Raw genomic sequence first — 56,523 nt, 5'->3', positions numbered from 1 at the left:
AGATAGGCTGTGGCAGTCGATATGTTCTGGAAATCGCGACGGTGAATCATCCAGCCCCATCCCATCCACTTCACACCCCTGACGGGCGATACATCATCATTGGCCAGCGACTCTGGCGCGCAACGAAACCGGTGCTGGCAATGCCAGTGCGACAGCGACTGACCGATGCATTGATGCAGGCGCGCCGCGCTGTCAAGGCCGCTCAGCGCAGCGGTGATTCCTCCGCATTGGCGAGCGCTCGGGCCGGCGTGCAAGCGGCCAAGGTGGCGCTGGGGGAGCGGGGGCCCGTCTGGTGGACCGACGTGGCCAAGGACTACAACCGCTATCTCGTCAAGAATACGCCTTACGCTTTTTGGTTTGAGCAGTTGCCTTGATGCAGCAGCTGTGACGGACTCACCTGGGGGTGCTACGCGGCGCCCATACAACGCATTCACGTCTGCGGGCATAGCGTGCGCAGCCATGATGAGTGCCCAGCAAATCGAAGACCGCTTGGCAGATGCGGAAAATCTGGTTCGCGGAGGCGCCGATATCGGCGATCCGACTGCGTTCGTTTCCGCGTTATGGCAATCGGTCTATGCCAAGGCGCCCATGGGAGCACGATCGGGCATCGTCAGGCGGTTAGCCGCACTGGCGCGAAGATTGGATGTGGACTTCACTTACGGTGCGTCCACGCGCCCTGCTGCGGTGGGGGCAAAAACGGCCTACCTGAGTACGGCGGGCACTGCTGGCCGTTCAGGTCTGTCGCACACGTCAGTGAAGAAATAGGTGACCTTTCCTGAGGGCGCTATGGCGGGGATCCCTGCTTCTACGTGCTACTGCGTTGCCGGCTCACTGCGATCGGAACGATACGCATGATCTTGGATGCCCGGACGGGGACGGTGCCCACGAACATCGAGGCCGACGTGTGCATCGTAGGGGCCGGACCTGCTGGGATCAGCATGGCGCGTCGATGGCTCGGTACTCATGTTCGTGTATGCCTGGTCGAAGCCGGTGGGTCTCGTCCTGAGTTCACCGGCCAGGCCGAGCGCGAGGACATATCGATAGGCCAAGCCGGTGTGGACCTGCTGCGAAGCCGCGTGAGCGCCTTGGGGGGCACCAGCCATGTGTGGGGCGGGGGTTGTATACCGATGGGCGGAGCAGATTTCGCAACCCGGGACTGGGTGCCGCATAGCGGCTGGCCATTAAGTTTTGATCAGCTACGTCCGCATTATTTGCAAGCGTGCGAAGTCTTTGGCATCGATCCCCACCACTTGCGCGAGGGCTCCTTCGCCTCGGGCGAGGATTTGGCCTGCGCCAGCTTGGGTAATGGAGATCTGCAGCACCTTCATTTTGTACGCAGTCCGACGTACTTCGGTGAAGTGTTTGGTGGCCAACTAGCGCGGGCCTCCAATCTCCAGGTGCTGCTGCATACCTACGCGCTGTGTTTGGATGCCAGCTCCGCCGCGGATCACGTAGATACGCTCACGGTGCTGGACCGGCCAGAGTTCTGTAGACACTCAGTCGCCGCTCTGCGCGTAGCGCCTTTCAAACTCTACCGGTGACAGTCCGCCAGCGGAACCATGCCGGCGGATCGGGTTGTAGAACATCTCGATGTAGTCAAACACGTCCGATGCCGCCATGGCGCGTGTCGGGTAGATCCGCCGCTTGATCCGCTCCTTCTTCAAGACGCTGAAGAAACTCTCGGCCACGGCGTTGTCGTGGCAGTTCCCGCGTCGGCTCATGCTCGGCACCATCCGGTGCGCTTTCAGGAACGACTGCCAATCGCTGCTGGTGAACTGACAGCCCTGGTCGGAGTGCACCATCACGCCAGGACCGGGCTTGCGCCGCCAAGCCGCCGCCACCAGTGCCTGCAGCACCAGATCGCTGGTCATCGTCGAAGCGGTTGCCCAACCCACGATCTGGCGCGAATACAGGTCCATCACCGCCGCCAGGAACAGCCAGCCCTCGTAGGTCCGGATGTAGGTGATGTCCGTGACCCAGACCTTGTTCGGTGCCTGTGGCCCGAAGTCCCGGTTGAGCACGTTGGCCACCACGCCCGCCGGGCCGCCGCGATGACGCGGCTTGCGGCCATAGCCGACTTGGGCACGCAGACCTTCTGCCCTCATCAACCGCAAGACGCGGTGCCGACTGCATTGCTCGCCGGCCTCGCGCAGGTCCAGGGTGATCTTGCGATAGCCATACACCGTGCCGCTGGCCAGCCAGTGGTGCTTGATCAGCCCCAGCAGACGCTGATCTTCGCGCTCACGAGCGCTGGCGCCATGGCGCAGCCAGGCGTAGTAGCCGCTGCGCTGCACGCCAAGCACCCGGCACATCGCCACCAAGCGGAACTCCCGGGCGTGCGCGCGCATGAACGCGTACTTCGCCCTTACCCCTTGGCAAAGTACGCGGCGGCTTTTTTTAGGATGTCGCGCTCCTCGGTCACCCGCCGCAGCTCAGCCTTGAGCCGTCGGATCTCGGCCGAGTCGCTCGGCGCAACCGTGGCTCCAGGGGCCGGTACCGTCTTCTTGGCCGCCTGCACCCAGCCATACAACGTGTGCTTGGGAATCCCGATCCGGGAGGCGACATCCACGACCGTGAAGCCACGCTCGATCACCTGCTTCACCGCTTCGGCACGGAACTCATCCGTGTACTGCTTGCTGTTGCCCATAAACACCTCGGTCATTGCCATGAATTATGGCAACCGGATGTCTACGAAAGGCTGGCCGGTCCATGCGCGTGCCCTCGGGCCAGACGTGCACAGTGGCCGCCAAGTATTTCGTGTTGGCTGGGGGAGGAGTTGAAAACGCGCGCTTGCTGCTGTTGTCCAACACGGTGGCACCCCACGGCTTAGGTAATGAGAGGGATCTGGTCGGCCGCTACTTCATGGAGCATCCCTCGTGCCGGTGGGGCGTTTTGCACACACCAAGTCCCGAGTCGATAACGCGGCCCTATGATCGAACGGGCGGCAAGGGTGCAAGGCCGTGCTTTCCCGAACTCTGCTTGTCAGAACGCGCCTTGAGGTCGTATCGCCTACTCAATGCGCGCGTACGGCCGTTTGCCGTGGAAGGGCCGGTGCCTGCGGGTTTGCAGGCGTTGCGCAACTTCCGGCGTGCCTTGCGCGCACCCTCCCACGATGAATCGATGGCCATCCACGGACCATTAGCATCGGCGCAGCCAACCGTGTCTGACACACGTCCCTCCCTGTCGCTGCGTGCGCAAGTCAACGCGCTTGCCACTGTGGCACGGCATCCCACCCATGTGATGCGCGCGTGGCAACGCAAGCGTCATGGCCGCTATCCGGTGGCGACCGAGCGCGTGGATGTCGTCGGATACTTCGAGCAAGCGCCCAACCCGGATAGCCGCGTGCGCTTAAGCCAGGAGCTGGATGCGATGGGGCAGCGGCGCGTGGAGCTGGACTGGCGCCTGACGCCGCTGGATTGGCACACGTATCGCTGCGCAGCCACCCTCTTTGGCGATGCACTCGCTAAGGCCAGTGAAGGCCAGTTCCAGATCGCGCCGTGGCTGTCGGAAGCAAGGAGCGAACCGGCCGCCCTTTACGGGACCGCGCATCATATGGGGACCACCCGCATGGCCCGCTCCCCCAACGAAGGGGTAGTCGACGTGCAGGCACGCGTCTACGGATTAGACAACGTGCATATCGCCGGCAGCTCGGTGTTTCCCACAGGTGGCTGGGCCTTTCCTACCTTCACGCTGGTGGCCATGGCATTGCGGTTGTCTGACCATCTTCATGCTTTGCTCTAGGCTCCGTGGACCACTCTCAGGATGCTAGGCCCGGGCGCCGCCTGTGGCCGATCGTCTGCGGTCGTCCTCGGATAGACTAGGTCCGTCAACGCGATATCGGTCTCCAGGCTTACAGCCTCGGAAGAACGCGTGTGAACGTAACTTTCGTGGATCAAACTTAGATGATGACCTCAGCCTCTGCGATGGATGCGGCCGCAGACCGCATGGAAAACGAGCGCGGCAAAATGGCCTTGGCGGCTGGCGCGGTGTTAGGGACGTGGCAATGGGACGTCAAGACCGATCAAGTGACAGTCGATGCGGCCTTGGCACTAGCTTTCGGTCTACCCCACGAACCGCCGCAGGGGACAGTGAACTTAAGCGATCTGATTGCGGCGGTACATCCGGATGACCAGGACGCGTTGAAATCGGCCATTGCACTGGCAATGCAAGTCGGTGGTCGCTACAGCCACCAGTACCGCATCAAAACCGCCAATGGCCATTGGCGTTGGGTGGAAGCGGTGGGTTGGATCAATCTTGATAGCCAAGGCAAAGCCAGCAGCTTTCCCGGGATCTTGATCGATATCGATGAAAAGCGGCGGTTTCAGCAGGAGCGCGATCACGCCGAGAGTCTACTGAACACCTTCGTCGAAGCGGTACCCGGCGTGGTGTATGCCAAGGATCGACAAGGGCGCTTGCTTATAGGTAATCGCGGCACCACCGAACTGATTGGCAAACCACCTGGCGAGTACATCGGAAAAACCGATGCCGAGTTATTGGAAGATCCCGAGCAAGCCGCTGCCGTCATGGGAGCCGATGAGCGGATCATGTCCACCGGCCTGGCCGAGCAATTGGAGGAAGAAGTTAGCTTCCCCGATGGTCGTCGTGCGTTCTGGCTTTCGACCAAAGCACCGCTGCTGGATGCTCAAGGTCAGGTCGTTGGTCTGATCGGGGCTTCGCTGGATATCACGGATCGGAAAACTGCCGAGGCTCAGCACCGGGAAACTCAGTGCGTTATCGACTGGCAGCTCGTGCGACCAACGATGCCATCTGGGATTGGCAGATGGCTGATGGCCATGTGATCTGGAACGAGGCCATTACCACGCTCTTTGGCCACCCGATCAACGAGAGTTCGGCTCAATGGTGGCTAGAGCACATCCATCCCCAGGATCGCCAGCGCATCGATGACAGCATCCATGCGGTGATCGAGCAGGGGGGCGAAGCGTGGTCGGCTGAATATCGCTTCGCCCGCGCCGACGGTACCTACGCTGACATCTTGGATCGGGGCACCGTATTACGCGGTCCCGGCGGCGCGGCCTTGCGCATGATCGGCGCCATGCTCGATCTAAGCGAGCGCCGCGCGACAAAGAGTGCTTTGGCCGAAAGTGAAGAGCGTCTGCGCTTGGCGACCGAAGCCTCTGGAATCGGCTTCTGGGACGTGGATCTGGTCCATGATGTGCTCATCTGGCCGGCACGTACCAAGGCGATGTTCGGCATCTCCGCCGACGCTCCGGTTTCTCTGGCTGACTTTTATGCCGGCCTGCACCCTGAAGACAGCGAAAAGATCGAGGAAGCATTTGCCAACGCTGCCGATCCGGACGAGCGCGCCCTCTACGATGTGGAGTACCGCACCGTAGGTAAGGAAGACCGCGTTATCCGCTGGGTGGCGGCCAAAGGCCGAGGCGTCTTTGAAGGCGATCGGTGTGTGCGGGTGGTGGGTGTCGCGATCGACATAACGGCGAAGAAGGATATTGAGACCCAGCTGCTCCAGCTCAACAACCAGCTTGAATCGCGCGTCCAAGAGGAAGTGGCCGAGCGGGCGAAGATGGAAGATGCCCTTCGTCAGAGCCAGAAGATGGAGGCGGTGGGGCAACTGACCGGGGGCATCGCGCATGATTTCAATAATATGCTGGCCGCGATCATTGGACCGCTGGATCTACTGAGTGATCGCATCAATCCTGACGATGCACGGGCGAAACGCTATGTAGACATGGCAATGGAGGCTTCCCGACGCGCAGCCCAGCTCACCCAGCGTCTGCTCGCCTTCTCCCGTCAGCAGCCCCTGCGTCCTGAGTCGCTGGATGCCAACAAGTTGGTGGCCGGCATGTCCGACCTGATCAGTCATGCGCTGGGCAGTAGTGTGCAGTTGGAAACCGTTCTCTCCGGCGGATTGTGGCGCACCAAAGCCGATCCCAATCAGTTGGAGAACGTGATTCTCAATCTGGCCGTCAACGCCCGTGACGCCATGCCCGAGGGTGGGCGCCTGACGGTCGAAACCGCCAACTGCTATCTCGACCATACCTACGCGGCAGATCACGCGGGCATTAACGCAGGCCAGTACGTGCTGATATGTGTTTCGGATACCGGAAGTGGCATGCCGGCCGAGGTTATTGAGAAAGCCTTCGATCCCTTCTTCACCACCAAGGAGGTGGGGCAGGGAACTGGGCTTGGATTGTCGCAGGTGTACGGCTTCGTCAAGCAGAGCGGTGGGCACGTCAAGATCTATTCCGAGTTGGGCAGCGGCACGACGATCAAGGTGTATCTGCCGCGACTGCAAGGTGCAGGTACTGATGCCGGCACGTCGGTGGTTTCCAATCCGCTGCCGCGTGGCGAAAGTCAGGAAGTTGTCTTGGTGGTCGAGGATGAGCCGGCGGTCAGGCAGTTTTCCGTGGACGCGCTCACTGCGCTTGGCTACCACGTCCTGGAGGCGGACAGTGCAGCGGCCGCACTGCAAATTCTGGAGACCGAACCGGGGGTCAGCCTACTGTTCACCGACGTGGTCATGCCTGTCACGAATGGACGCAAGCTGGCTGATGAGGCTTGCCGAAGGTGGCCGCATCTGAAGGTGTTGTTTACCACCGGCTATAGCCGAAATGCCGTCGTGCATAATGGGGTGCTGGACCCGGGCGTTCACCTGATCGTCAAACCCTTTACCGTGCAAGAGTTGGCCACGCGGGTGCGGGACGTGCTGGAAGGGAGGAGTTAACCCCTCGAAGGGCTCTCGACATGGCTTAGACACCGGCTACCGGACGATGTCCAAAACCAGCCGGAGTGAAGCATGGTCCTTCTACGAATATCAGCCGCATGCCTGATCGGCATGTCCTTTTCTGCAATGGCCGCCGAGCCCAGCCGTCCTATGGCGGACATGGCAAACAACAGCGCCACCAGCACGGGCGTGGCAGGGCTTCTGCGCGCCCAAGTGCTGTTGGATCGCGCTAACTTTTCGCCAGGGGAAATCGACGGTCAAGCCGGATCCAATCAAGCACGTGCGCTTCGAGGGTATCAGCAGGCCCAAGGTCTACCTGTCACCGGCGAACTGGACCAAGCGACCTGGACCGCGCTCAACGAAGGCGCGCCCGCTGCGGTGGTCAGTTACACGGTGACAGCAGACGACGTGGGCGGCCCTTATGGCAAAGTCCCCCAAGACATGATGGCTCAATCCAAGCTGCTGGCCTTGGGATACGAGTCCATCGAAGAAGCCTTGGGTGAGCGGTTTCATGTCGCGCCCGCGCTGCTCAAGCAGCTAAATCCTGGGGCGGATTTTTCCAAGGCAGGTACCAATCTATGGGTTCCCAATGTCGGTGACGTCGCCCCCTTGCCAAAGGCGGCCAAAGTGGTGGTCGACAAGTCCGATTCCACGCTGGCCTTAGTCGATGCCGGAGGCAAAGTGTTAGCCCAGTTTCCCGTCTCCTCGGGCAGCGAAAAGGATCCGTTGCCGCTGGGGGAATGGAAGATCGTCGGCACCGCGGTGAATCCGACATTCCACTACAACCCGGAGTTGTTCTGGGACGCCGATCCTTCCCATGCCAAGGCCAAGATTGCCGCGGGCCCTAACAATCCCGTGGGCACGCATTGGATTGACCTCTCCAAACCGCATTACGGTCTGCATGGTACTCCGGTGCCCGCTAGCATAGGTAAAGTCCAGTCCCACGGCTGCGTGCGTTTGACCAACTGGGACGTTAAGCGGGTGGCTGCGGCTGTTGCACCTTCCACCCCTGTCCGTATGCAGGACTAGCCGTGAAGTACGTGCTTGGCCTGGTGGTGTTGATCATCCTCGCGGTCCTTGTGTGGCCGGGCGTGAGCATCAGGCCAACGCCGCACGGACGGCCCGTTGAAGCGGCCCAATCGGGACGGGAAGCCATCTCACCCACGCTACCTGCTGCGCCAAAGTCACCTGCCCTCGTGCCGGATCGATCGCTACTGGCGGCTCGCGAATCTGAAACGCAATCCTCCGAGGGGGACGTCAACTCCCTTCAGATGCCAGTGCAGGGTGTCGTAGCAGAAGGGCTGACTGATACGTTCACCGATGCCCGGAGTGAGGGTCGATCGCACGATGCCATCGACATCATGGCCCCTGCGGGCACACCTGTGGTGGCTGTGGCGGCCGGCCATATCGAAAAGTTGTTCACCAGCGAGCGGGGCGGGTTGACGATCTATCAGTTCGAGCCTTCCGGGCGTGTGGCGTACTACTACGCCCACTTGCAGTCTTATGCCCCAAACCTGGTGGAGCAGCAGCAGATCAAGCGAGGGCAGGTGATCGGCTATGTAGGCTCGACGGGAAACGCCAGCCCCCAAGCTCCGCACCTGCATTTTGCCGTGTTCCTGCTTGGCCCCGAAAAGCGATGGTGGGAGGGGCAGGCGATCAATCCCTATCCACTGCTGACGAATCCTCGACCTTATTGAGGCGCGTGCTTTGGCCCGGATCTTGAGCTTTGAACAGGAAATCCTTGATGCTCGGGCCAAGTTGGTTCATGACGCAAAATGGCAGGAAATAATCAGCAGACTTGATTCTGCCATCGGAGCCGTCGGCCTCGTGGACCACAATGCGTAGAAACGCCACGCCACTCCCTAGGTCAAACCCGCGCACGTGTAGGCCTTGGTAGAGATAGCGTGCCTTTTCCATGCCGGCTTGGGGACCTGGCATCCCACGTCGTAACGGCAAGGTGGGGAGAGAATGTATCCGTAGCAGCCCTTGCTGCTTCCGGACAACGATTTCACCTACGGCTGATGTCGGGGCGCGTAATGGAGCACGCTGCGACTGCCGAGCCGCAATTCGGCCTCGGCTTCGTGGCGGGCGTAATCTTCTGGGGCGGCTTCAATACGGCGTTGGAGGCGACCAATACGGAAGCGTTCTGCACTAGCTGCCACGAGGTGCAGGACCAGGCATTCGAGGAACTTAAGACCGCCATCCAGTACGCCAATCGCTCGGGCGTGCGCGGCACCTGTCCCGACTGCCAAGTGCCGCACAACTGGACCGGCAAGTTTGCGCAAGATGCAAGCCTCAAAAGAGGTCTGGGGGCAGGATCTTCGGCACCATTAACACACGCGAGAAGTTCCTCGACAAGCGTCTGATCGTGGCCCCGCACGAGTGGAACCGGCGGAGGCCAACGATTCACTCGAGTGCCGTAACTGCCACGACCACGATTCGATGGACCTGACCCGCCAGGGATCACGTGCCGCCCAGCACGAGCTATGGCTCGGCGCCGGCAAGAAGCCTGCATCGACTGCCCGCAAGAGCGTTGCGCTTCAATTGCGGAACATGACAGGTGTACCGTAGGGCTAAGGCGGCATAGTGGGAGGACTCAACCGCGCACGCGGCACATAACCAAAATCATCTTTTGCGCATGAGCTGCGAAAGCGTTAGCTCTTGCTGCAGAGCGGCAATAGCAATCATACCCATTACTTTAGATCCGAAAAAAAGCCGAGGGGATGATGGGCGCGAGCAACGCTGTATGCATACCCAAGCACGATCGCGCCCAGTAGGAACCAGCCCCATCGCGGTAAGCCCGGTGGCTGATCACTGATCATGAATTGCCGACATGCAACAAAGAAGGCCAAAGCCACCATCTTTACGATGAGCCAGCCATTTGAATACATTGCAGCTGGCAAGATGGTAAGTAGCATCAGTGCTGCCGTCAGCAAAGTGAGATCGACCGTCCAACTGAGATACTTCATGAGTGCACGCACGTTTGCCAGAGAGGGTCTAGAAGCGGCTACAAATGAAGCCAAGAAAAAAGCACCGACCATTACCCCTAAGAAGATGTGGGCGGCTTTGATCTGCAAGTAGTAGTGGACCATTGAGCGAATCCTCGTACGCAAATGAGGGGAAACCATGTGCGCGTGCAGCATGAATTCACAATGATTTTACGAACTTTGCGCAGGATAGTGAGAGCCATCATCACCAAGGAGTGAACATGGACGCCACCAAGAAGCTTTGGCTGGGACTAGGCACGCTGCTGGTCGTGTCCTTTGCCGTACTGCTGTGGGCAGGAACCGAGATCTTCAGAACAGCGCCCCCTATCCCCGAGCGGGTGGTGGCGGAGGATGGCCGAGAGCTTTATACACGCGCAGACATCGAGCGGGGCCGCCAGGTCTGGCAGTCCATGGGCGGCATGCAACTGGGCTCCATTTGGGGGCATGGGGGCTATGTAGCACCCGATTGGAGCGCTGACTGGCTGCACAGGGAAGCGGTCGCGATTCTCGATGCTTGGGCCCCTGCAGCAGGTGCGGCCACTTACCGGGAATTACCTCCAGAGCAGCAGGGCATGCTAAGAGCCCGCCTGGAGCCATTGATTAGATCAAACACCTTTGATCCCAAAACGCGTGTCATCACGGTCCCCGACGTCAGGGCTGATGCGATGGCGAAGGTCGCCGCCCATTACGTGAGCTTGTTCGGCAACGATCCCGAGACGGTGGCGCTTCGGGAAGCGTATGCGATGAAGAACGATACGGTGCCCAATGAAACCCACCGTAAAGCCATGACAGCATTCTTCTGGTGGACCGCATGGGGGGCTGGTACGGAGCGCCCCGGTCCTGCTGGGGAATCGATTGCGCCGGTGCAGGCGGGGGTGTCGCCCCAACGTGTAACGTATACAAACAACTGGCCCAGCGAACCGCTGATCGGCAACCGCCCGCCACCCTCCCTGTGGGTCTGGTCCGCCTTTAGTGTGCTGTTTCTGATTGCTGGTATCGCGTTGCTGGGTTGGCATCACGCGCGTACTCGGGACGAGGACGAGCCGGCGCTACCGGCTGTAGATCCGTTAGCGACGCTGCGGATCACGCCGTCCATGCGCGCAACGGCTAAATATTTCTGGGTAGTGCTGGCCCTGTTCCTACTGCAAATCTTGTTGGGTGCCATCACAGCGCATTATCAAGTAGAAGGGCAGGTGGCGTACGGCTACGCGCTATCCGATGTCTTGCCCTATTCCATTACACGTACATGGCACACCCAGTTAGCAGTGCTATGGATCGCGGTGGCATGGCTGGCAACAGGCCTATATATCTCACCAGCATTGTCCGGGCACGAACCGAAGTTCCAGCGATTGGGCGTGAACTTCCTCTTTTTCTCGCTTTTGATCATTGTCGTGGGCTCCTTCACTGGGCAGTGGCTGGCAGTAATGCAAAAGCTCGGGCTGGAACACAACTTCTGGTTTGGCCACCAAGGTTGGGAATACGCCGACATGGGGCGGTTCTGGCAGTGGTATCTGTTTATCGGTCTGCTGCTTTGGCTAGTGCTAGTAGGTCGGGCGCTATGGCCGGTGTTGCGTGGCCCCAAAACCGAGACACGCACCGTAGTGGGCCTCCTGTTTTTGTCTACCGTGTGTATCGGCCTGTTCTTCGCTTCGGCACTGATGTGGAACGAACACACCCACATCTCCGAAGTGGAGTATTGGCGGTGGTGGCTGGTCCATCTGTGGGTAGAGGGCTTCTTCGAAGTCTTTGCGGCCGCAGTGATGGCGCTGATCTTCGTCAAGCTGGGTCTGGTCGGTCCGAAGTCCGCCACAACGGCGGTGATGTTCGCCACCATCATCTTCATGTCTGGTGGCGTCTTGGGCACCTTGCATCACCTGTACTTCGTCGGTACGCCCACCGCTGTGGTGGCCCTCGGCGCAAGCTTCAGCGCGTTGGAGGTCGTCCCCTTGGCCTATTTGGGTTTTGAGGCCTACCACACCTATCGTATGGGTAAGGCGACGCCATGGATGGATCGCTATCGCTGGCCTATCCTTTTTTTCATCGCGGTATCGTTCTGGAACTTGGTCGGCGCGGGCTTGTTCGGGTTCTTGATTAACCCGCCGCTCTCGCTTTACTACATGCAGGGTCTGAATTTGACTCCGTTGCATGGTCATACCGCCCTGTTTGGCGTATACGGCATGCTGGGTATCGCGCTAGTGTTGTTCTGCTTGCGCGGTTTGCGAGGTCAAATGCGATGGAACACAGGCGCATTAAAAGCCGCCTTCTGGTGCTTGAATATTGGGTTGGCACTGATGGCTGTGCTTACCCTGTTGCCCCTGGGGACGCTGCAGCTACTTGCCGCTATAGAACATGGTTATTCCTACGCTCGATCAGCCGAGTTTATGCAAAAGCCGATCGTGGAGATGCTGGTTTGGATGCGGGTGCCGGGCGATGTCATTTTCAGCGTGGGAGCCGTAGCGCTGGCGTGGTTCGTCTTGAGGCTCTGGGTATCCCCGGAGCCGCTGGACGTCCCCGGCGTAACAGAAAGGACTGATGGAAGGCCTTGACGAACAGAACGAACGGCGCAGACCGGCCGCTCGGCAGACAACTACAATCTGTCGTGCGGTCAGTGGTTCAAGAAGGATCTTTTCAAGCAATCATTACGTTGCTGGAGCAGTCGATGAGCAAGTACCTTGCTATCTACATCGGATCTTTGTCAGGGCACCAGAAGAACGAGCGCGGCGAGGTAGACAATGATGAAACGAGAAATCGCCGCGGCATGGAAGCTTGGGGGGCTTGGGTAGTGGAGCATGCGTCTGCTATCGTTGATCATGGCTCTCCTGTCGGCAGAACAATTTGCGCCTCGGTGGGCGGCATCTCCAATACCGAAAACAGGATTACGGCGTATACGATTGTTGAGGCAGAGTCGCACGAGGCGGCGGCCAAAATGTTCGAGAATCATCCGCACTTTTCCATTTTTTCAGGCAACAGTGTTGAGATCATGGAGTGCTTGCCGATGCCCAAGGGACCATAAGTGAAAACGTGTATGGCTGCTCGGATCCAGAGCGCCCGATCAGAGGCATCACTGACCCAGTCCCAATTGGCAGAGCATTTGGGTATTAATCGCAGTGCAGTAGCGCAGTGGGAGCGTTTGGATGGTGGCACTCATCCAAGAATTGAGCACCTGAGCGAAATTGCCGAACTCACTGGCGTGCGATTTGAATGGCTGGCTACGGGCCGAGGCACACAGCATGCACGTCGGCGGGGGCAGCGGCCCACTCTGCTATCCGAGCAAGCCAAGAGTGAATTTGAGGCAAGATGTCTGACGTTGCTCAGGCGGCTGCCAGAGCGCCAGCAAGCCTTGGCCACTCAGCTATTAACCGAGTTAGCCCGCGGCTGAAATGAGGGTGCTTTGCCGGCAGTCCGTCAAGAACTCTGACTAGAATGTTAAGGGAGCTAGGACTACTGTTTGACTAGGTCATCCCTACCGTCAAGTTCTCGTATGGCCAGTATAAGTTCCACTACGAGGTCGGGTTGTTGAGTCCGCTGCCCACCTGCCAGAGAAGTACTTTTCCTGCGCCGCGGTCTATCAAGAGTCGGACGGCGATTTATTGACACCATCGTTCGCTACGTGGCACGGAATACCCGCCGACGAGGGAAAGCAAGCGGGCGCCAGCGTTAAAGGCTCGAATCCTAGGGCAGCCTTGTTTTGAACTCGGCGACCAAGCAGGGCGCCGCCAAGCAAGCTGCTATCCCCGCGGGTATCCACAGTGCCCGGTATTCCAGGCTATCGATCACCAAGGCACAGACAACGCCACCCAAAAGAAAGCCTGAGATCACGGTGCAACTCATGACCAGTCGTCTGCGGTTAGCGGGTATGCCCCTCAAGGAACGGCCGAGGAAGATGCCCAGGTCCGTGAACATGCCGGACACATGCGTGGTTCGAACCACTGAGCCGCTGTAACCGGTGACGATGGAGTTCTGCAGTCCACAGGCGCCTGAAGCCAAGTAGAGGCCGCTGAAGTTGTCCCCCTCAAGCAGCAACGGAGCAAAGGAGAGCAAGGCGGCCGACAGACCTAGGGCTGCCCCCTCCTGCCAGCCAAGCTTGAGCTCGTTGTCACGCATGATCAGTCCTGTGACGGCGCAACCGGTAACGAACGAGACCAACATCATCGAATAGTGGATGGCTGCGGCCGGGCTACCGTGAGCCAGTGAGATGCCTAGCAACGAGGTGTTGCCCGTGAGATGAGTCAGGCCCTCGTGCTGGAAGCTGATCAGTCCGACGGCGTTAGTGGCTCCAGCCGCGAAGGCTAGTAGCCAGATGCCCGGCCATATCCCCCTCTCATCCGTAACGAAATTGCGGTCGATGGTGGACATGCCAGATCGCGTGCTCAACCGGCGGCGCGAGCCCAGCTGGGTGCTTGCCAAGCGTAAGTGCGGCGAGGTGGGGCGGGCACGACGGGCGGGATCAGATCTTCACGACCGCAGGCGGCGGCGATAGCTCTCTGCCGCTGGAGCACCCAACGAGCGGCCCAGCTCCTACCGTATTCCGCCCGTCGCACCGCCACTTGATGCAGGCCTATGCCGGGTGCTTCCAGCAAGGTATCCACTCGCCAGCCCGACCCGACCGGAGCCACCTTCACTAGCGGGTGTGAATCAAGGAAGAGCGTAAACTCATCCCGATCTTCCTGCCAGCGGAAATCCGGTGGCAGCTTGTTGCTGACGGTCATGACAGTCTCCGTGAGGTAGGCTGTAAGAACGTGGAGCATTGCCCGTGGATGTGGCGTCAACGTCAGGCGCGGCGGTGGTTGAGAGACATCACGTGCGACGCTGATAAGCGGCGCGCACCTTGGAGACATGCAAGTTGCCCGGCACATGCCAGCGCCATGGATGCTCCACGCCTTTGGATATGCCAATGCGCGGCGTCGCGGCCGGGGTAACCGGCGGCGGAACGCCATCATCCATTAACCAGATACCGTGATCGCGAGCAACAAGATCCGCACCATTGAGTTCGCCTGTGATACCTAGCGCCTGCGCCAGGCGCCCTGGGCCGCTTCCCAATTCTCGATCGCCTCGCAGGTGGCCACGAGCCTGGCGAATCGCATCCACGCACTGAACCGGCTCAATGGCACGCAACAGTACGCCCACCCCCTCTCCGACACCTCCGCACACCGTATTGGCGCACCAGTGGATCCCATAGCTGAAGTACACGTACAGATGGCCCGCCGGCCCGAACATGGTGGCGTTGCGTTGCGTTTTCCCCCGGTAGGTGTGCGCAGCGGGGTCAGCGGCCCCACAGTAAGCCTCCACTTCCACGATACGGCCTGCGCGGCCGTCAGCGACCACGACCAGTTTATTAAGCAGGGCAGGGGCGACCACGCGAGGATCACGTTGATAGAAATCCCGGGGCAACGGCACGCCCATTACGACCCCGAGAACGACGCTGTCGCGGGATGGGCCGCGATCACTGCGGCGATCTCCTGCTGATGACACCGCGCCCAGCGCGTGAGCCAGGCCTTTCCGCGCTGCAGGGAGGGGACGGCAATACGCGAAGGAGGATCGCCCATGGGCGCGAGCTGATGCGTCAGGGTTCGCACCACCCATGCGTGACCCGCCGGCTCAACCTGTGCCAAAGGCACGTGGTCCATCGTGAGCACCACGCGGGCGCCCTCGTCGCGCCAGGTGAATTTGGCGGGCAGTGGAGTGTCGCCTGTCACCGATGAGTTTCCTAAGCGAGATTCACGGCCACGCTAGGGATGCACGCGTGGACACGTCGTCAACTGACCATGTCCCTGAAATGCGACCTTCTGAGGTAGCACCGTTTAAGCCTCCGCAAGTTATCTGCGTCGACGTTGTCTTCACTTCGATCAAAGACCAGAAGCATTGCCAAACGAACACAAACCGCTTGTAGATAACCCAAATACTGCTTGCTACATCATTTTATAGCGTCTTGATAGTTTCGCCGCCGGCGTTGGTCAGGGCATCACTGGCGCGGTCGCGTTGGTCGGTATCCATGGCATGTACGATGACCGCTGAGCGGCCGTCACGCAGCGCGCTCTTGACCGCGTTCACGTAGGGCGAGTGATCCGGGCGCAATGTGACGAGCCCCCCGAGCATGGCACCGAAGACGCCGAAGAAGGCGACGATCACCACGGCCGAGAGGACCGGGGAGTTGACTACCGCGGCAATACCAGCGCCGCGTAACAGGCCGTAAGCCAAAATCCCGACCACCAGCCCAGCGAAGGCCATCTTGTAGTGTGCAATCAACATGGTTCGGAAAATGCCGTGGCTTTCTGGCTCCAATTGCCTACCGAGGTGCGCATCGCCTGGCGTGACGACCCGCACTCGACCAGGTGTGAGATGTAAGTCACCCGTCAGTCGCGCGGCCGCATTGCGCGCGCCCGTCGCATCGCGAAAAATTGCCGCGACTTTGCTGTCGGAAACTTCGCCGGTCAGCGGGGAGAAAATACTCATGGCCTGCTCCGTTTCGGTAAACCGACGCTAGGCGGTAGGACGTCAATTCGATGTGAATCCGGCAATGGTCTCAACTTGGGGGCTGGGCATCGGCAGAACACGCGCGGGAGCCGCACGCGATGCGCCGACCGCGGTATCCGCGTCGCGAATTGCCTCCGGCGGCGGCGACACAGCATGATCAGGCGCCGGATCCACAACGCTCGCCCCAGTCCATGGGGTGGTAGAGGTGGTGGCCTTCGTTCTGCGCCACAGCATCGAAGACGGCTTTGAGCCTTGCCGCTCGGGTCGCCGGCGTCCGCGATCTTGCACGGTTCTCAATTCTGGCAGCACTTAGTTTCCGCGAGCCCCATGCGTTCGGCCGTCCCCGTTACGCGGCCGCAGGATGCGCATTCGCAATGGCCTCTCGATGGCGGCCATCTGCGACACGCCATGGTGGATGACCACCTCCCGTTCCGTGCGGGTCGCCTCGATGTCCATCCCTATGACCTCAAACACGCGCGTGAGCACATATTTGTGGGTGCCGCTCTCCTCGCATACACCTTGAAGCCGACGCGCTCGGTTTCCACGGCTTGCAGCAGCAGTTCCTGCACTTAGGTGTTGTTGGGCAAGTTTGCCATTGTAGGTGACGTCCGCAGGGGGGGCTCTTTATCGACATAGGCCTGTTATGGTCGTGCAGCTTGGCTCCCGATCACGAGATCTTGATGAGTGTCGGGCCAGCGTCTAGCATCCGGCACGCGCAGGAAATTGCACACGCAGATTAATCGTCTAGTACAAAATGGAGGGCAGGATGGGACATCCGTTGCTGCGTCATAGCCCACATGGCACATCGTGGCATTGGGCTGAGCAGCTTGCGTCATTGCCATCGAGGGAGGAGCTGCAGATACCAAAAGGCGCGTCTCTCCTGCAATCGCGTGAACTCTCCCTTCGCAGCCATATCGTGGTTCAGGGCGCCCTGAAATCCTCGGTCCTAAGCGCAGGTGGCGACGAAACAACACTTGCGTTCCATTTTCCCAGCGAATTGGTTGCACTTCCCAATTCAAGTGCGGGATCGGGCTGCCTGGAGATCGTTGCGCTGGCGGATACACGCGTCTGCGCATTCTCGCTGGACGATCTGATGGCGGACCCACGCATTCTGCGTACGGTCAGGTCGAGGGTGATGCACGCCCTCCTGCAGCGCGTGCACGACGATTCGGACCACATCGCCTCGATGACGCGTCCACGGGCAGTGGATCGCGTCGGCATGTTCCTGGTAAGCCTGCACGATCGCACGGCGCGCTCCGAGCGGGTGCCAGATTGGCTTATGTTGCCCATGAGTCGCATGGACATCGCCAACTATCTAGGTCTGGTAATCGAGACGGTGAGTCGAAGTTTCACGAAATTGGCGGCATCCGGCATGATCGCCGTCGAGGGCCGAGGGGTACGCTACCTAGACCTTCCTCGTCTTCGACGCATGTGCGAGGGTGGTGCACGAGACATGGCGTGAGCATGCAAACGCCTCACCACGTGATGATCATGACGATACCGTGGGCTACTCTTGATGGCAAAGCCCCGCCGAAGCAATTCGTCTTTGACGACGTGGTAGACCTTTTCGAGCGTCTCAATGGAGAAGCTGATCGGAGTCTGTTCCCTCCCCAGTTCTGAGGCTGAATCGGCTTCATGTGGATCGCTGGCACTATTGCGGAAGTGCCGCCAACTTGCCTGGCGCAAGGAAGATCACCTTGACCGAGCCGGAGTTTGATCTATATAACTATTTCATCCTGGCCAAGCGCCTGCTGGCAGGCCTGCTTAGGGTGCGCCCTCTCTAAGGCTATTTTGCTTATGCCCTACACTAGACGATGAGCGCGCCTGGCGTTCGTACAAGAGATTTTAATGAGCAAGCCGACCTTGGACTCCATCGCCTCTGCCAAAGCCCAGCTTGAGGAAGAACTGCGAAAGCTGGAAGAGCAAGAAGTGCAGCTGCGCCAGCAGCAATCCAGCGATGCCTACGCCGAGGTGATGAGTCTGCTGGCCCAGTACGGAGCGTTGTTCACGGCCAAGCAAAAAGTCGACATCGTTACCGCGGCTGGATCCGCCAGCCCCGGCCGCGCGAAAAAGGCGGCGCCGAGCAAGGACATTGCGCCCAAGTACTGGTTGCCACATTCCGGCGAAACCTGGACCGGTCGCGGTCGCCCCCCGCGGGCCTTTACGGCTTGGGAGGGCACGGCCGCCTACAAGGAATGGAAGGCACGCCATCCCAACGAGAAATTTCCCAAGTTCCCCGGCTAAAGCAGGGGGCTTGAAACTGATCGGCCGCTGTTTTTAGAATTTGCGGGGGAGGCGGTTCTGGCCAGTGAATCATGAAAACGATCGTCGATAACGGGGCGGCGCTGGAGCTCAGCTCCGAGCAAAAGCGAACCAACTTTGACATCGCCTACTGGCAGGCGCGCTACAGCTTTGCCACTGGAGCCGGGTCCGCCCGGTTCCATGGGATCACGGTGGGATTCCACCCTTCCGAAGAGGCCGCCGAACGCGCTGCGTTGAGCGAGGCGCGCGAACAGGGATGGGGCCGGCGCCCTGATTAGCGGGTGGCTCGCCCTTGTTGCACACCCTCCATTATCGACTCTAGCGTAGGCGGTGCTATCCAGTATTGGTCCCCTAGCGCCGTGGCAATGGTGGTGAACACGCGCGTCAGGGCGCTATCGGGTAACGAGTGTGAGGGCGAGAAGCACAGCTTGCCCTCGTAGGAGCCTTGCGCCAGTTTCAATCGCCGCGGCAGCTCGCTGGCCAGGGTGTATTTGAGTATCTCAGCATTGCCGGGGTACTGCAGGCAGACCGAGGCCATGCTGCGGACCGTCGCCCAGCACGCATAGCGCCAGTGGCCCAAGCCGTAGCGGGCATCGTTGGGCTCCAGTAGCGCGCTCAGGCCTGCCAGATAAACGTCGCTAAAGTGATGGATGCGCAGTTGGTGTTGCAGGTAGGCATGGATTTCCTGGGGCAGCAGTTCCTGCCACACCCGCAGCCAGGTGGTAGCCAAGGCGCTTTCGTGCGCTTGGGTGGCCAAGTACGTCCGCAGCTGCTCCTCTACCTCTTCCAGCGGCGCATACGACCAGGTATAGGTCCAGGTCTGCTTTTCCCCACCGACCACGGGGAAACCATCGCACTGTCCGGGCAGATCCACCCGGATCAGTCCGAGCGTTCCCAGCACCGTGAGCACGGACTGCGTGCCCTCGACCGTGGGTGCCAACCGCATAGGGGAGTGGTGAGCTTGGATTAAGGCAAGCAGGTAGAGCGCGCCCCGGCCGCCGAGGTGGATGACGTCTGGAATGAGCGGCGCATCCGGACGCGGCGGGACGGCACGAACCGGCTTTGTTCTTTTCATGGGTCCAACACACCGGCCGGAAGGGGCGCAGCCCGATGCAGGAGGCCTTCATCGCGTTGCCTACCATCTAAGAATATCTTAGTATCCAAGCGTCCGTCACTTCGCCATCCTTATGCCTTCCTTGAGGGGGCGAAAGTGACCAGGCGGACGGCAGAACTTCCGGTTTTCGCGCGGCGTTTGGCGCTGGCGCGGGAAAGAGCCGGGTTATCCCAACGACAGCTCGGCATCCTGGCCGGCTAGGACCCCGCCGTGGCCTCACCGCGTATCAACCAGTACGAACGGGGCAAGCATGAGCCCCAGCTCAAGACCGCCAAGCAGCTGGCCGAGGTCTTGGGCGTGCCGGCGGCGTTGCTTTACACCGAAGACGAGCTCTTGGCCCAGCTGCTGCTGCAGTGGAACGGGCTTTCCGTGCGCAAGAAGAAGGCATTACTCAAAAGCATCGAGCTGGCCGGCGGCAGTCGGAAAACGCCACGCTGACCTAGCAGCACGCGTCCCAGGCCCTCAGGCATCGGGCTCCATCAGCGAGGCGGCCGGATTGTGGGCTACATCACCGGCCTGGAAATAGCCGATCGCCTGAGCCACGGAGCGGTGTTCGCTCAGCGCCATGAGGGCGGGCAGGGCGATGCCCCGGCGAGCGCCTTCGGTAATGAACCCCGAGCGCAGGCTATGCCCGCCAAAGTCCCCTTCCAGCCCGGCCTGCACGGCACGCCGCTGCACGATGGCCGCCACGGACTTGGGCGACAGCGCCGGTCCCACACGCTCGCCCCAGAGGCGGCGGAACAGGGCGCCCTCGGTGATGCCAGCGGCACTTAGCCACGCTTCCATCGCAGCGCCGGCACGACCGAGCACCGGCTTATCTGGCGTGGCGCTAGCGCCGGGGCCGCTTTGCTGGGTCTTGCTGTGCTCCAGGCGGTAGATGAATGCTGCAGGCCCGACACGGCGCAGGTCTTGCCAGTCGGCGGCGGCGATCTCGCTGCGCCGACGCCCGCCGCTGGCAAAGCCAAACAGCAGCAGCGCCGCATCGCGCCGTCCCTCGAGCGAGTCGTCACAGGTGGCCAGTAGGGCCTCAAGTTCGGCACGGGTGATGGCGCTCTTCTTGTGGGGCCGCTCACCGCGTTTGACCGACGCCCGCCGGCCACGTTTGAGCAACTGACGCACGGCCGGTGCCTCGCACGGGTTGGCCGCCTTGCGGGCCTGGTGGGCTGCCGAGAGCACCGCCACGCGATGCACGACGGTGCTGAGCTTGAAGGCACCGGTCTTCTGCTTCAGGCCCGCGGCCACGAGCTGGGCGTCCAACGTGGGCGGCAACTCCCATACCAATCCTGTCTTGCCGCGGCGGGCCAGATGGTCGACGACGAACTGGACCACGGCGGGCTCCGGGACGGGCAGGGCAATGGGCTGGCCAAAGCGGCCTTGGAACCAGGCAGCCCAGTAGCGCAGGGCGCTGGCGTAGCTGCGCGTGGTGTTGAGCGCGGCCGCTTCGGCCAGCAGCTCCTGCACCGCCTGGCGGGCCTGATGGGCGAGCCGATCAGGGGCCAGTAAGGGGGCATCGGCAGGAACGGGGGCGAGTATGCTAGATTTCATATGTAGTATGTATCTTGCAATACGAAACAGTGATGTTACTTCCGATAACTATCCCTTATCGGAAGTAAAGCACGAACACCCCTTTACTGGTAGTCGGAGAGCGTCATGGCCCGGGGCATTACCGAAAACGACGTCCACTCAGCAGCTGATGCCATCCTGCAGACCGGGGAGCGACCCACGGTGGAGCGCATCCGCGCCCACCTGGGAACCGGTTCGCCCAACACCGTGACACGCTGGCTAGAGACGTGGTGGCAGGCGCTAGGCCCGCGAGTGGCCCGTCACACCACGGCCATCGCGATACCCGCCGCGCCCGATGCGGTAGGACAGCTCGCCCAGCAGCTGTGGGAGCAGGCATTGGCGGCGGCCGACAGCCACGCGCAGGCAGGTGTGGCCGATGCTCACCGGCAGGTGGAGCAGCTTCGCCAAGAGTTGATGACGCAAGACCATGCCCGGGAAACACGGGTGGGTGAGTTCGTCGAGCAGGCGGGCCGGGCCACCCAGCGGGCCGAGCTTGCCGAGCAGCGGCTGGTGGATCTGCAGCACGCCTTTGAGGCACAGCACGCACAGATCGCCGAGCTCACCGGACAACGCCTAGCTCAGCAGGAGCGCGCGGACCGCCTGCAACACGAACTGGACTTGGCGCATCGAACCGCCACCGAGCGCGAGATTTCATGGACCGCCGAGCGCGACGCCATGGCCGAGCACGTGCGGTCGGTGGAGGATCGCGCCCACGCCGAGATCGATCGAGCGCGACAGGAGAGCAAGGACCTGCGGGTGCAAGGGTCAACAGACCAGCGCGCTGCCCAAGAGCGCGAGCATCTGCTGCGGCAGCAGCGCGAAGAGGCCCGCGCCGCCAGCGCGGCGGCGGAGCAGCAGGCCAGCGAACTACGCGGCCGGGCGCAGGCATTGGAGCAGCAATTGGCACGTTTGGCCGAACTACCGGCCGCGCTTGAAGCGCGTCTGTCGCAAGCACGCAGTCGCCCCATCAAGCGCCCCGGCGCTAAAGCAGCGGTGTCTGGACCCACCAAGCGCGCCAGCAAGACTCCGGCGCGTGCACGCTAACCGGAATCACGCCGGTGCCTACGACACCGTCCCGCTAAGCTTCACCTGATTTATGCGGCAGCGCAGGTTCAATGCGGTGCATGAGCACCGCTATCGCCAAGCTTGATAACGTCCGCGACAACCAAGGGCATCAGTGGGTAACGACTCTGGGGAATGGGGGACGCCCCAAGCTTGAGGTGGGCACCGTCGTGCAGATTGAAGCCGTGGCCTCGGGGGATGTGCTGTATGGCTTTGCCGTTGGGGATGACACCGTAGCGGTCTCCGCATGGAGCGATCACGGCACCTTCGAGTTTCATGTGCTCGAGCGCTACGCAGGAAAGACGGTGGTACTCCACGTGGCCGTACGCCGTCACGGCACCGTGGGGAAAAGGCATTCGGACTGGTTGGCAGAAGTGGATGATTTCTGGGTCATCCAATACGAGGTTGCGGCCGAGGATGCACGCGCGTGAATGGGCAGAGGTGTTGCTGGCCACCCATGAAACCGCCAGGCGGTAGCGCATGAAGCAACGTTACCGACACCATATCGAGCGCTTCTGCCAAGCCCGGGGCGTCGAGATTCCCACATCGTTCTATCGGGTGCCGACGAGCCGGTATGCGGCCATTGACGAATCCAAAGTGCCCTCCAGCCTCGTGGCCAAGACCTGGTTCAACAAGGAAAGTCTGTCCTATTACCTGAGCCGCGTGGCATCGCCCGGCACGGTGCGTGCGTTCGATTTCCATGAGGGGTACGAGATGGTCTTCGATGGTCAGGAAGTAAAGCGCGGCCCGCCCATCCCGTTGTGAGCTAGCGCTAGCGGCCACGAGGACACCGCCTCCGAGAACAAGGTAGTTCGCCCCGTCTTCACTCCGGCGGGGCCACTGTGCAGGGCATCAGGAGGCCCCCATGACCATCGCAGGCACGCCCCAGGATCAGTTCGCCCCCGGCGCCCCCAGCCGCCACCCGATCACTCTCCACGTCAACGACCATGCCTACCCCTTGGACGTTCAAGCCTGGTCGACCCTGCTGGATGTACTGCGCGAGCAGGTGGGTCTGACAGGGACCAAGAAGGGCTGCGACCACGGGCAATGTGGCGCCTGCACCGTGCTGATCGATGGCAGACGGCTCAATAGCTGCCTGCTGCTGGCCGCTTTGCAAGACGGTAAGGCCATCACCACGGTTGAAGGCTTGGCCAAAGGTGAGGTGTTACACCCCCTACAGGAGGCGTTTCTCCAACACGATGCCTTTCAGTGCGGCTATTGCACGCCGGGCCAGCTGTGTTCGGCCGTCGGTCTGATCAATGAGGGGCGTGCGCGTACGCGGGATGATGTCCGAGAGTTGATGAGTGGCAACATTTGCCGATGCGGGGCCTACACGCAGATCACGACGGCCGTATGCGAGGTGGCAGGCATCGACCAGAGTCGTGATCCCAATCAACCCATTGTGGTGGGGAGCGTGCCGGCATGAATCCCTTCGACCTGGTTGGCGCAACAGACACGGCAGCGGCTCGACGCGCGCTCGGATCCATCAACCCGAACCAGCCTCGCATTACGCGTCCGCAGTTCCTGGCCGGGGGGACCAACGTGCTGGACCTGATGAAGGCAGGCGTTACCCAACCGCCGCGCCTGGTCAGCATTGCCGATGTTGGCCTGAAGGGCATCACCTGGTCTGAGGAGGAGGGTTTGCGCTTGGGGGCCACGGCGCATAACGCCGACACGGCATACCACCCGCTGGTCAGCCAACATGCCCCGTTGCTGGCGTCGGCGATCCTGGCCGGCGCATCACCGCAAATCCGCAACGCAGCTACCAACGGCGGAAATCTGCTCCAGCGCACGCGCTGCATCTATTTCTACGATGTGGCATTGCCTTGCAACAAGCGCGCCCCCGGCAGCGGTTGCAGCGCCATCGGGGGAGTGACACGGCAGCACGCGATATTGGGCGCCAGCACGGCCTGTATCGCCACCCATCCTTCTGACATGTGTGTGGCGCTGGGAGCATTGGGTGCGCTGGTTGAAGTGGAGGAAGAGGCAGGCAAGCGGCTCATTCCGTTTTCTCGGTTCCATCGCTTGCCGGGCGAGCACCCAGAGCATGACACCGAGTTGCCTGCCGATGCCCTGATCACCGCCATTGTGATTCCGCCCAACGACTACGCTGCCCATTCGGTCTACCTGAAGATTCGGGACCGGGCCTCCTATGCCTTTGCACTGGTCTCCGTTGCGGTGGGTTTGGATCTGTTCGACGACGGCACCGTGCGATCGGCACGCATTGCCCTGGGCGGGGTTGCCCACAAGCCCTGGCGCATTGAGGAAGCGGAGGCACTGCTGGCCGGTGAGCGTCCCAGTGGAGCGGTACTGGACCGCGTGGCCGATCGCATCTTGGACGGCGCTGTGGGGCAGGGGGGGAATGACTTTAAGATTGAACTGGCCCGCCGGTTGATTGCGCGTGGTATCACCGTCGCCGCACGAGGCACGGTGACCAACGACACCGCGCACACGAATGAAGGTAAGGAGCGCCCACATGGTTAAGGCGCTGGACGATCTCCCTACGCCCGTCGCGGCGCCCGGTACAGGGCATGTCCGCAAAGGACAGCCACTCACCCGCATCGATGGACCTGCCAAAGTCCGCGGTCAGGCACGGTATGCGGCAGAGTTTCCTGCACAAGATTTGGCGTATGGCGTGGTGGTCAATACGGCCGTGGCCAAAGGCCGGATCACTGCCATCCATCTCGACGCCGCGCTGGCGGTCGAAGGTGTCTTGGACGTGCTGACGCACGAGCGTCGCCCGTCCATGCGCTCAGCGCGGCTGTTTCACAAGGATATGGTTGCCCCGGGCGGCAAACCGTTTCGTCCTCTCTACGATGATCGTGTGCTCTACAGCGGGCAGCCGGTCGCGTTGGTCGTGGCGACGACCTTCGAAGCCGCCCGTCGCGCGGCCATGCTGGTTCGTGTGGACGTGGAAACCGAGCCCCACGAAACGTCACTTCGCGCCCATCTGGACAAAGGCCATGCACCCAAGGGGTTGAAGTTTGGCTTCAAGCCCCCGCCGAAGGAGAAAGGGGATGCCTCGGCAGCCTGGCACAACGCGCCGTTCCACATCCAGGCAACCGCCTACGCGGAGGCCCAACATCACAATCCCATGGAGCTCTTTGCTACGACCGTGGTGAGAGACGCCAAAGGGCGCATGGTGGCTCATGACAAGACGCAGGGATCTCAGAATTGCCGCTGGTATGCCTCGCACGCGCTAGGCATTCCCAAGTCTCGTCTCACGGTGCGTAATGCCTTTGTCGGCGGGGCTTTTGGCTCGGGCCTTCGACCCAACTATGCATTGCTGCTGGCCGTCATGGCCTCCGAACACCTGGACCGCTCCGTGCGCGTGGTGTTGTCACGCCAGCAGATGTTTACCTTCGGGCACCGACCCGAAACCTGGCAACAGATTCGGCTCTCGGCTGATGGCCAAGGGCGATTGCAATCCATCGAGCACGACGCGCTGACCGAAACCTCCCGGGTAGAGGACTACTCCGAAGTAGTAGTGAACTGGTCAGGGCAGTTGTACGCCTGTGACAACATTCGGCTGTCGCACAAGTTGGTGGATCTGGACCGCTTTACGCCGATGGACATGCGCGCTCCCGGCGCGGCGCACGGCGTACATGCTTTGGAGGTCGCCATTGATGCCATGGCCTATGAGGTCGGCATGGACCCGCTTGATTTTCGGCTGGTCAACTACGCCGATGTCCACCCGACCGAAGACAAGCCCTTTTCCTCCAAAGCCCTTCGGGAATGTTTTGCGCTAGGGGCTGAGCGATTCGGATGGGCGGACCGGCCGCTGGAAACCCGAGCCCGGAAGATAGGGACCGAGTACGTGGGGTGGGGCATGGCAACCGGCACGTGGGATGCCTTGCAGATGTTCGCCCGCGGCAAGGCGGTCTTGGATCGTGAGGGCCGGCTGGTGGTCAGCAGCGCGGCCACTGACATTGGGACGGGCACCTATACGGTGATGGCACAGATCGCCGCCGATGCTATGGGACTGCCTCTTGAGCAGGTCACCTTCCGACTAGGCGACTCGACTTTGCCTGTTGCACCTGTGGAGGGCGGATCCGCCCATGTGGCGACCGTGGGCTCGGCGATCGAAGGCGTCTGCGACAAGCTGCGAGCCGAGCTGTTGAAACTGGCCAAGCGGGATCGGGAAGGGGATTTCCGGGGCTGTAAGGGCGAGGACGTCGAGTGCTCGGAAGGCATGCTGCGGCGTAAGGATGGCGGCGCAGCGATCTCTATCATTCAGCTGATGGCCTTAGCCAAGGACGACACGATCGAGGCCAGTTACCTGCTTTTGCCCAACCAGCGCGAACAGTCCAAGTACGCGCGGGCCACGCATTCGGCGGTGTTTTGCGAAGTGCGCGTAGACGAGGCCTTGGGCACGGTACGTGTTACCCGCGTGGTGAGTGCCGACGTCCCCCCGGTTTTGAGTAGCACGGCGATCTGGAGTCCAATCCCTCAACCCAAGGAGATTGGACGTGAAGAAGCGTTTTTCGGACGAGCAGATCATCGGCTTCCTGCGCGAGGCCGAAGCCGGCGTGGCAGTGAAGGACCTGTGCCGGCGGCACGGGTTCAGTGAAGCCTCGTACTACCTGTGGCGCAGCAAGTTCGGCGGCATGAGCGTGCCGGATGCCAAGCGCCTGCGCGAGTTGGAGACGGAGAACACCCGGCTGAAGAAGCTGCTGGCGGAGTCGCTACTCGAAAACGAGGTGACCCGCGAGGCGCTGCGAAAAAAGTGGTGACCGCACCGGCGAAACGCGAGCTGGTGCGGCATCTGATGGACAAGGGGCTGAGTGAACGGCGGGCACTGGCGGTGGTGCGCATGAGCGCCAGCGCGTTGCGCTACGCGCCGCGACCGGATCGCAACGTCGAGTTGCGCGAGCGAATCCTGGCGCTGGCGCAGCGGCACAAGCGCTACGGCGTTGGGATGATCCACCTCAAGCTTCGACAGGAAGGACGGCTCGTGAACTACAAGCGCGTGGAGCGGCTGTACCAGGAGGCGAAACTGCAGGTACGACGGCGCAAGCGCAAGAAGGTACCGGTCGGCGAGCGGCAGCCGCTCTTGCGGCCGACGGCGGCGAACCAGGTGTGGTCCATGGATTTCGTGTTCGACCGCACGGCCGATGGTCGGGTCATCAAGTGCCTGACGGTCGTTGACGACGCCACTCACGAAGCCGTGGCCATCGAAGTCGAGCGGGCGATCTCGGGTTACCGGTTGACGCGGGTGCTGGATCGTCTGGCCTTGAGTCGCGGCCTGCCCAAGGTGATCCGGACCGACAACGGGAAGGAGTTCTGTGGCAAAGCCATGGTGACGTGGGCACACGAGCGCGGCGTGCAGTTGCGGCTGATCGAGCCGGGCAAGCCGAACCAGAACGCCTACGTCGAATCGTTCAACGGCCGCCTGCGCGACGAATGCCTCAACGAGCACTGGTTCACCAGCCTACTGCAGGCTCGGTCGGTGATCGAAACGTGGCGCCGCGAATACAACGAGGAAAGACCGAAGAAAGCACTCGGCGGGTTGACGCCTGCCGCCTACGCAAAGCAGTTGGCCGAGATCGGCTACAGTAACCCCGGACTCTAAATCACCCCGCTACTGAAAGTGGGGGGACGTCGCGAGCACCACTGCCAGGTACAGCCAGCCCTCGTGCGTGCGGATGTAGGTGATGTCGGTGACCCAGTGCGTGTTGGGCGCAACCACGTCGAACTGCCGATCCAGGCGGTTCGGCGCGACTGTCGAGACCCGGCCACCACGAGGCCGCGGACGACGCCCGTAACCCACCTGCGCCTGCAAGCCTTCCTTCTTCATCAGCCGCGCTACGCGATGCTTGCCACAAGCCTCGCCTAAGTCGCGCAAGTCGTCGGTGACCTTGCGGTAGCCGTAGACCGTACCGCTCTCCAGCCACGCCTGCTTGATCATGCCAAGAAGACGTTGATCCTCGCGATGGCGATCGCTATGCGGCTGGCGCTGCCACGCATAAAACCCGCTGCGCTGCACGCCCAGCACACGACACATGCTTGCCACGCGAAACTCGTCCAGATGCGCCTGCATGAACGCGTACTTCGCCCTTATCCCTTGGCAAAGTACGCGGCGGTGAGTTCAACCCGTCGACGCAACGGCTTGGCTCAGCTTAGCGGCTGGCGTCTGGAAGCCCAAGGTCTTACGAGGTCTTTCGTTGAGACGTCTGGCGATCTTGTTCAAGAATGCCTGCGAATGGCGGGATAGATCCGTGCCGTCGGGGAAGTACTGCCGCAGAAGGCCATTGGTGTTTTCGTTCGAACCGCGCTGCCAAGGGCTTTGCGGATCGCAGAAGTAGACCTGCGTGTCGGTCGCCACGGTGAAGTTCTTGTGGCTGGCCATCTCACCGCCTCGATCCCACGTCAGCGATTTTCGCAGCGCGGTTGGCAGTGTTTTCACTTGCCGGCTCAGCGCCGAGACGACGCTGTTGGTGTCCTTACCCTTCACTTTCACCAGCATCACGAAGCGCGAGTGCCGTTCCACAAGCGTCGCGATGTGGGAATTGTTGCTGCCCGTGATCAGATCACCCTCCCAATGCCCTGGCACGGCGCGATCTTCGACCTCCGCCGGACGCTCCCGAATCGATACCGCGTCGATGATCCCGCCGCGAGGCATCGCGGTGGCCAGCTTTGAGTGGCGCATACGGCGACGCGTGCGCAGGTGCGCCAGGAGTTCCTTCTTGAGCAGGCCGCGCGCCTGGATGAACAAGCTCCGGTAGATCGTTTCGTGCGACACCTGCAGTGCCTGGTTGAGCGGGAACCTCAGCTTAAGCCAGCCGGCGATCTGTTCCGGCGACTACATACAGTCAGCCATTTGGGCACGGCCGCCAAATGAACTGGGCAGTGTCCCCAAATGAACTGGGCACCTCCGCCGAGCATCTGGGCAGTCATTCCTTCGTTCGCCGGATCACGTAACGAGCTTGCAACTCAGAGCCACCCAACCTGCCGCTGAGTACCCGACAATGAGTTATCTCAGTTAATCGCGTACTGGACATACGACCGCCACGCGACTACTCACGGGTCGAAGGTTGTGGACGTTCCAGCCGTACCAGCGATCCGGATCTGCGGAGATGATGATGCTCTGGGCGTCTGAATCTACAAGCTGGACTGTCGCAATCGCATCTTTGCTAACAAGCACTTGAGCTTCTGAGTTGGGCCCAATACCCAGATCCAACATGAAGGATGGTGGAGCCACAGTAAAATGCCCTTTTCCAAGCGGAATTCGAGGTAAAGGTCTATCTTCGGACGCCTCCCACTTGGATCTGTGCTCATCGAACCAGCTCTCAAGGGAGGCGTCGAGACGTTTTTCTTTGAGCTGGTCAACAAGATGCTGACAACGGGCAACGGTACTGTTTTGCTCGGAGAAAAGCGTAACTGCTGCGTACGCGATGCCACCGAGTAGGACCGCTACGACGGCCACAAACGCTATCTTACGCATCTTACTTTCCCTGCATACGGCCAGCCATTTGGCCGCTGGCGCCAAATAGACTGGTGAATGTCGCCAAATGAACTGGGCACCTCCGCCAAGCGTTTGGGAAGCCAGTGCTTCGTTTGGCATGGCACATAACGAGTTTGCAAGGCCGATGGACTCAGCCCTGCGTTGCGTGTTCAACCACGATGCGGGTTGCTGTCACATAAGCGCTAAAGGCGTGAGTTAGCTCTGCAGAAGATTCGGAAACATCGTAGATCCTGAAGCCATCAATTGCGGATCTAACATCGACAGGTTTTCCTGAAGATTCAAGCTCGTGGAATCGCATCCCGAGAGCATTTTTTGCTGGAAGTTCGATTAACCATGGCATCCATAACAAAACTGCGTGACCTTCACGAACGGAAGGCTTCGCGCTGAGTCCGAATGCCATGCAAGCTGAATCACCAATCGCGAACGTAGACACCACCCTTCCATCGACGAATTTTTTGATACTTGAGAAAACACCGGCATTTTCTTTTACATAGCTTGAGATGGCAGCAACCACGTCGGCGTCGCCTGAAAAGCAGATGTCGTTATAGCGAGCAAGAGCTTCCGACCTGAAAGTGGCTCGGGCACGCTCTGCGATCATACTCGCACGTTCTTGAGCAACAGTGCCGTTAGCTTTGAACACTTGTAGAGCACGCTCTGGAGGGAGAAGGCTTTTCCCCTGACTAGCAGCTGCTCTCAAGCCATCTAGATAGGAGGAGACGTAGCCGTCCCCCGCACCCATCGGGCTTCCTGAATCTTTCTTTGCGGACAGTATTTCAGCAGCACGCTCCTCGTCGTACCGATCGAGCTCCTGGCTTTCCTCTTGTGTGGAAAACATAAGGCGACGCTCTTGAAGGACCTTGAATGCGCCGAAACCGCGCATGACAAGTTGTTCCTCGATATGTTTTATGGCCAAGCCCGCCTGAAGAAAACGGAGGTTCCTCAGGGGGTTCTGACTGTTCATTCGTTGCTCTCGGCTGATCGCCATCCACTGACTAGTTTTTTGCTTGAGCCAATACAACCTTGACTGCTGAATCATATGCGCGCAGCGAATGAGAAAACTCTCGCGCTGTTTCGCCACTGTTGTAGAGCGAAAATCCCGCGATAGCGGATCCTACGTCTATTAGTTTCGCTTCACTCAGCGTTGAGATGTGTGCGCCCGCCAAGTTAGCTGCTGATTTTCTTATCAGATATGGCTTCCACGGCATATCGAAGCCGGCTTCAGAAATACGCGGCAACCCGCCGACAGTCATTGCAATGCACTCTTCTTCGCCCACGGAATAGGTGTACAGAACAAGGCCATCACTAACCTTCTTATGGATTAAAGTAGCTCCCGTAGCATTGGCATACGAAGCTACAAGTGCCGCAGCACCTCCAAGAGTCTTGATTTCCGAGGTGTCGTCGGACTCTAGCGTTGCCTCGGCAGCTCGTTGATGTCTACTACGCGCGGCGAACTCCATAACGAGCACGCGAACATCCTCTCGACCCCGCCCAATCAGTTCGGCTGCTTTCATTCCCGGATAAGTCGCTTGTCCCCTCTCGACTTTCGCTCTGATTTCTTGAAGAAATGGAGAGACAAACCCGTCTCCCGCATGATGGAAGGCACCAACATTTCTACGGGCAGTCAGCACTTCGCTCGCACGCTCTCTCTTGAACTGTCGGTACTGATCGATCTCATGCTCGTTTGCGAAAAGGAGAGCTCGCTCTTGCTCGATCAGAAAAGCACGAAACCCTTCCTTCAAGAGTGCAGCTTCAACATGCTCGATCCTCTGCCCCGCCATTAGGAAATTGTAGTTCTCTATCATTTTCTCGCCTCATCGACAGAATGGAGGGCGTACACAGACGGGCAGTCGTCCTGCGGGCGCGTATTGCATGCTTGGCTCTCTCTGATCAGACGGAAGAACGATGAGTCTGTATTTCGGACTCTGGCTAAGAAGCTTCTTGGAGTAGAAGACCAATCCAGAGTTGGCGTTGTGTGGATCATTGAGCACATTGATCTCATAGAGTCTATTGCTGAAGAAGGAACTGGTCCTAACCGTGAATGAACGACTTCCCAAAAGTGTCCTTGCATCCCCCTTTCGATACAGAGGTCCTGCTGCGTCAACGTATCCTTGGACCTGATCGTGCGCGTACACGTACTTGTAGCTGTTCATGTAGCTCTCGGGTTTGATCTCGAAAATAGCCGATCCTACGACTAGGTCTGTGTAGCCATCCCCCCAGCCCATATCGCCAACCCTATTTCGGGTGACGAATCCGGGTCCATATATTGCGGCTTCATTCTGATAGATGATGTCATGCACTTGACGCCCAACTTCAATGTCTTCAGTAAGGCCGTGCAACTCATCGTTGAACGCCCTGCTGAAAGCTGCCTGCATCGCGCCATTGCCGAACTTTCCACCTGTAAGCTCTGACACCGTACCGCCCACCAAGGCAGCTGCTGCAACGCGTGCTGGAGCGGCTCTAACGGCACCGCCACCGATTCCATCAATCATCGGCGACGTTAGCTCAGCTACTCCTGCGCTCAGGAAACCATGTCCGAATTTTCCGCCTTGCAACCGCGACATCACACCGCCGGCCACGCCGTGACTGAGCACTTTGTTGGCGAACTGATCGCCTGTCAGTCCGGTACCGAACACGCCCTTGAAGTCAGCCCCGTTGGCCGCCTGTATCTGCTGGAACTTGGTGCCTATCCCGTAGAAGACCGCAGCTGAGAACGCGCCGAACAAACCGCCCTGTAGCGTCCCCGTGCTTACATAGCCACTGACGAAGCCCACCAGCATGGCCGCCCCCAACTTCGTGAACACTGGCGCCAGATACGGCATGAAGATCGTGCCCACGATGGCGATGATCAGCCCCAGCGCCTGCCGCAGACTGAAGTTGCCGGTCGGATCGGTATAGACAAGCGGGTTGTTGAACACGTAGGTGTAGGCGTTCCAGCTCTGGCCGTTCGTCGGCGCTTGGATCAGCGGATCGGCCTGCAGGAACCGCCCCAGCGTCGCATCGTAGATGCGGCCGTTCATGTGAATGACGTCCGTGCCATCCACGTACTCGTGCCCGGTAAAGCCGCGCGGGGTGTTGGATGAGGCGGAACCGCCTCCGGCCGGGTTTCCGAAGGCGCGTCGCGCACCGAAGGTGGCGTAGTCCAGCGCTTCGGCAACGCTGCCATCGATATTGGCGATGCGGATCAGGCTGCCCAGGTGATCATGGAACAGGAACTTGGTCGCCTGGACGATGCCCCCGACCACGGTTTGCAGCGCCACGCCGGCTACATACCGTCGTGCGCTCTGCAGGCCGTTCTGGATCAGGATTTCCACCCCGCCGATGTACAGCGTCGTGGTGGTGCCGTCCTGACGCTTGTAGCGCTGCCCGTCCGGGCCGTACCAGAACCGCGTGGTCTGGCCATTGCCCATCTGGATCTCGTGGGCCTTGCCATCGGCGGTGTACCGGATGGTGCGGTCGTTGCTGCTACCCGGCGCGTCACGCAGCGTCTGGTTGCCACGGTCGTCGTAGTAATAGAACGTGGCAGCCGCGCCATCGCCGGTCCTGTTGACCGCGTGGGGGCTGTTGGCCACGGACGTGACCGCCGCTGCGGTGGTCGCGGTGCGGGTCAGCGTAGCCAATTGAGCGCCAGCAGTGGGCAGCGCGATCTGCTGAGAAGCCGCTCGCGCCGGTTTGGTTCTGCGCTGCCAACCGCCACCTTGCGGGCGCTCGAAGCCAAGCGACCAACTGTCAGCTTCGTCGTCCCAGCTTGCCCGGTCATCGTCCGCGCTGTAGCGGCGGTAGCGGGCTTCCGGCGCAAGCATTTGACCGCGATTGAGCGCAGGTGCGATAGCGCGTGTCGCTGCACGCGGGAACAGAGAGGGCATCGTTGTTGATTGGCTGGCCAGCGCGGGGATGGCCGTCGCCTGCGCCATTGGCAATGCGCCAACGCACCCGTCGGCACCGGGATAGCCATAACCCAACCCATCCTTGCTGCAGATGTTGCCGAGTTGGTCGTAAGCATTGGCCAGCAGCACCTGGTTGACGGTGATGCCATTGGCCATGGTCAGCCGTCCCTCGGTCACCCGGTTCAGGCTGTCGTAGGTGAACTGCTCCAGGTAGCGGCCTTCCTTCTGGTGCGAGGCCAGGTTGCCGGCCGCATCCCACACATAGCCTTCCTGCACCAGATTGCAGGCGGTGTTGCCGGCACAGATCTGGGTCAAGCGGCCGGTAAGGGCGTGATACTGCCTGCGGACCTCCATGTTCGCTTGGCCTGCACGGATCTCGCGGCTGACGTTGCCCCAGGCATCGGTGGCCAGTGTGCGGTTGTAGGTATCGACTGCACTACTGCAGGAAGGATCCGGATCGAGCGCATCGCTGGCGCACGTAGCTCGAGCACCGCGTGCCCCGAACTCGGTTTTGCTCCACGCACCACTGGCATCGCGCGCCTTCCACGGGCGGCCCAGCGTGTCGTACTGCACTTCAGTGCCGAACATGCCCTCCTCGAGAATGACGCTCATGCCGGCGGGCCGCCCCATGGGGTCATAATGGAACTGTCGGTCGTACTGGGTCGCTGTACCCGCCTGACCCGCCCATGCGGCGTACTGGCCCGTGGTCGTTTCCATCACGGGCTGACCACTTGCATTGACCTGATTGTCGTATTGGGTCGTGGTCTGGCTTTCGATTGCACCGCCGGGCAATTTGGCGGTGATCCGCCAAGCACGTCCTCGCGCATCGATCTCGCGCTCGGTGCGATAGCCGCCATTGTCGGTCTGGGCAATCACTTCGCCCAACGCGTTGTATTCGAGCGTCGTTGTGCCCGTGTCAGGATCTACCTGCTGAATTTTGCGACCCAGCACATCGTAGGAGAAGGTATTGGTGATCGTGCCGGCGCCTGCGTTGCGGGCCACGCTGGCCACGTTGCCATCGGCCTGATAGCTGAACTGCGTGGTAAAGCCGCTGGCATCCTGCATGGACAGCACTTCACCCTTGCCGTTGACCACCTGCACGGTCGGGTTGCTGCGCTGATCCCACGCGGTGGTGGTCCGACCCGCGTACTGGGTGCTCTGCTGGGATCCATCCGGCGCTTGGATCAGCGTGGGACGGCCCAGCAGGTCGTAGGTGGTGGTCGCCCACGCCCGCGAGGGCGCGCTGCAGACGCTGCCGACATCGGACGGACCGGTGGTGCCCGCCGTGCCAGACAGGAAGAACGGCACGGATGTTTTCGCCACGCGTCCGGCACCGTCGTACTCCGTGCAGGTAGCCGACACGTCCTGGTCGATCACACCGACATTGAAGGTCTCGCCGGCTTTCATGATCGGGCGGCCCAGCACGTCGAACCAAGTCCATTGGCGGGCGGCCGCGGTGGCGGCGATCTGCTGCCTGAAGACCGCCCCGACCGGGCATGGCACGGCGCCCGTGCCGCTACACCAGCGGTATGTGGTGGTGCCAGTGATACCGCCATTGCCAGGCGACGCCCCCGGCATGGTTTGGCTCCAGCTGAAGTAATCTCGACCTAACGCTCCCTTGATCGCCAGCGATCGCACGCCATTGACGTCCAGCACGTCAGTGGCTTCGCCGAAGATGTTGCGAGACACAACGTAGGTCGTCCGCCGCTCCTGGCTCCCCATTACGTCCGAGAAGGGCTCGTAGGTAGCCACCGGGAAGCGGCCCTGGGCGTCGTATTCCACGCGGGAGTAACGGCGGATGGCATCCAGGATCGAAGGTTGGAACACGAAGCCCGACACTGAACAATCAGTGGCGGGTGCGGCACATGTGACCGACTGCAGTCGATTGCCAAACTCATCCAGCGCATAGGCTTTGGCGGAGGCTAGATTCGCGGCGGCGCCAGGCTGGGTCTGCTCCAGCGTCAACAAGCCTGTCTTGGCACCAGCCATCGCGTAGCCGAAGCCTGCCGTACGCACCACATCCGGATAGCCCGGCCGGCGATGGGTGATGGTGCTGGCAGTCAGGCGTCCGAGTCGCCATGCGCCGACATCGTCGCTGTACGTGTTCTGGGTGATCTGCGTAGCCGTCAAGGTCGAGGCGCCGGTGTAGGTATCCACGACCGTCTGGGTCACGTTGCCATGACTGCCATAACTGAAAGCGGTGGCAACCTTGCTGGTGACCTCGCCGGTAAAGGGATCGCGTAGGGACTCCTCGCTGCCCTGCGTACGGACGTGGATCGGGGTCTGGGTGGCCAGCGAGGTGGGAGCCATCTCCCAGCTCTGCACGCTGTTGGAGAACCACTGCCCGCCCAAGTCAGGGTGCGCCGCACCAGGCCCACCGAAGCAGCCGTTGCCCGGTGTGGCGGTCAAACAAGCGGACACCGCATACGGGCTGGTCACCGCCTTCTTGACCGTCTGCATTGGCATGCCGGTGAAGGGGAAGTTCTGGGCGTAGGTGCCCATCGTCACCACATGCCCACCGGTCTGGTTGGGATCGATCGTCTCGATGCTGCCAAAGCCCAGGAAGCCACGACCACCGGCCTGTACGCGAGCATTGGCATAGCGGTAGTACAGGCTGGCCATGGCAGCGGGATCGCCGGCCCGCGGCGCGCTGCTGCTGGCCTTGGCCACGACGTAGGTCGGCGCCAGCAGATCCACGACGGGTGAGCCTCGACCCCAATTGAGCCCGTTGCGCGAGCCGGTACTGCGGCGGTAAATCGCGGTGTTGGTGAGGGGTGCGTACTGCAGTTGCGTCGTGGCGCCCAGGCCATTGATGATGCTGGTAATCAGATCTCGCGGCTGGAATGCTTGGGCGCTACGCGAAAACGCCGTGCCGACCGTGCTGCCGGAGAAGCTCAGCGCCTGGAAATCCATGTTTCCGTCGCCATCCACATCGCCGAAGATGGGGACATGCTTGTTCTGGTCGCAGCCGCTGCCTTGGCACAGGCGCGCATTGCCCCCTGGCAGCGTTGCGCCGCTCGCGAATCCGCCTTCGGGCAGGGCGCGCCGCACCGCGTAGCCCTTGTAGGTGCCGTAGTTGACCAGATACAGCATGTCGGCGCGGCCATCGCCGGTCACATCCAAAAAGCGCGCTTGGTCGCGATAGTCGGTCAACGTCAACGCACCGCCGCCGACAAAGTAACGACCGTTGTTCAGGGCATAGCCCCACTCGGAGTTCGAGGTGCTGCGCACCGCACGATCGCTCAGACCATCGCCGTTGAAATCGGCGAACACCACGGCGTGCGGATTGCCGACCGAGACAACATCGAAACCTGCCAATGACACCGTGCTGGCAGTCTGAGCCTGCACGGTCAGCGCGTATAGCGAGTCGGAGGTGACCCGTTCCCAGCACGGATCATTCGGTACGGAGAAAGCGACGGCGGTGCCTGCGTCCTCCTCATCATTGTGGAAGCGCGAAATGAAGCCGGGTGTTCCGTCGTCATTGACTCGACGTTCGAGTGGGCCGATCTCGCATCCTGGAAAGCCGGTGAACACATCGGCACGGGTAGTGATGCGAATCAGCAAGTCCGATGCCGCATCGCCGTTGAAATCCACCATCTGCATGAAGCCGGTCTTGGTGGTCAGCGTGCCGGAGATGGTGCGCTCGCAGTTGCGCGTCATGTTGTCGAACGGATCGTCACAGCCCAGTGCCGGCGGCGGCAAGGTGGTCTCATCCACGACCACGGACCGCTCGGCACCCCAGGCGAATCCGCCAGCCTGGCGCTCCATCAATCGTGCCCGCAAGGTACCGGTGGTGGGATACACGATGTCGGTCAGGCCATCACCGTTGAGGTCGGCCAAGTGCACTTGGGAAGACTCAGCCGTGGCGGAGGGCACGATCGGAGACAGGCCCGCGATCAGGTTGGTGGCCATGTCGAAATGCACGCCGTTGGAGGGGTGCACGCGCCAGCCTTGGCCGGTGAAGCTGGAAACGAACAGATCATCCAGCCCGTCGCCGTTGTAGTCGAACAGATGCCAAGCGCCCTCACCACGATCGGTGATGTTGGCCGGCACGCAATTCCACGTAGCGTTGGCGTAGGCCGGCTGCCCGCTGGCATTGAGCGTGCCCAGCATCGAGATCACCCAACTGCCACCCGAGCACCCGGTACCTGCCAGGTACAACACCGCAAGGTCCTGGCGACCATCGCCGTTGATATCGCCCAGCTTGAAGTTCTTGAAGTGATCGGTGGCCAACGTCAGATTGGGCGGCGCCTCGTACGTGGCGAACGTGTGGGTAGCCGTGCTCCAGCCGAACATGGTGGCCGCCGAGCAGACAGCGCCTGTGTTGTCCCGGCATTCCTGCAGTCCGACGAGCGTGTCCTGGCCACTGCCCGAGGGCGAAGGGGCATAGGTGAGCACGTAATGCCGTGCCTGCTGGTCGGTGGGACAGCCGGTACCGGCACTGGCGCAGCTGGTAATGCTTTCTAGGCGTTGCGTGGCGGTGACCATCCCGCCGGCGAAGTAGCCGCGACTCCACTGCGCGCTGGGCAGCGTGCTGTAGTTGAACTGCACCTTGGCGTAGGGCGCACTGGAGACCGACTGTCCGGCCAAGGCTACCTTGCCGGTGTAGCGGATCTCCCGGATATGGTGCTCTCCGGTGCCGGCGCCGGAGGGGTTCTCGTTGTAGAGATAGTCGATGTAGTTGCCCGTCGAATCCTGGAAGCGGGTCTGCGCCCAGCTGATCGCCGCACCGGGATTGAGCGGGGACGTGGTCTCCACGTATCCATCCGGACGGGTGGCTCCACCGCTGTTGCTGTCCCGGTCGCCGTACCAGCTGATCGAGCCATCCTTGCGCTCGACGGTGAAGAATGTCGGGCCGGTCGTAACGCCAGCAGGCGTGTAGGCGCACACGCGCGTAAAGCTCTCAAGCTCGGTAGCCAGCGCGGCGCCACTCATGCCGCCGGCCGAGGGGCACGAAGCACTGGAGGCAATGAGCCGCTGTCCGTCCAGGCAGAAGCGATCAGCTTCGCCAAAGCTGATCGGCCGAGGATTGCCATCCGGTGTGGTGCCACCCAGGAAGTCGCCCGCCTCTCGGGTCGCGCGACACCGTGTGATCGAGGACAGCCCTGACAGGGCCCAGCCCTTGCCCAAAACGCCGTAGGCGCCCTGGCTGGAATAGGTTAGAGCGAGCTGGGGCGCCACCCCCGTGGTACCAGGCACGGCGTAGATCGGCACGCTGTAGGTGGCTGCGCCAGACTCGTCTACCCGGAACTCGCCCGCAGTGGCCGACACGCTGTCAGACAGCGGATCCGGGCTTACCAGGACCTGCGGCGGCAGGTTGCCGCCGGTCACCCGCGCAACCACCTCGAACGCAAAGAAGCCTAGCGGCGTCAGGATGAGGCTGGAGACCAGCAACAACAGCGCGGCAGCGCCGACGGAAATGCGCGAAGAAGCTTGATCGGGCATGGCGGAACTCCGTTTCCGCAGCGGTCAGTGCCCGCGCGGTACGTCACAGTGGCAACGACAATCCCCTTTGAAGCCCTACTGCGACCGGCCCCCACCGGGATTGCAGACTGCGAAGTCGATCACACCCCTGACCCCGCACGGGCGCAGTATCCGAGCCGGGCATCCGCTCTGCAATGGGTTGGCTTTGTAAACGCATGTATGTGACAGTGGGACTTCTGCACGCCTTGGGGTGCGGGTCTCGGCGCGTCCTACAATCGCACCATTTCCAGGCATGCCCTGTCCTTGAGGCCCCAATGCCGATCAACATCACGAAGATCGCCCAGCAATACACGTCGCCTTTGGCCAGGATGGCAGGCCCAGGCAGCGCGGTTCAGGCTTTACTGGCGCAGCAGGAGCGTTGGCGCAAGCAATTGCTCGGCCCCTCCTACGCGCTGCAAACCATTCGTGACCATCTGAGTGTGCAAGAGCAATTCATGGATCAGCATCGCAAGCTGATTGCTTCCTCGCTCTCATTCGGGATCAATGACCTGATTCAGCGCACACTGAGGGTCGGAGAGTTAGCAAACGTCCTGGGTCAATCGAGCGCGACTCTAGAGCTTATCGAGCAGAATCGCCGCTTGATGGATCAGGTGGCACGCATTGCCGATCCTTTTCAGGACATGCGTGATCGGCTGAAGCTGGACCAGTTCCATCCTTGGGTTTCGCAGATCGCCGCGGCCGCTGAGCACGCCAGGGAGCTACTGGAGTCGTTGCCTGATCAAGAGCCTGGCGATGATCAGCCCAACTGGGAGGTGCTGGAGGACCAGCTTCAGAACGTACAGACCTCGATCGCGAAGCTACCGCTCGCCGGTGCGACAAACCAAGAACTGCGCGCGATGGGGTTCTCGCGAGCCGATTGGGTCGTCCTGTTCCTCACGGTGGCCTGTTTTATCCTCGACGTCCTTGGGTATCTGGAGGCACGCGCTCAGGGGCAGTTTGCGCGCGACCAAGCGACTCAAGAGCAAGCGGAAGAAGATCGGGCTGCGCAGGAAGAGAGGGAGTTTCGCGAACGCTTGCTTGCCGCGATCGAGGCGTTGGGGGCCCACTCCCCTGTCCAGCACGGCCACTATGTGGTCGGCAATCGGGCCGTCCGCGTGAAGTCTGCGATCACCGGGGGTCTGCCTCTCGACATGGCCCATCCGAACCAACTCGTTCTGGTCACCGGCAAGCAGGGGCGCTGGTTCAAGATTCGCTATCGCAACCACTTGGAAGATCGCGAAGTAGAGGGCTGGGTGCTTAAGCATTACCTGGTCCGCAAGGCACCTGCTTTTGAGCCCGATGCCGAGGAATGATCAGGTCCGCTGCTGCTGCACGCGCTTGCGAATGCGCTGCGGCCAGATAAAGACGTCATTGCTGAGGTTCATTCCAAACAAGAGCATCAAGTTCAGTGCCACGATGCCCGCTATCCCTGGCCAACTGATTTTCTGAGCGGATACTGCGGCCAAGACGCTGAGCATCATCATAAGAAAAAGCATCACAATCTGGATGTAGCCCCAGATCGCAATAAGCGTGGGCGCCATGACGCTGAGCTTGCCGTTCTGAAAAACCAAGCTGCCGCTGCTCCGGAGGATCTTGATTTCCTTGTCCGTCAGGTCGGCCTCGTGCTTGAGCGTGATGATCTGCTCGCGCTGTAGTCGATTTACAGTGAAACCGAAGCGCCTGCGAAACGCCTGCTCATCGCATATCGCCAAGTGGTCCTGGTGATCGGGCGACCACTCCGCCTCCTTGATGGCGGTGTCGATCGCCACCAGCACCTCTTGCATGGCATCGATATGGCCCGACTGCGCCTCGGCGCGATCGGCTCTTGCGCCAGCGGGAAACGCAACAATCTTTGCGCCGGCCGAACGCGACGACCTATCGTCCACGGGCCACCGCCACAGCCACCACATCGGCCACGATTTCGGGACTGATGCGCCCCTGTTCCACGCCCATTTGATACAGCGCCTTCATGACGCGGGCGCGGTGCTCGGGACGCATCTTGCGGCCCACCTTAGCCAGTTCACGATCCAAGGCCGCCACGACCTTGTCCACCAACTGAAAGTCGATGCCCGCTTGGCGTGCCTTCTGCGGTGTCTCGTCGGTGCCGGACATCAGCCAGACCGGATCGATGCCATAAAGGTCGTACAGCGCCTTGACCAGTCCGGTGGGCACTTCCCGCTCGCCACGCTCGTAGTGGATGTAGGCTCGCTTGGACAGGCCGACCTGTTCGGCCAGCGCGGCCTGGCTCAGACCCAGTTCGGCACGAACCGCCGCCAACCGGCGAGCGATCATGTCCTTATCGAGGGGGCTGGTGGATGATCCCATTTGTGCACTATATTGGCGCAATAATGCGCCAAGACTACCGTGATGACGGGCACAAGGGAACAACACGAGTTCATCAAGATGCGCCTGCGATTGGCGGGCTCGTCGTTGGCCTGTATCGCCCGCGAGCTGGGCATCCAGCCTACGACCGTCACGGCGACCTCGCAGGGCAAGCGCCGCTCGCGCCGGATCGAACAGGCCATCGCCCGCAAGCTTGGCTGCACTCCTCAATCCCTATGGCCAGCCCGCTACGACGAGACCGCTTCGGAGGAGGGCTTGCCATGAGCTAGACCCTTTCCCCGCCCACTACCATGGTGCGGAAATGCAAAAGCCCCCGAACGCGCCAACGTTCGAGGGCCTAGGATGCAGAGAAGCAAGCTCTTGCGCTGCATTCTGCGTAACCGCCTCCCCATCGTCAAGCCTCCCGGCCGGCCTTGAGCCCGGCCGAACGGGTGGCGTTTGCCCGAGTCCCTCTGACGGGATCGTGCAGGACCGCGAGCGCCTTCATGCAGAGACTGAAAGACATCTGTCGCTGGATCTTGCGAACAGATAAATCGGACCGCGCCATAGGCCGGTCGCTGGGCATCTCGTACAGCACGGTCAGCCGCTATCGAAAGATTGTCGCCGAACAGGGGCTGCACTGGGATGCTGTCGAGCCACTGGATGAAGTGGAGCTGGACCGTCGGCTTAACCCGGGCCGGCACGCCGCCAAGAAGCCCTTCGCCGAACCGGACTGGTCCCACGTGCATGCCGAGTACGAGCGGCCGGGAGTCACCCTGACCCTGCTCCATGAAGAGTACGCGCTGGAGGTCGGTGAAGCTGGCATGTCGGAGACGGAGTTCCGCCGACGCTATCAGCGCTACGCCCGCACGCGCGGGCTGGTCATGCGCCAGATCCACTATCCCGGCCAGGAGTTGTTCCTGGACTTCTCGGGCATGCGTCCCTGGATCACGGATCCCAAGAGCGGGGCCAGGCGGCAGGTGGAGCTTTTCGTGGCCGTCCTGGGCGCCAGCCGCAAGACCTTCGCTTATGCGGTAGAGAGCCAGAAGATCCCGGACTGGATCGAGTGCAACATCCGGGCCATGACCTTCTTCGGTGGCGTCACCCGCTACCAGGTACCTGACAATCTCAAGGCCGCCGTCATCCGGCGCACGCGCGAGGATGGGGCACTGATCAATGCCACCTACGCCGAGTTCGCCGCGCATTACGACACCGACATCATGCCGGCCGGGCCACGCAAGCCCAAGCACAAGGCGGCGGTGGAGATCGGGGTCAAGCTGGCCCAGCGCTGGATTCTGGCAAGGCTGCGCAATCGGGTGTTCTACAGCATCGAAGAACTGAACCAAGCCATGGCGCCGCTCCTGGAGCGGCTCAATGACAAGCCGATGCGGGGCGTGGGCAACAAGAGCCGCAACACGCTGTTCGCCGAACTGGATGCCCCGGCGTTGAAGCCGCTGCCCGACATGCCGTATGAGTTCGCCGAGTGGAAGGTGGGCATCACGGTAGGGCAGGACTACCACGTGGTGTGGAACGAGCACTATTACTCGGTCCATCACAGCATCGTTGGCAGGAAGGTCAACCTGCGGGCATCGGCAGACCATGTGTCGGTCTTCATGCATGGAAAGCGCGTGGCAATCCACCCGCGCGACGACACCCCGGGCGGCCTCAGCACGTTGCCTGAGCACATGCCCCCGGCCCACCGCGCGCACGGCCTGGACAGCTACGACACGGTGACGACCTGGACGCAGCAGCAAGGCGGCGCGATCGCCGCCTTCTTCGAGCAGCACCTCAAGCACCACGCCAACGCCGCCCAGTCCCTGCAGGCCGGGCGCGGACTTCGCACGCTGGCCAGGGACTACGGCACGGATCGCCTACAGGCCGCCTGCTCCCGCGCTTTGGCCATGCATGCCCGCAGCATCAGTTCCGTGAAATCTATGCTCCAGCGCGGTATCGAGGCCACCCCGATCCAGGGCGGTGACGCGGCAAACGATGACCCCATCGCCCACGAGAACGTGCGTGGCGCGGACTACTACCAGAACACCTAAGGAGAAATAGCATGACCCTTCAATCCACCCAGGAACGCATGCGCGAGCTTCGCCTTCACGGAATGCTCGAAGCCCTCTCGCACCAGCAATCGCAGGCCTCCTACAGCAGTCTCGGTTTTGAGCAGCGCCTGGCGCACCTTGTCGACGCAGAACAAAGTCATCGGGATACGCAGCGGCTGCAGCGTCTTCTTAAGAGCGCCAAGCTCAAGTACAGCGCCAGCCCGGAAGCGATCGACTATCGCCACTCCCGTGGCCTTGATCGCGGTCTGATCGCAGACCTGCTCACTTGTGGCTGGATAGAACGCCAGCAGAATGCGCTGATCACAGGTCCCACCGGCACCGGCAAGACGTGGTTGGCCTGTGCGTTGGGTACGCAGGCCGCCCGTCAAGGGCATAGCGTGCTCTACAAGCGCACTGGTCGCCTGCTGGAAGAGATGGACGTAGCGCACAAGGATGGCTCGCTGGCCAAGCTGCGAGGGCAATTGGTCAAGATGAAACTGTTGGTCTTGGACGACTTTGGCTTGACGGGCCTTAACGCACGAGGCCGCAGCGATCTGCTTGAAATCCTGGATGACCGCGTGGGCACCGGCTCCACGATCATGCTGGGCCAGATGCCGGTCAAGGACTGGCATGCCTTCATCAACGATCCGGCACTGGCCGATGCCATCCTCGATCGCTTGATCCACAGTAGCCACAAGCTGGAACTGAAAGGCGACTCGATGCGCAAGCGCAAGTCGGCCTCTACGAAGTAGCCTCAAGGTGCCCAACAGGCTGGCGGCGGTGTCCAGTTCATTTGGCGCCGCTGCCCAGAATGTTTGGCGGGAGTGTCCAGTTTGTTTGGCGATCACTGCCCAACTGGTTGGCGTTTAGCACGGCGACCACTGCTGGCCCAGCTTGCAAGCCACCAACCAGCGCAGACGAGGGTTATCGGCCAACCGGCAAGACTGTGGCCTCCGGGCTGCCTCCCAAGCGGCCTCATCGGCATGTGCGGCCCGATATCGGTCACGGCCACCATGCCGTGCCACTTCCCGGCTAATCGTCGAGGTAGGCCGCCCTAGGCTGAGCGCAATCTGGCGAAACGACTGGCCAGAAGCTAGGCATCGAGATATCTCTTCGCGGTCCATTAAGCTCAGCGACCGGGCGGATCGGCGACGTTCCCTCGGCGCGATCCCGCCTTGCGCGGCCAGAACCCCGAAAATCGAACCCGGATTCTTGTCAAAGAAGCGGGCAATGTCGCTGAGCGACTGGCCGCCCTTCCATCGTCGCCATAGATCTCGCTTCTGGGCTCGAGACATGCCGGGCCGCCCCATCCTTGCCATATCGTTCGCTCCTATCAGTGCAACTGTTGATCATGTTGCATTGACGGGTTGAACTCACCCTGCTAGTGTCAGAGCGCCGATGCACTGGACCCGTTCCTGTCAGCGATCCAAGATGGGATAGCCACCGAGATCAACGGGCCAAACTCGCCTGGATGGCTCTCCGAAGAGTCCATACAAAGCGGGTAAGACTGAAGCTGAGCTTCTTCATTTTTTTCGCGACTGGAGCCAACAAGTCGAGAACATCGTCACTTCACTCTACTGGGTAGCACAGGGTATCAATCAACTTATGAGATCACCTCGATGGCAAAACCCTGAGCAACTAAGTTGGATAAGTGTCGTAGGCGCGGGCAGGGGAGCGTAGGGATTGAGCGACAGCGCAGGCAGCTTACCCCATAGCGCTATACATAACGGATGTTATGCGAACTAAGTTATTGATTATATTATCTTTTGTTCCGCTAAGCAAATAGCCAGAGCTTGTAGCCAACACCGTTCCCAAAAGTCTGTAAGCTAAGTATTCCTTAGTACGTCATCAGGCATTCGCGTGACCATGCCCGCCGAACGCACCCGCAACGTGCTTCAGGCCGGCGCGTTCCTGAGAGAACTCGCCGGCAGCAAGGACGTGCCAAAATCGGTACGGGAAGAGGCGTACCGGCTGCTTCGGCACTATCCAACGGTCAGCGACATTGAGGCCATTGCCCAGCACGAAGAACGGCTGCGGGAGCTGACCCAGTCGGCCTTCGTACGCCCTTATTTGACCAGTCAGTTCGACGCAGATTGGTTTCGCGGCTTTCCCCTTGGCCCGCATCGCATCTGATCATGAAGCGATCGACCAGACCCGGAAGACGCGAGTCAGCCGCGGAGGCAGACCTGGAGGCTGCGCTCGAGCGAGCCCGTGGCGACTCAGCCCAGGAGCTTGCCTTCTTCAAGCAGTTGATGGATGCGATGGTCTACGTGCATGCGCCTGTCTCGGACGATTCCCGGACACCTAGGCTGGTCCAGTTCCGACACCCCGACGGGTTTGACGCCATCCCGTTCTTTACCTCGCTGGGTAAGGCGGAGGTGGCCAGCTCATCGGCCGTCAAAATCCTGGGGGTGCCGGGACGAGATTTGTTGGAGGGTTCGCGGGGCGCGACGTTAATGCTCAATCCCAACGACGGGGGCATTGTCCTGTATCCGGAAGAGATCGCGACATGGTTGGATAAGGGTTTCTTGGCCAGGGTGGAACGGCTGGCGCCAGCGGAGTTTGTGGTAGGACCTGCCCTAAGAGCACCGGCTTGGCTAGCTCCCACCATCGCCCGCAGCCTTGAACCTGCCACTTTCGTCTCGTCGGCGTATCTCCTGGAAACTCACTCGTCAGGGCGCATCGAGCAGTCATCCGGGCTGTTGATCTGGCTAGTGGTCGACATGGTATTCGCCGAGCGAGCCGCCCGTATGGTGACCACTGCCATACAGCCCTTGTGCGGCGATTTAAACGTCATCATCGATGTGGCGATCCACGACGTATCGCAGCCTTTGCCGGCGGGCCTCGATGATCCTCAGATCATGCCCGTATTCAAGAGAATCACGTCAACCTGAGCGCAGCGTACCCATCCAATGAGCCACGAAGAAAAGCTATTAGCACTCCTTCCGGAATTGACCGAAGAAGAGAAGGATCGCCAAACCCGCGAGGGTCTGGCCGACGTGGACGCCGGACGGACGATCCCGCACGACGAACTGCTGCGATGGGTCAGGCAGCTGACTGTACCTGCTTGAGGGTTCCCGCTGGCGTGGAAGCTTGGGAACTGCGGCTGGTCAAGGGCGCTAAATAACGCTGCGGTAGGAAAATCATGTCCCGTGGTGGTAGCGTAATGTCGTGGGCGCTAGGCAGGCGCCCGTCGCCCGTCATCGCAAAGCTGTTAACAGCACTGCCGAGAAAGCAGGACCGCTCAACCGACCATGACCTTGTTCGGTTCGAGAAATGGCTGACGGGCGACATTTCACATCGGACCGTGAGGACACTGTCATGTCAAAAATCGTACATCCCTCCACGATGGAGGGCATCAAACGCTTGGCCAAGTCGCTCAAGCGCGAAAAGAACATCTCTCACACCGAGGCGCTGGATCAGGCGGCCCAAGCGGCTGGTTTCCAGGATTTCAGGCACGCCCAAACTACGCTGTCACAAGCCGATTCTGCTACGCGGCGGACCTGAGTTTCGGACCTGACCAGCATCGCGCCGCTGTTCGGTCCTTCTGGCAGCGGCGTCTTGTCAGTAGATCTGTGACTTTCTCGGAGTGCACAATAAATCTGTGACTTAGCCGGGAGCGGGGGGAAAAGTCACGGCTTTTCCGAGCCCGGTTCTCCGGCGGTTCACCCTACCCCAGCTTTTAACGTCCTACAAGTGTCATTGTCGGACGTTATACGAATAACGAAATACGGAACCGTAAAACGATTGCAGAAATGCTCAGAACGCTTTAATGTCGGGGCATTGCTAACACCGGGATCAGCCATGGCGCGACCTTCAACCATTTCCGCAGAGGAAGTTTTTGCCGCTGTGGCCAAGCTGGTGGCCGCCGGGCAGTACCCGAACCCGACGAACGTGCGCCGCGAACTCGACAGCCGCGGCAGCCCGCCAGTGGTGCAGCGGCACATTGGAGAGTGGTACCGCGAATTCGGGCCGGAACTGGCACGCAAGGCGGCAGCTAAGCCACCGAAAACAGCCACCAGTGGTCTCCAGGCTGAACTCAAGCGGCTGACCGAAGACGCCATGAAAGAGCTGGAGGCGTCACAGCTACAGCGGAAGACCGCTTTTGATGAGCGTCAGGCCTCGCTCGAAGCCCTCGAAAAGGACTTGCTGGCACGGGCGCAGCGGCAGGACATTCGCGAACTCGAACAGCAGAACCTGATTTCAAAGCTGGAGTCAGACCTCAAGGACGTGCGTTCCGACCTTGGAAAGGCGCTGTCAGACTTGGATGTGTCCCGAGCCGAGGGACAGGCAGCTTTGACGAAGCTCGCTGCCAATGAAGCGACCTATGCAGCCACGCTTCAACAGTTGGCCATGAGAAAGGAACGAGACGAGCTGCAGCAGAAGGAACTGCAGCGTTTGAGCGGTATTGCTGGCGAACTGCGGGTTGCCCGTGAGCTCGCCGAACATTCTCGGGTGTATGCCTCAGAACAAGCCGCGCGGGCTCGGACCGCTATCGCGGAAAAAGAAGATGCAGTGCGCAGTCTTCATTCGGTAGAGCTGCAATACGCAACCCTGTCTACGCAACTGGACAGTGCTCGCGTCACGACGGATGCCGCACGTATTCGGGCTGACGAACTGCAATCCCAACTGGATGCCGCATTGGCGGACGTGGCACAGGGCAAGAAGGATCATGCAGTTGTCAGCGCACAACTTGTGGGTATGGAGAGCTTGGTAGAAGCGCTGCAATTGCAGGTGCGCCAACAAGCTTCAGAACACAAGGCTAATCTTGATTTTGCCAGCACCTCTCTGGCTTCGCTCAATGGAATTGAAACAACGCTGCAGAGCTTGCTACAAGCTGCTGGCGCTTCAACTGAACCAAAGGGTAGTAAGAAAAAGTAGCCGTGCAAGACGTTACGTCCTGAAGACTTGCCGGTCCATAGACACAGAGGCAGGGAGTAGCGACCCTACTGAATCGGCCAGCTACCCTAGTGGCAAGTCAGTTCCTCAGCATGGAAAGTGATGGCGCGGGTGTGAATGAAGCATACTTGTAGTGCAGCGACTCTTGATCGGCGCTGTTAGGCACGAACCAACTGTGGAAGGCACAAGCATGGTTACTCGATACGACCTGGCCGAAATGGCAAACGCATTTGGCCTACCTCAGTTCGAGTGCGTAGTGAGTTCAGCGCGCAAGACCTTGAGATCACCTTCAGCCGGTGGCGAGATTGTCCTCCTGGATGACTGCCGCTGGGTCGTCGTTTGCCACATGAAGGCCGTCGACATCCTTTCCCCGATCGAAAAGGATGCACCCACAAGAATAGTCAAGGCAGGTAGCTATAAGACTACTGGCGAAAGATGGACGAAGATCGACCTTCTGAAACATTTATTGAAGATGCTTGAGAGGCATCCAAGCGATGGTGACTTGGTGCGGTTTCTTTCGGCTACCGCTATGTATGCCGGAACGCAACGTAGTGAGCTCGCGTCGGTTTGGCTAACGATGGTTGTTCAGCGGGACTTACCAGAATCCGTTCTCAACTTCCGTCGCTACTTCATTTGGCTAAGAGGAAGCGCTCATATTGAGTTGATTGAGGATCAACTACCGCCGTTGGCCCTTGAGCTCATCGATTCTGAAATGCCAGTTGTTGGCCGATTCCTTGCCGACGAGAGCCTATGGGATGCCAAGCAGGAAGATGTGACCAAAGCACTTCACTTCCTGGAAGAAGCTCTAACTGATATGGCTGAGTTCCTCGACAAGGAGGTGCACTTCGAGCCGTTTACACCAGCCCTGAACAAGACGACCAACGAACAAGTGGTTGTAATAGGGCCGTGTGCGCTGGACGATGAATGCTATGTCATCGTGACTGAGTATCTCGATGATGCCATGGTGGTTTACGGTCCAGAGCTAGATGCTACAGACGTACCATATGAAGCTGACGATCCACAACTTGCTGAGATCGCCTGCGAGGCACTGAACTTTCCGATTTGCATCCATTCTCTCCGCAATTTTGAGCTTGGCCATCCTTCCTGGAACCTTGCCATGGCGGCAGCATTGGGTCAGCTTTATCGGAAGCTGTGCTCCGACTCGATGCCAGGCGAAGCCAAGCGGATACTTAAGATTCTCATTCAGCGTTTCAAAGCGTGTTCAAAGGAAGAGAAAGGGAAGCTGCAATCCATCCTGCCTGAACTTGTGAATCCGGCGCGTCGAGGGCATCCCTCACTGAGTACGCTAGACGATCGGACGATTGCCAGTCTTGATGAAGTGGTTCTCGCCGCCCTCGATAAAATTTATGAGGAGGTCGATGCCAAGTTCAGGTCTCTTGATGAGACTGCTCAGGCAGATCCAGGCGAAGAACTTCACGAAGCGCCGTCGTACGTTGAACGCGGCCCAAGCAATGTCGTGAATCTCTTCCAGAATCAATCAAGCGCAACGGAGGTGACAAAGGCGTCGTCTGGGCAGGACAAGAAGCAACGCGTATTGCGGGCCAAGATCAACGTCACCGAGTTGCTGTCGCTTGAGTGGCCGCTCGCCAAGGGGGATACATCTTTCGCCCACGCTTCAGCGTCGACGCTCTCATGGTTGTCCGAGCGTATCGGCACCACTTTGCCCGCTTCTTGGGCCGCTGGTGTCCACGAAATGGAGTTGGGTGGCGTACGCGTACAGGTAGCGGCCAACGACGCGTTATTTGCCCTTCGCCTTGAGCACCCCGACTCGGATCAGGTCGCAAGGACGTGGCGCTTGGAGGCAATTCTGGTGAATGGGAAGGCTGGCGGACCCAGCATGGCGGGTCTGAGGATGTCTACTCACGATAGGGCGGATCTTCCCCGCCCCTTCCGTTCCATTCCGGGGCTGATCAACGCTTGGCGCGTGAATCCTGGACTGCATGTGGCGAGCGGTGTTGAAGAGCGTCAAGTAGTCTCCTCATCCTTTGATATGTTCAGGCTACGCAACGAGATCCATGATGATCAGCGTAAGCATTCGCTGTGGGTGTTCAGACCCGAAGATGCCGCCGTGATCTGCAAGCTTCCTGCCTTAGCCCAGCTGTGGGAGCTGGGGTGTGGGCTTCTTACTGAGTACGAATCCAATCTCTACCCGCTTCTTCCTGGTACCTGGCACATCTATCCCGCGAGTCAATCAGTACCAAGCTTCCATCAGATTGCTGATGTCAGAAAGCAGATCGATCGAGCCGTCACCGAAGCGTGTAGCCTGAATCGTTCGGGTCCGGCGTTTCGGGATGCATTGGACTTCATCCGAGAATCTACATCCAGAGAGCTTGCCGCCGCACGTGGCACGGCGAGTCAATCAGCCGCACCTGAGATCCATCCTGAGATCATCTCCACTTCCAGCGCCCTGCAAGAACAGCTTGATGTAGCCATTGGAGAAGCGGACGCGTTGCGCGTTGAGCTGGCCGATGCTCTTGCCTTGGTCAGCCAGCTCAAGGGGAAACTGCACAGTTTGCAGGCCGTGCCTGATCAGCCCATTTTGCCGATCCCCGATGTATCTCTGCCGGCTTTTCCCGCCACGCTTGCTGGGATCACGGAATGGTCAAAATCACTTACTCCAAGGATACGTTTCGCCGACAAAGCGTTGCGTACAGCTTCTCGAATCGTTCACCAGACCCCAGACCTGATCTATGCATCGCTGCAGGCGTTGCACGATCACTATTGGCCCATGAGGTGGGGAGAGGATCCTGAAGCTAGGAGTCGTTGGGAGAAGTTCCTGACGAACAATCGCTTACGATACGGTCCCGTCGGCCACGCCCTTGAGAACCATCGCTTCTCTGACGCCTACCAAGCCGTTGTGGATGGCAGGAAAATGGAGATGAGTTTGCACATTCAAGGCAGCAGTTCGAGGAACCCGCGCAAGTGCCTACGCATATATTTTGCATGCGACGATGATCGTAAGCTTATTGCGGTTGGCGCTCTGCCCGTGCACCTCGACTCTACCCACTCATGAAGTGGCGCGGTACGAGTCAATTGCTGTCCTCGCACCAAGGACCTTTTGGCCAGCAGAGTAATGTAGCTTCTCCTGCGCTCTGTCACGCGGGAGGAAGTTCGGACCTGGATTGACGAGGACTATCCTTAGGCAGGCTAGTCCCAAGTTGGCCTCCTTGGCGCTGGCGGGGCTATCTGTAATGCTTTGCCAAACGAGGCGGTCGCATGCAACCAGGCACATGGCGAATTGATCGGGTCATCCGGGGGTTCAGCCGACATACGTGTAAAAATCGCTCACAAGATCCGTTTTTATCCATTGAATCAGCTGGTTAGAGAATATTTTCTGGCGCCAAGACTATGCCGCCAACGCCAGTTCGATCTCATACGGTTCCGGAATCGCCTCTACATCGATCAGGTAGTCGCCGAACCGCTTCACGTGGCTGGTCACGTACGGGCTGAGCGAAGCCACGTCCTCCCGGGTGATCTTCCACCCCTGTCGTATCAGCGACTTCATGATCCGGGTCTGCTCGACCACGTTGTAGAAGATGACAGCATTGGAGACCAGATCGTTGTATTTGACGGCCTTCTCCTGCTCGACAGGGTCGTTGTCGGCAATCACCCCTTCCCCGCCGAAGAAGAAATACTTCGCGAAGCCGTTGTAGGCCTCCACCTTGTTGGTCGAGGCGGTGATCTGCTCGCGCAGCTCGCGGTTGGAGATGTACTGCAACAGGAACAAGGTGCGCACGGCCGCACCGAGCGCCTTGAAGGCCTGGTACAGACGGTTCTTGCGGCTGTAGTTGCCCAGTTTGCGCAGCAGCGTCGAGGCCGCGATCTTGCCGGTCTTGATCGAGAGCACGACCTGCATCAGGTCCTTCCAGTGGGTCTCGATCAGGTCCCAGTCGACCGTGTCGCGGAACAACGGCTCGATGTGCTCGTAGCGGATGTCCTCGTCCGGGCGGAAGAACTTGTACTCGCGCCAGTTGCGGATGCGCGGCATCAGCTGGATGCCCAGCAGGTGCGAGAGCCCGAACACCGGCAGCGACTGCCCCTGCGTGTCGGCATGGACGGTGTCGGGCTGGATGTCGGAGGTGTTCTTCAGTAGGCCGTCGATGATGTAGACCGCCTCCCAGACGCCGCACGGGATGAAGTGGCTGAACAACGCCACGTAGGTGTCGGAGACGTGGTGGTAAGCGATGCCGCCGTAACCGCCATAGCGGATGTGGTACGACGCCAGCAAGTTCTGGTCGTAGAGGTCGTACTTGGTGCCGTCGGCGGCGGCGCTCTTGCCGTCGCCCCAGAATTTGGGGAGCTGCAGGCCAGCGTAGCTGTTGATGATGTCGCGGCAGGCCGCCGCCAGCTTGTTGGCGTCCACGTGCCGGCGGTTGACGAACGACAGCATGTGTGCCGAGACGGCGCCGCGCAGGTGCCGGGCGGCCTGGGCCGGCCCGAGGTTGCAGCCGTAGGTGAAGGCGGTGAGGACGTAGCGTTCGGTTGGCTGTTCGATCTTGGTGTCCGAGCCGGACAACGGCCCGAAGTGTCGGGTCCAGCGTGTCCAGTGAGCCACGTCGCACAGGATTTCGATGACGCTGCGTTCGCGCAGGCGGTCGAGAATCGCGGTCTCCAGGGCACGGGCGCCGCTGCTCATCTCCTTGGCCTTGCTGCGCTTGAGCACAGGGATACCGTCCTCGCCGATGACGACCTGGCCGTTCTCCAGATAGCCCTGATCGGTCAGCTCGGCGACCTGCATCAGGCGTGATTGCAGCGCATTGACGAAGCCCACGGCCGTTGCCGGCAGGCCGACCTGGCCGCAGTAGTCCTCCAGCATGGGCTCGCATTGCTCCCACGGCAGCAACTGCTCGCGGTAGTCGGCGTAGGTTTCCGATCCGCGCACGGCCACGTCGCCCGATTTCAGTTCGTTGGCCAGCGACGAGAACACGCAGACCTCGAACAGGCGCCGGTGGATGCGCTCCTCGCCCTGTTCGGTGCGATGGACGATGCTCTTGCGCCAGAGTTGGGTAGTGAACGCCAGATCGACCGGTTCATCCAGCCAATCGCCGCGGGCCCGTTCCTGCGTCAGGATCAGCTCGATCGCATCGATGAGCGAGCGATCCTCCGTGGTCGAGGCCAGATCCAGCATGCGCACCATCCGCAGGATGGTGGCACGATGGCTCTTGTAGAACGGCCACAGCAGCGGCAAATGGTTGTCACCACTGTGCGCCGCGATGGCATTGCAGTCGGCCTGGAGGGTCTGCACGCCGCCGTGGGCGTTGACCAGGCGCCGGATTTCCCGGCCCGCCTCAGTGTCGCCGGGATGATGGTCAAGGACGCGAACCACGTCCGACATCGTCGCCACGATCGCTTCGGTCTTCTCGCGGTAGCGTGCCCGCAACCGCTCAAGCTCCTCGCGGCCGCGATTGTGGATATTGCCCATGCGTTTGATGAACATCTCCGCGAGATCGTCACGGGTCTGGACGCGGGCCCGGTGGATCAGGCACACCAGTACGGCGTAGCGCTTGGCGGGACGAAACTTGCGCAACTCGGAGGCATCCAGCGCCCGTGCCTCTGCGGCGAAGTGTCTGCGCTTGATTTCCGGAATGCCAGCGAGGTGCAACTCGCTGCCGACCAACTCGCCCAGTTCGGCGATGTGGTCGATCAGTTCCTGGAAGTGCTGCAGCGAAGCGCGCTTGGGCAGGCGCTTGATCGCGTGCAGCGGGCTCTTCTTGCGCCCCTCTTCGACCTGCAGGAGACCTTCAAGGCGCTGCTTTTCGTCGACGGTCAGCCGCGCTTCGATCTGGGCGAAATAGCGACCGTTGACCAGCGTGCGAATGCGCCGCGTCAAGCGGTCTAGGGTGGAAAACGCCGGCAGCTCGACGCGATCGCGCACGAGCTGTTCGATAGCCACGTTGATGAGGTCCGCCGGGTTGTCCATGACTGCGGCGGCTTCGTATACCGCCCGTGCCGCGATCTTCAGGCCGCCATCGCTGTAAGCCCGGACTTGCAGGAACTGGCGGATCCGGCGGTAATAGCGATAGCGCGAGGCGTTGGCGAGGACCGCCGGCTTGACCTGCACCCTCAGTTTCAGCGCGCCGCGGATATGGCGGACCACTGCCGGCGGCACTTCGTCCAACGCAGGGAAATATCCCAGCCGTTGGAAGGTCTTGATCAGGATCGCCAATGTCAGGCGGTGCGCGGGCTGCCGGGTACTCTCGGCAACAAAGGCCAGTTCGGCGTCGGTCGGCGTGTAGGCCGCAACCAGTTCGCGTACGACGGGGTTGCGCTTGAATTGCGGGTATGCGGTCCGTTCAATCGACGCCATTCGGTATCCTCAGGTAGGCCCAAGCAGCGTTGGCGTTCCCGGCAAGCTCGCTTCGATCCGCTGGCGGGCGAACGGATCGCCGCCATCGATGTAGCGCATCGCCGAGTGCACATCGCGCCAGCCGACGTATTCCATCAATGCCTTCACGTCCCAGCCGTTGGCATTGGCCCAGCCGGCGAAGCCGCGGCGCAACGAGTGGCTGCTGTACTCGTCGGCATCAGGCAGCCCAGCGCACGTCAGCAACCGGCGCAGCAGCGGAATCAGGCTGTTGGGGTGTAGCGCCTCGTCCGCAACGTGGCCCCAGCGATCAACAGCACGGAACAGTGGCCCCTCGGTCAGCCCGGCGGCGTCGATCCACTCCCACGTGGTCGTCACGGGGCACAGCCGCGACAGCGCCGGCACCTTGTACGTGTTGCCCTGTGCCTGCCGGTCGCCCTTGCTGCGCGGGAGAAAACAGGTCATCCCCTCACCGGTGACCAGGCGCAGGTGCTCGACCTGCACCCGGATCAACTCGTCGCCACGGAAGCCGCGCCAGAAGCCCAGAAGGATCAGCGAGCGATCGCGGCGATGACGCAGTTCGTCCGCATGATCGCCGCGCTCGCGTGCGGCGGCGATCGCGGCGCCAAGCCAATCGTCCACCTGTGCCAGTCGGGTCAGTTGCAGCGGCTCGGCCTGCTTTTCTACCGACGGATGCAGGGTCTGTATGCCTTTGAGCACCTTGCGCACCAGCGGAGCCCGGGTCGGATCGACAAAGCCGTGTTCGTGGTGCCAGCCTGCCAGGGCCGCAAGCCGGTGCCGAAGCGTGTTGGTGGAAAGTTCGCCCGCGTGATCAGCCAGATAGCGGGCCACGCTGTCCGGCGTGGCCGGCAGGTGCCCGCCCCATTCGACCTCGAAATGTCGCAGTGCCGAAGCATAGCTGCGCTGCGTGTTTTCGCGGTTGGCGGCCTCCAGATAGCGCTCCACTGTCATCTGCGACCTCCGCCGACGGCACGCGCGATTGCCTTGCTTAATTTTGACGTAGTAATTACATCATTCATGTAGGATACTCTACCAATGAATTGGCTCATCATGGTTCTTTCCTTGCCCACCGAGAATGCCACGGTGCGCCAGCGGGCTTGGCGCTCGCTCAAGGCGGCGGGTGCTGCGGCCCTGCGGGACGGTGTTTACGTGCTGCCAGCGGCGGCGGAGCACCGTGCCGTGCTCGAAGCGGTGGCGGTCGATGTGACCGGGGGTGGCGGTGCTACCCATCTGCTGACCGCCCAGGCCACCGACGAGGCGCCCTACGTAGCCCTGTTCGACCGCAGCCGGGACTACACCGAGCTGCTGGCCGATGCCACGCGGCTTCGTGAAAGCCTTCCCGACACTACGCCGTCAGAGGCGTTGAAGCACTCGCGCAAGTTGCGCAGGACCTTCGAGTCGATCACTGCGATCGACTTCTTCCCGGGCGAAGCGCGGCGGCAGGTCGAGGACACGCTGGCCGAGCTGGAAATGGCCTGTGCCCGCCTGCAGGCGCCAGACGAGCCGCGCTTTGTGGCCGGTACGATCCAGCGGCTGCGCACCGCCGATTACCAAGGCCGCCTGTGGGCCACGCGGCGACGTCCGTGGGTGGATCGGCTGGCCAGCGCTTGGTTGATCCGCCGCTTCATCGATCCCGAGGCCCGCATTCTGTGGCTCACCCACCCGGCTGACTGTCCGCCGGAGGCGTTGGGCTTCGACTTCGACGGCGCCACCTTCAGCCACGTCGCCCACCGCGTCACCTTCGAGGTGCTCGCCGCCAGCTTCGGCCTGGAACAAGGCCCGATCGCACGCGTGGGCCTGCTGGTGCATTACCTCGACGTGGGCGGCGCACCGCCGCCGGAAGCGTCGGGCGTGGAAAGCGTTCTGGCGGGATTGCGCGACACCGTGGCCGATGACGACCAGTTGCTGGAACGCGCCTGCGCCGTGTTCGACGG

At 60.9% G+C, this 56,523-nt stretch carries 52 protein-coding genes and 5 pseudogenes (1 of these 57 cut by a window edge); 36 read left to right on the top strand and 21 right to left on the bottom strand.

Annotated features, from left to right (window positions below; translation table 11 throughout):
• The first annotated feature begins 41 nt into the window (after positions 1–41).
• The 3 genes from AC1Q5B_RS13285 (at position 42) to AC1Q5B_RS13275 (ending at position 1,541) form a co-directional block, all read left to right on the top strand.
• A complete protein-coding gene (locus AC1Q5B_RS13285; RefSeq protein WP_062351782.1) occupies positions 42–374 on the top strand; it encodes a hypothetical protein in 333 nt (110 codons plus the stop codon).
• Between the two features lie 88 nt (positions 375–462).
• On the top strand, positions 463–765 hold the full coding sequence (locus AC1Q5B_RS13280; RefSeq protein ID WP_492632052.1) for a hypothetical protein: 303 nt from the start codon (positions 463–465) through the stop codon (positions 763–765).
• Positions 766–851: 86 nt separating this feature from the next.
• Positions 852–1,541 carry a lycopene cyclase family protein gene (locus tag AC1Q5B_RS13275; protein WP_492632051.1) on the top strand — a complete coding sequence of 230 codons (690 nt, stop codon included), beginning with the start codon at positions 852–854 and terminating at the stop codon, positions 1,539–1,541.
• On the opposite strand, the gene AC1Q5B_RS13270 is transcribed toward AC1Q5B_RS13275, so the two are convergent.
• Positions 1,497–2,647 (bottom strand): IS3 family transposase gene (locus AC1Q5B_RS13270; RefSeq protein ID WP_229767007.1). Its coding sequence is split into 2 segments (ribosomal slippage): positions 1,497–2,401 and positions 2,401–2,647, totalling 1,152 coding nucleotides; the frame shifts between segments, so codons are not numbered across the junction. The genes AC1Q5B_RS13275 and AC1Q5B_RS13270 overlap by 45 nt on opposite strands.
• A gap of 62 nt (positions 2,648–2,709) precedes the next feature.
• On the opposite strand from AC1Q5B_RS13270, the gene AC1Q5B_RS13265 reads away from it, so the two are divergent.
• The 5 genes from AC1Q5B_RS13265 (at position 2,710) to AC1Q5B_RS13245 (ending at position 8,400) form a co-directional block, all read left to right on the top strand.
• Positions 2,710–3,741, top strand: coding sequence for a GMC oxidoreductase (locus AC1Q5B_RS13265; protein WP_492632050.1), 1,032 nt, complete (start codon positions 2,710–2,712; stop codon positions 3,739–3,741).
• 161 nt (positions 3,742–3,902) lie between these two features.
• Complete coding sequence (locus AC1Q5B_RS13260) at positions 3,903–4,799, top strand: PAS domain-containing protein (protein ID WP_492632049.1); 897 nt, start codon at positions 3,903–3,905, stop codon at positions 4,797–4,799.
• The gene (locus AC1Q5B_RS13255) at positions 4,727–6,703 is read left to right on the top strand and encodes a PAS domain-containing protein (protein WP_492632048.1); all 1,977 of its coding nucleotides are present in this window, start codon (positions 4,727–4,729) and stop codon (positions 6,701–6,703) included. Before AC1Q5B_RS13260 ends, AC1Q5B_RS13255 begins: the two co-directional genes overlap by 73 nt.
• 72 nt (positions 6,704–6,775) lie before the next feature.
• Positions 6,776–7,732, top strand: coding sequence for a L,D-transpeptidase family protein (locus tag AC1Q5B_RS13250; RefSeq protein ID WP_062351776.1), 957 nt, complete (start codon positions 6,776–6,778; stop codon positions 7,730–7,732).
• 2 nt (positions 7,733–7,734) lie between these two features.
• Complete coding sequence (locus AC1Q5B_RS13245) at positions 7,735–8,400, top strand: M23 family metallopeptidase (RefSeq protein ID WP_083537685.1); 666 nt, start codon at positions 7,735–7,737, stop codon at positions 8,398–8,400.
• On the opposite strand, the gene AC1Q5B_RS13240 is transcribed toward AC1Q5B_RS13245, so the two are convergent.
• Positions 8,360–8,620, bottom strand: coding sequence for a hypothetical protein (locus tag AC1Q5B_RS13240; protein ID WP_157074075.1), 261 nt, complete (start codon positions 8,618–8,620; stop codon positions 8,360–8,362). The two genes, AC1Q5B_RS13245 and AC1Q5B_RS13240, sit on opposite strands and share 41 nt — an antisense overlap.
• Positions 8,621–8,739: 119 nt before the next feature.
• On the opposite strand from AC1Q5B_RS13240, the gene AC1Q5B_RS13235 reads away from it, so the two are divergent.
• Both AC1Q5B_RS13235 and AC1Q5B_RS13230 read left to right on the top strand, forming a co-directional pair.
• Complete coding sequence (locus tag AC1Q5B_RS13235; RefSeq protein ID WP_269746979.1) at positions 8,740–9,069, top strand: NapC/NirT family cytochrome c; 330 nt, start codon at positions 8,740–8,742, stop codon at positions 9,067–9,069.
• 16 nt (positions 9,070–9,085) lie between these two features.
• Positions 9,086–9,274, top strand: coding sequence for a NapC/NirT family cytochrome c (locus AC1Q5B_RS13230; protein ID WP_407071467.1), 189 nt, complete (start codon positions 9,086–9,088; stop codon positions 9,272–9,274).
• Positions 9,275–9,396: 122 nt separating this feature from the next.
• On the opposite strand, the gene AC1Q5B_RS13225 is transcribed toward AC1Q5B_RS13230, so the two are convergent.
• Positions 9,397–9,795, bottom strand: coding sequence for a SirB2 family protein (locus tag AC1Q5B_RS13225; RefSeq protein WP_062351773.1), 399 nt, complete (start codon positions 9,793–9,795; stop codon positions 9,397–9,399).
• 116 nt (positions 9,796–9,911) lie between these two features.
• Here AC1Q5B_RS13225 and AC1Q5B_RS13220 point away from each other — a divergent pair, with 116 nt between their 5' ends.
• The 3 genes from AC1Q5B_RS13220 (at position 9,912) to AC1Q5B_RS13210 (ending at position 13,069) form a co-directional block, all read left to right on the top strand.
• The gene (locus AC1Q5B_RS13220) at positions 9,912–12,236 is read left to right on the top strand and encodes a nitric-oxide reductase large subunit (protein ID WP_062351770.1); all 2,325 of its coding nucleotides are present in this window, start codon (positions 9,912–9,914) and stop codon (positions 12,234–12,236) included.
• A 113-nt stretch (positions 12,237–12,349) separates the two neighbouring features.
• Positions 12,350–12,703 (top strand): hypothetical protein, encoded by a 354-nt coding sequence (locus AC1Q5B_RS13215; protein ID WP_062352020.1) that lies wholly within the window; start codon positions 12,350–12,352, stop codon positions 12,701–12,703.
• Positions 12,704–12,715: 12 nt separating this feature from the next.
• Positions 12,716–13,069 (top strand): helix-turn-helix transcriptional regulator, encoded by a 354-nt coding sequence (locus tag AC1Q5B_RS13210; RefSeq protein WP_083537683.1) that lies wholly within the window; start codon positions 12,716–12,718, stop codon positions 13,067–13,069.
• A 293-nt stretch (positions 13,070–13,362) separates the two neighbouring features.
• On the opposite strand, the gene AC1Q5B_RS13205 is transcribed toward AC1Q5B_RS13210, so the two are convergent.
• The 5 genes from AC1Q5B_RS13205 to AC1Q5B_RS13185 all read right to left on the bottom strand — a co-directional run bounded on the left by AC1Q5B_RS13205 (position 13,363) and on the right by AC1Q5B_RS13185 (position 16,143).
• A complete protein-coding gene (locus tag AC1Q5B_RS13205) occupies positions 13,363–14,046 on the bottom strand; it encodes a YoaK family protein (protein WP_062351768.1) in 684 nt (227 codons plus the stop codon).
• 14 nt (positions 14,047–14,060) lie between these two features.
• Positions 14,061–14,399, bottom strand: a complete 339-nt coding sequence (locus AC1Q5B_RS13200) for a hypothetical protein (protein ID WP_157074074.1) — start codon at positions 14,397–14,399, stop codon at positions 14,061–14,063.
• Between the two features lie 88 nt (positions 14,400–14,487).
• Positions 14,488–15,093, bottom strand: a complete 606-nt coding sequence (locus tag AC1Q5B_RS13195) for a DNA-3-methyladenine glycosylase (protein WP_083537682.1) — start codon at positions 15,091–15,093, stop codon at positions 14,488–14,490.
• Positions 15,093–15,386: a hypothetical protein gene (locus AC1Q5B_RS13190; protein ID WP_157074073.1), complete on the bottom strand. Its 294-nt coding sequence runs from the start codon at positions 15,384–15,386 to the stop codon at positions 15,093–15,095. Before AC1Q5B_RS13190 ends, AC1Q5B_RS13195 begins: the two co-directional genes overlap by 1 nt.
• Positions 15,387–15,609: 223 nt before the next feature.
• The gene (locus tag AC1Q5B_RS13185) at positions 15,610–16,143 is read right to left on the bottom strand and encodes a hypothetical protein (RefSeq protein WP_062351764.1); all 534 of its coding nucleotides are present in this window, start codon (positions 16,141–16,143) and stop codon (positions 15,610–15,612) included.
• Positions 16,144–16,930: 787 nt separating this feature from the next.
• Between AC1Q5B_RS13185 and AC1Q5B_RS13180 the strand changes: the two genes are divergently transcribed.
• The 4 genes from AC1Q5B_RS13180 (at position 16,931) to AC1Q5B_RS13165 (ending at position 18,704) form a co-directional block, all read left to right on the top strand.
• A complete protein-coding gene (locus tag AC1Q5B_RS13180) occupies positions 16,931–17,626 on the top strand; it encodes a Crp/Fnr family transcriptional regulator (protein ID WP_198147000.1) in 696 nt (231 codons plus the stop codon).
• A gap of 175 nt (positions 17,627–17,801) precedes the next feature.
• Positions 17,802–17,948, top strand: a complete 147-nt coding sequence (locus tag AC1Q5B_RS13175) for a hypothetical protein (RefSeq protein ID WP_492632047.1) — start codon at positions 17,802–17,804, stop codon at positions 17,946–17,948.
• A gap of 64 nt (positions 17,949–18,012) precedes the next feature.
• Positions 18,013–18,408 (top strand): H-NS histone family protein, encoded by a 396-nt coding sequence (locus AC1Q5B_RS13170; protein ID WP_062351759.1) that lies wholly within the window; start codon positions 18,013–18,015, stop codon positions 18,406–18,408.
• A 71-nt stretch (positions 18,409–18,479) separates the two neighbouring features.
• The gene (locus AC1Q5B_RS13165) at positions 18,480–18,704 is read left to right on the top strand and encodes a hypothetical protein (RefSeq protein ID WP_062351756.1); all 225 of its coding nucleotides are present in this window, start codon (positions 18,480–18,482) and stop codon (positions 18,702–18,704) included.
• Here the strand turns inward: AC1Q5B_RS13165 and AC1Q5B_RS13160 are convergent.
• Positions 18,701–19,501: a hypothetical protein gene (locus tag AC1Q5B_RS13160; protein WP_232310165.1), complete on the bottom strand. Its 801-nt coding sequence runs from the start codon at positions 19,499–19,501 to the stop codon at positions 18,701–18,703. The two genes, AC1Q5B_RS13165 and AC1Q5B_RS13160, sit on opposite strands and share 4 nt — an antisense overlap.
• A 249-nt stretch (positions 19,502–19,750) precedes the next feature.
• Between AC1Q5B_RS13160 and AC1Q5B_RS13155 the strand changes: the two genes are divergently transcribed.
• Positions 19,751–19,978 carry a helix-turn-helix domain-containing protein gene (locus AC1Q5B_RS13155; protein WP_492632046.1) on the top strand — a complete coding sequence of 76 codons (228 nt, stop codon included), beginning with the start codon at positions 19,751–19,753 and terminating at the stop codon, positions 19,976–19,978.
• Between the two features lie 24 nt (positions 19,979–20,002).
• On the opposite strand, the gene AC1Q5B_RS13150 is transcribed toward AC1Q5B_RS13155, so the two are convergent.
• Positions 20,003–21,085, bottom strand: a complete 1,083-nt coding sequence (locus AC1Q5B_RS13150; RefSeq protein WP_492632045.1) for a site-specific integrase — start codon at positions 21,083–21,085, stop codon at positions 20,003–20,005.
• Between the two features lie 105 nt (positions 21,086–21,190).
• Here AC1Q5B_RS13150 and AC1Q5B_RS13145 point away from each other — a divergent pair, with 105 nt between their 5' ends.
• The 7 genes and pseudogenes from AC1Q5B_RS13145 (at position 21,191) to AC1Q5B_RS13115 (ending at position 27,737) form a co-directional block, all read left to right on the top strand.
• The gene (locus tag AC1Q5B_RS13145) at positions 21,191–22,147 is read left to right on the top strand and encodes a DNA-binding protein (RefSeq protein WP_492632044.1); all 957 of its coding nucleotides are present in this window, start codon (positions 21,191–21,193) and stop codon (positions 22,145–22,147) included.
• An 80-nt stretch (positions 22,148–22,227) separates the two neighbouring features.
• Positions 22,228–22,596, top strand: a complete 369-nt coding sequence (locus AC1Q5B_RS13140) for a hypothetical protein (protein ID WP_492632043.1) — start codon at positions 22,228–22,230, stop codon at positions 22,594–22,596.
• A 49-nt stretch (positions 22,597–22,645) separates the two neighbouring features.
• Positions 22,646–22,930, top strand: coding sequence for a hypothetical protein (locus AC1Q5B_RS13135; protein WP_062351743.1), 285 nt, complete (start codon positions 22,646–22,648; stop codon positions 22,928–22,930).
• 100 nt (positions 22,931–23,030) lie between these two features.
• Complete coding sequence (locus AC1Q5B_RS13130) at positions 23,031–23,591, top strand: (2Fe-2S)-binding protein (protein ID WP_062351740.1); 561 nt, start codon at positions 23,031–23,033, stop codon at positions 23,589–23,591.
• Positions 23,588–24,649, top strand: coding sequence for an FAD binding domain-containing protein (locus tag AC1Q5B_RS13125; protein WP_062351738.1), 1,062 nt, complete (start codon positions 23,588–23,590; stop codon positions 24,647–24,649). The genes AC1Q5B_RS13130 and AC1Q5B_RS13125 overlap by 4 nt, the downstream gene beginning before the upstream one ends.
• Positions 24,642–26,630: pseudogene (locus AC1Q5B_RS13120) on the top strand (xanthine dehydrogenase family protein molybdopterin-binding subunit); the annotation flags it as partial. The gene AC1Q5B_RS13125 and the pseudogene AC1Q5B_RS13120, both read left to right, overlap by 8 nt.
• 4 nt (positions 26,631–26,634) lie before the next feature.
• A protein-coding gene (locus AC1Q5B_RS13115) for an IS3 family transposase (RefSeq protein WP_454259061.1) occupies positions 26,635–27,737 on the top strand; the annotation gives its coding sequence in 2 pieces (ribosomal slippage) (positions 26,635–26,893 and positions 26,893–27,737; 1,104 coding nt in all).
• A 33-nt stretch (positions 27,738–27,770) separates the two neighbouring features.
• Here the strand turns inward: AC1Q5B_RS13115 and AC1Q5B_RS13110 are convergent.
• The 6 genes and pseudogenes from AC1Q5B_RS13110 to AC1Q5B_RS13085 form a co-directional block, all read right to left on the bottom strand.
• A pseudogene (locus AC1Q5B_RS13110) lies at positions 27,771–28,247 on the bottom strand (IS3 family transposase); the annotation flags it as partial.
• Positions 28,248–28,253: 6 nt separating this feature from the next.
• A pseudogene (locus AC1Q5B_RS13105) lies at positions 28,254–28,967 on the bottom strand (IS30 family transposase); the annotation flags it as partial.
• A 180-nt stretch (positions 28,968–29,147) separates the two neighbouring features.
• Entirely contained in the window at positions 29,148–29,609 is a 462-nt protein-coding gene (locus AC1Q5B_RS13100; protein ID WP_492632042.1) for a hypothetical protein, read from the bottom strand.
• A 151-nt stretch (positions 29,610–29,760) separates the two neighbouring features.
• The gene (locus AC1Q5B_RS13095) at positions 29,761–30,591 is read right to left on the bottom strand and encodes a hypothetical protein (RefSeq protein ID WP_492632041.1); all 831 of its coding nucleotides are present in this window, start codon (positions 30,589–30,591) and stop codon (positions 29,761–29,763) included.
• 31 nt (positions 30,592–30,622) lie between these two features.
• The gene (locus tag AC1Q5B_RS13090) at positions 30,623–31,432 is read right to left on the bottom strand and encodes a hypothetical protein (protein ID WP_492632040.1); all 810 of its coding nucleotides are present in this window, start codon (positions 31,430–31,432) and stop codon (positions 30,623–30,625) included.
• 9 nt (positions 31,433–31,441) lie between these two features.
• A complete protein-coding gene (locus tag AC1Q5B_RS13085) occupies positions 31,442–38,959 on the bottom strand; it encodes a toxin TcdB middle/N-terminal domain-containing protein (RefSeq protein WP_492632039.1) in 7,518 nt (2,505 codons plus the stop codon).
• A gap of 293 nt (positions 38,960–39,252) precedes the next feature.
• Here AC1Q5B_RS13085 and AC1Q5B_RS13080 point away from each other — a divergent pair, with 293 nt between their 5' ends.
• The gene (locus tag AC1Q5B_RS13080; RefSeq protein WP_492632038.1) at positions 39,253–40,290 is read left to right on the top strand and encodes an SH3 domain-containing protein; all 1,038 of its coding nucleotides are present in this window, start codon (positions 39,253–39,255) and stop codon (positions 40,288–40,290) included.
• Here AC1Q5B_RS13080 and AC1Q5B_RS13075 read toward each other — a convergent pair whose 3' ends face one another.
• Together AC1Q5B_RS13075 and AC1Q5B_RS13070 are read right to left on the bottom strand one after the other, a co-directional pair.
• Positions 40,291–40,863: a hypothetical protein gene (locus AC1Q5B_RS13075; RefSeq protein WP_492632037.1), complete on the bottom strand. Its 573-nt coding sequence runs from the start codon at positions 40,861–40,863 to the stop codon at positions 40,291–40,293.
• Positions 40,853–41,269: a helix-turn-helix domain-containing protein gene (locus tag AC1Q5B_RS13070; RefSeq protein WP_492632036.1), complete on the bottom strand. Its 417-nt coding sequence runs from the start codon at positions 41,267–41,269 to the stop codon at positions 40,853–40,855. Before AC1Q5B_RS13070 ends, AC1Q5B_RS13075 begins: the two co-directional genes overlap by 11 nt.
• A 75-nt stretch (positions 41,270–41,344) precedes the next feature.
• On the opposite strand from AC1Q5B_RS13070, the gene AC1Q5B_RS13065 reads away from it, so the two are divergent.
• The 3 genes from AC1Q5B_RS13065 (at position 41,345) to istB (ending at position 44,096) form a co-directional block, all read left to right on the top strand.
• On the top strand, positions 41,345–41,584 hold the full coding sequence (locus tag AC1Q5B_RS13065; protein ID WP_492632035.1) for a helix-turn-helix domain-containing protein: 240 nt from the start codon (positions 41,345–41,347) through the stop codon (positions 41,582–41,584).
• A 149-nt stretch (positions 41,585–41,733) separates the two neighbouring features.
• The gene (istA, locus tag AC1Q5B_RS13060) at positions 41,734–43,344 is read left to right on the top strand and encodes an IS21 family transposase (protein WP_492632034.1); all 1,611 of its coding nucleotides are present in this window, start codon (positions 41,734–41,736) and stop codon (positions 43,342–43,344) included.
• 11 nt (positions 43,345–43,355) lie between these two features.
• Complete coding sequence (istB, locus tag AC1Q5B_RS13055; RefSeq protein WP_492632033.1) at positions 43,356–44,096, top strand: IS21-like element helper ATPase IstB; 741 nt, start codon at positions 43,356–43,358, stop codon at positions 44,094–44,096.
• Between the two features lie 120 nt (positions 44,097–44,216).
• Here istB and AC1Q5B_RS13050 read toward each other — a convergent pair.
• Positions 44,217–44,663: pseudogene (locus AC1Q5B_RS13050) on the bottom strand (transposase); the annotation flags it as partial.
• A gap of 547 nt (positions 44,664–45,210) precedes the next feature.
• Between AC1Q5B_RS13050 and AC1Q5B_RS13045 the strand changes: the two are divergent.
• The 6 genes from AC1Q5B_RS13045 to AC1Q5B_RS13020 all read left to right on the top strand — a co-directional run bounded on the left by AC1Q5B_RS13045 (position 45,211) and on the right by AC1Q5B_RS13020 (position 51,277).
• Positions 45,211–45,477 carry a BPSL0761 family protein gene (locus AC1Q5B_RS13045; protein ID WP_232310133.1) on the top strand — a complete coding sequence of 89 codons (267 nt, stop codon included), beginning with the start codon at positions 45,211–45,213 and terminating at the stop codon, positions 45,475–45,477.
• 2 nt (positions 45,478–45,479) lie between these two features.
• Entirely contained in the window at positions 45,480–46,238 is a 759-nt protein-coding gene (locus tag AC1Q5B_RS13040; protein ID WP_062350366.1) for an SseB family protein, read from the top strand.
• Positions 46,239–46,256: 18 nt separating this feature from the next.
• Entirely contained in the window at positions 46,257–46,415 is a 159-nt protein-coding gene (locus AC1Q5B_RS13035; RefSeq protein ID WP_157074017.1) for a hypothetical protein, read from the top strand.
• Positions 46,416–46,665: 250 nt separating this feature from the next.
• Positions 46,666–46,851 (top strand): hypothetical protein, encoded by a 186-nt coding sequence (locus tag AC1Q5B_RS13030; protein WP_157074016.1) that lies wholly within the window; start codon positions 46,666–46,668, stop codon positions 46,849–46,851.
• Positions 46,852–47,148: 297 nt separating this feature from the next.
• Positions 47,149–48,225, top strand: coding sequence for a DNA-binding protein (locus AC1Q5B_RS13025; protein WP_492632032.1), 1,077 nt, complete (start codon positions 47,149–47,151; stop codon positions 48,223–48,225).
• A gap of 364 nt (positions 48,226–48,589) precedes the next feature.
• Positions 48,590–51,277 carry a hypothetical protein gene (locus AC1Q5B_RS13020; RefSeq protein ID WP_492632031.1) on the top strand — a complete coding sequence of 896 codons (2,688 nt, stop codon included), beginning with the start codon at positions 48,590–48,592 and terminating at the stop codon, positions 51,275–51,277.
• Positions 51,278–51,610: 333 nt separating this feature from the next.
• Here AC1Q5B_RS13020 and AC1Q5B_RS13015 read toward each other — a convergent pair whose 3' ends face one another.
• Together AC1Q5B_RS13015 and AC1Q5B_RS13010 are read right to left on the bottom strand one after the other, a co-directional pair.
• On the bottom strand, positions 51,611–54,571 hold the full coding sequence (locus AC1Q5B_RS13015; protein ID WP_021201841.1) for a Tn3 family transposase: 2,961 nt from the start codon (positions 54,569–54,571) through the stop codon (positions 51,611–51,613).
• A gap of 15 nt (positions 54,572–54,586) precedes the next feature.
• Positions 54,587–55,540: pseudogene (locus AC1Q5B_RS13010) on the bottom strand (site-specific integrase); the annotation flags it as partial.
• 84 nt (positions 55,541–55,624) lie between these two features.
• On the opposite strand from AC1Q5B_RS13010, the gene AC1Q5B_RS13005 reads away from it, so the two are divergent.
• Positions 55,625–56,523 carry the 5' portion of a chromate resistance protein ChrB domain-containing protein gene (locus AC1Q5B_RS13005; protein ID WP_031269114.1) on the top strand. The gene runs 40 nt beyond the window's last position, so only the first 899 of its 939 coding nucleotides appear in the window; the start codon lies at positions 55,625–55,627; its stop codon lies beyond the right edge, outside the window.

Source organism: Pseudoxanthomonas sp. GW835-FHT14C01, assembly GCF_058793715.1.
The sequence above is the reverse complement of the archived record's forward strand: the minus strand, read 5'-3'. Positions and strand labels throughout refer to the sequence as shown.

Bases quoted from the DNA above. Each gene is read 5' to 3' on its own strand.
- AC1Q5B_RS13025 (WP_492632032.1), top strand. From the start codon at position 47,149: ATGGCGCGACCTTCAACCATTTCCGCAGAGGAAGTTTTTGCCGCTGTG.
- AC1Q5B_RS13035 (WP_157074017.1), top strand. From the start codon at position 46,257: ATGAGCCACGAAGAAAAGCTATTAGCACTCCTTCCGGAATTGACCGAA.
- AC1Q5B_RS13235 (WP_269746979.1), top strand. From the start codon at position 8,740: ATGGAGCACGCTGCGACTGCCGAGCCGCAATTCGGCCTCGGCTTCGTG.
- AC1Q5B_RS13130 (WP_062351740.1), top strand. From the start codon at position 23,031: ATGACCATCGCAGGCACGCCCCAGGATCAGTTCGCCCCCGGCGCCCCC.
- AC1Q5B_RS13240 (WP_157074075.1), bottom strand. From the start codon at position 8,620: ATGGAAAAGGCACGCTATCTCTACCAAGGCCTACACGTGCGCGGGTTT.
- AC1Q5B_RS13205 (WP_062351768.1), bottom strand. From the start codon at position 14,046: ATGTCCACCATCGACCGCAATTTCGTTACGGATGAGAGGGGGATATGG.
- AC1Q5B_RS13070 (WP_492632036.1), bottom strand. From the start codon at position 41,269: ATGATCGCTCGCCGGTTGGCGGCGGTTCGTGCCGAACTGGGTCTGAGC.
- AC1Q5B_RS13280 (WP_492632052.1), top strand. From the start codon at position 463: ATGAGTGCCCAGCAAATCGAAGACCGCTTGGCAGATGCGGAAAATCTG.
- AC1Q5B_RS13065 (WP_492632035.1), top strand. From the start codon at position 41,345: ATGACGGGCACAAGGGAACAACACGAGTTCATCAAGATGCGCCTGCGA.
- AC1Q5B_RS13040 (WP_062350366.1), top strand. From the start codon at position 45,480: ATGAAGCGATCGACCAGACCCGGAAGACGCGAGTCAGCCGCGGAGGCA.
- AC1Q5B_RS13015 (WP_021201841.1), bottom strand. From the start codon at position 54,571: ATGGCGTCGATTGAACGGACCGCATACCCGCAATTCAAGCGCAACCCC.
- AC1Q5B_RS13125 (WP_062351738.1), top strand. From the start codon at position 23,588: ATGAATCCCTTCGACCTGGTTGGCGCAACAGACACGGCAGCGGCTCGA.
- AC1Q5B_RS13275 (WP_492632051.1), top strand. From the start codon at position 852: ATGATCTTGGATGCCCGGACGGGGACGGTGCCCACGAACATCGAGGCC.
- AC1Q5B_RS13250 (WP_062351776.1), top strand. From the start codon at position 6,776: ATGGTCCTTCTACGAATATCAGCCGCATGCCTGATCGGCATGTCCTTT.
- AC1Q5B_RS13090 (WP_492632040.1), bottom strand. From the start codon at position 31,432: ATGATAGAGAACTACAATTTCCTAATGGCGGGGCAGAGGATCGAGCAT.
- AC1Q5B_RS13225 (WP_062351773.1), bottom strand. From the start codon at position 9,795: ATGGTCCACTACTACTTGCAGATCAAAGCCGCCCACATCTTCTTAGGG.
- AC1Q5B_RS13080 (WP_492632038.1), top strand. From the start codon at position 39,253: ATGCCGATCAACATCACGAAGATCGCCCAGCAATACACGTCGCCTTTG.
- AC1Q5B_RS13020 (WP_492632031.1), top strand. From the start codon at position 48,590: ATGAAGGCCGTCGACATCCTTTCCCCGATCGAAAAGGATGCACCCACA.
- AC1Q5B_RS13260 (WP_492632049.1), top strand. From the start codon at position 3,903: ATGATGACCTCAGCCTCTGCGATGGATGCGGCCGCAGACCGCATGGAA.
- AC1Q5B_RS13200 (WP_157074074.1), bottom strand. From the start codon at position 14,399: ATGACCGTCAGCAACAAGCTGCCACCGGATTTCCGCTGGCAGGAAGAT.
- AC1Q5B_RS13165 (WP_062351756.1), top strand. From the start codon at position 18,480: ATGAAAACGATCGTCGATAACGGGGCGGCGCTGGAGCTCAGCTCCGAG.
- AC1Q5B_RS13095 (WP_492632041.1), bottom strand. From the start codon at position 30,591: ATGAACAGTCAGAACCCCCTGAGGAACCTCCGTTTTCTTCAGGCGGGC.
- AC1Q5B_RS13210 (WP_083537683.1), top strand. From the start codon at position 12,716: ATGGCTGCTCGGATCCAGAGCGCCCGATCAGAGGCATCACTGACCCAG.
- AC1Q5B_RS13180 (WP_198147000.1), top strand. From the start codon at position 16,931: ATGGGACATCCGTTGCTGCGTCATAGCCCACATGGCACATCGTGGCAT.
- AC1Q5B_RS13195 (WP_083537682.1), bottom strand. From the start codon at position 15,093: ATGGGCGTGCCGTTGCCCCGGGATTTCTATCAACGTGATCCTCGCGTG.
- AC1Q5B_RS13100 (WP_492632042.1), bottom strand. From the start codon at position 29,609: ATGCGTAAGATAGCGTTTGTGGCCGTCGTAGCGGTCCTACTCGGTGGC.
- AC1Q5B_RS13145 (WP_492632044.1), top strand. From the start codon at position 21,191: ATGGCCCGGGGCATTACCGAAAACGACGTCCACTCAGCAGCTGATGCC.
- AC1Q5B_RS13265 (WP_492632050.1), top strand. From the start codon at position 2,710: ATGCGCGTGCCCTCGGGCCAGACGTGCACAGTGGCCGCCAAGTATTTC.
- AC1Q5B_RS13140 (WP_492632043.1), top strand. From the start codon at position 22,228: ATGAGCACCGCTATCGCCAAGCTTGATAACGTCCGCGACAACCAAGGG.
- AC1Q5B_RS13085 (WP_492632039.1), bottom strand. From the start codon at position 38,959: ATGCCCGATCAAGCTTCTTCGCGCATTTCCGTCGGCGCTGCCGCGCTG.
- AC1Q5B_RS13160 (WP_232310165.1), bottom strand. From the start codon at position 19,501: ATGAAAAGAACAAAGCCGGTTCGTGCCGTCCCGCCGCGTCCGGATGCG.
- AC1Q5B_RS13185 (WP_062351764.1), bottom strand. From the start codon at position 16,143: ATGAGTATTTTCTCCCCGCTGACCGGCGAAGTTTCCGACAGCAAAGTC.
- AC1Q5B_RS13045 (WP_232310133.1), top strand. From the start codon at position 45,211: ATGCCCGCCGAACGCACCCGCAACGTGCTTCAGGCCGGCGCGTTCCTG.
- AC1Q5B_RS13215 (WP_062352020.1), top strand. From the start codon at position 12,350: ATGAGCAAGTACCTTGCTATCTACATCGGATCTTTGTCAGGGCACCAG.
- istB (WP_492632033.1), top strand. From the start codon at position 43,356: ATGACCCTTCAATCCACCCAGGAACGCATGCGCGAGCTTCGCCTTCAC.
- AC1Q5B_RS13170 (WP_062351759.1), top strand. From the start codon at position 18,013: ATGAGCAAGCCGACCTTGGACTCCATCGCCTCTGCCAAAGCCCAGCTT.
- AC1Q5B_RS13150 (WP_492632045.1), bottom strand. From the start codon at position 21,085: ATGAAATCTAGCATACTCGCCCCCGTTCCTGCCGATGCCCCCTTACTG.
- AC1Q5B_RS13030 (WP_157074016.1), top strand. From the start codon at position 46,666: ATGTCAAAAATCGTACATCCCTCCACGATGGAGGGCATCAAACGCTTG.
- AC1Q5B_RS13220 (WP_062351770.1), top strand. From the start codon at position 9,912: ATGGACGCCACCAAGAAGCTTTGGCTGGGACTAGGCACGCTGCTGGTC.
- AC1Q5B_RS13135 (WP_062351743.1), top strand. From the start codon at position 22,646: ATGAAGCAACGTTACCGACACCATATCGAGCGCTTCTGCCAAGCCCGG.